The sequence below is a fragment of the Pseudomonas frederiksbergensis genome (assembly GCF_000802155.2).
Taxonomy (GTDB): Bacteria; Pseudomonadota; Gammaproteobacteria; order Pseudomonadales; family Pseudomonadaceae; genus Aquipseudomonas; species Aquipseudomonas frederiksbergensis_A.
This window is the reverse complement of record NZ_JQGJ02000004.1, coordinates 1-57,671: the sequence shown is the minus strand read 5'-3', so window position 1 is coordinate 57,671 and position 57,671 is coordinate 1. Positions and strand designations below refer to the sequence as shown.

Genomic DNA, 57,671 nt, shown 5'->3' with positions numbered 1-57,671 from the left:
AATAAATGCACTAGCAAAAGCCACTGGCACCAACCAAACAACATTCATAAGCCCCAGTGACTCCCTTACAAAACGATTTAAATTTTACGTCAAAGTAAACCTAAGCCCTCTTGCCGCCTAGAGTTATCATGGGCAAGAGGGAACCGATTACCGTTCTTCCCGGATATCCACAATTTCATGCAAGGGCCGGTTGGTCAGCTTTCGCTTGATCCTCTGACGTAGATTATACGGGACAACTTGGCTGATGCGCTGCATGCTAGGCTTGCGGTACAGCGTCCAAAGCGCTAGAAGTGCGATTTCCTTGGAAGTCAGCGGAACTTCATATTCCTCCGTCGACTCAATGGACGCTGGAAGCTCAATAGTAACAAACTGTTCTTCTTGAGGGGTATCGCTGTTAACTAGCTGTGGGTACCTATTTCTATAAAAGTCATGATCAAGCAAGTTATTGTCGCGAGGCGGTCCCGATAATATTTTCCCAGCCGCCGACGACTTTATAAAGCTGTTCATTTCTATCAGAAGGTCATCTGGCTTCATGCCATACTGATAAATGAGAGTATGTTCCCGATTGGCTAGACGCTCAGGGAAAGCGCCAATATCCGGCGCGATGATCGGCAGCCCAGCCTCTAATGCATAGCTCAAAGTATAGCTGTAAGTTTCTGGGCACTGCGCGGGAAATAGGACCAAATCAAGATCATGCTCCGACATGAGCTGCTTTAAACCGTCTGCCTCGTATCGCCCTGTGGTGATAACCTCCTTCAACTTCCTGTAGGCGAACCCGAGCAATTTAAAATCAAACGGTACTTGGGCGGCCTTCGCTTTCTCCGCAAGTTGCTCGAGGTAATCAGCGCCTTTTTCTTTTCCCAGAGCACCGAGCACACCAACAGTGTAACGCGACTTTTTATTGATAGGGGCAACCGGAACGTCCAATGCTCGTTTTTCCTCAACATGGAAAGCGACTCTTGGACTTTGTAGCGTATAGTACCGCTTATATAACGACAATGTGTACTCAGATGGAAAGATTACCGTTTCCGCGCCTTCAATAAAACCTCTTAAGTGATCGCGCCACATTGACACAGATACCCCCTTGGGCAAAGGGAACGCAGGATTTGGCAAATCGTCTGAATACTGTCCCGGATAAACCCCCGTCTGATTGGTTAAAGTCGGATTGCCGCAGAGCCAATAGTAATCGTGTACGGTCAATGCGTACCGTGTACCCAGCTTTGTAGGGAGCTCGAGTATTGACGGGCTCAAACCTAAAGAATGATGAAAATGGATGAATTTAACGCCGCAGCCTTTAAGCAATGCGACCAACTTTGGCGTTTCCTCTGGAATCCGGAACACCAACTCATCCGCACCTTGGAACGTACCCATTCGCAGAGAGACAGCGTTCACCCCTCTAAATGGAGTCAAAATAAGATTGTAGAGATTAGCTTGAAATGCTTCGCCGAGCTCGTCAACATGTTGCTTTATTCCACCGCCCGCCTCATGTGTAACTTGCAGCACCTTAGGCTGCTTGAGGCTCGCAAGCAACCGCACCAAACGACTAATACGCACCCATTTGACCGGATCTTCAGCAATGAATCTTTGTATATCTAGATGGTAGTTCGGGTGAAGATCCGCAATTGCCTTTGAGGCGTTTTCGACTAACGCCTGCTTAGTCGATGAGAAGCTAACGCCCCCTTCATGGAACGCGTACAGATTCGGCGTAATAATATTAAGCCAGCCAGCTTTCAATGCACGCTGGCACAAATCATTCTCTTCACCGTAACCACGGCCGAACTTTTCCTCGTTCAACAGGCCGACCTTATTAAGACAGTCGCGGCGCACATACATGCAGAACCCAACGCCAGTGGGGGCTTTTACATTGGGCAAGCGCGCGTCGGCAAAGACCTTATCGATCTGATGCGTATCCAATCCGAATGCTTGTTCGTTTTCATAGAGAAAAGCAGGAAAACTGCAGATGGTGGCATTATTAGAGAAGGGTGTCACCGTGCCGATATTCGGAGCAACGTAGGCTTCCGCCGCAAGTCGCTCCAACCAATTTCCCGGAACGATAACATCGCTGTTTAGAAATACGATATCAGCTTCACCTGCCTGACGCATCCCGTGATTAACCGTTTTCACGAAGCCCAGATTAACTTGGTTTTCCAATACAGTTAGCACGTTAGGCCATTTTGATTCAAGTTTGAGCAGCATCTCCTGCATGCCCGCATCCGGACTGCAGTCATTGATCGCAATGATCTTCGAATCGGTAAATGAGAGAACTCCTGGCATCGCCGCTTCAATACAACGTTTCGTCATCTCAATGCCCTTATAGACAGGCAAGATCACAGTGACGGAGCGAACACGTGTAATTGGCGCTTCTACGACGCGATTTTCGGCAGCAAGAACGGAACTCTTCGGCGCTTGTCGGCGCAGATAAGCTGTCGTCGCGCGTTTAGCTATTTCCAGTTTGCTATGCCCCCACGCTTTTCCGGTGCGCAACAAACGAACAGCAAAGCGAAGCGGCTTAGTGAAGTACCAGGACCTCGATCGAATAACACTGCTGTAGGCCGATTGGTTTTCGGCTAGGAGCATGGACAGCTGATCACGCTCCGAGCGCAAATCGTCAAGCTCGGCCTGCAGCACATCAAGCGTTGCGTGGTGCTCAGATTGGTGTGTTTGCGAATCAGCTGCCCCTCCTCCTAACGTCCTCCCCGCGGTTCCCTCCAACTCTGATCTCGCCGTCAAAGCAGCTTGAGATTTGTTGTAAGCGATCAGCAGACTATCGACGACTACGTTACGATCCCCTTCCCATGATATAAATTCGCTGCGTTTGCGCCCACTAATGACGCTCTGCATCCGTGCTTCTAACGCTAGGAATTCGTGAATGTCTTCTTGGGTAATCGGATAGTCTGCCGCCGCGCAGGATGCAAACACAAACTCGCTATAAGTTGCGGTGGAAAAATCAGCCCCTGGGCTGAATCGAGTCACAGAGCCTAGCAATTGACGTAGGGCCCTGAACATCAAAAACTCAACTCGCAAGGCGATCGTCAATGACCACTCTCTGTCAATTAAGTGTGGCTTTCCCTCCTGATCAATCAGGATGTTCTGGGGTACCGCATCGACCATTTTGCCAGATAACAAGCCGTCCGCATAAAGTGAATCTCTAGAAATATCCTTCAAGATGCCAACGTAACTCCTGAGGAACTCTCCGACCTGAGCATAAGTCCAACCATCAGCATTGAGGATATCCATCAGCTTCGTCGAGAGAACGTGTCCTTTAATGTAAGGCTCAGATTCCGTTAATTTAAACTCGACTATAGAATCTTCTGTAGGAACCGGTTGCACCTCAGCCAGCTTTCTGTAGTGGACACGAATAGTGTTGTCGGATTCTTTTCTAAAAGTCGAACTCTTGCAGAACTCTGCATGTCGGTCACTGCTGAAGTGAACCGCGAGTGTTTCGTCGTCAATCGTTTTACGAATTACCGGGGATGCACCGATCAGGAAGGAGTTGGACATATCCATACCCAGACCATTCTTGCATATCTGCGGCCACGCCAATTCAAGCGAGAACGTGCAAAGCTCAGGCAGTTGCGGGTCACGCTTTACGCTCTGTGATGCGAACGCCGCTGCATCAAACCCAGGCTCTTTGAAGCCTCGTTCCGTAACAATCGAGACGGGTAGTTTGTAGTCCGGAAACGGTGCGAAAAATTCATTTGATAAAAAACCGGCATCGGACAGCAACGACGTAAGAGCTTGCTTCCCATAAGTCTGTGGAGTTGTGCGATTATAACGACCTTCTAAACCAAACATCGGCGTCACGACATGATCTTCCGGTGCGCCCGCAAAATACTTCAGGCCCAGCTGATTTTCGATGGCGATAATCAAAAGTCCGTCAGGATTCAATAACGAGCGAACTTTTTGAAGCATATTGGCGCCTGGATTCTCCCCAGACACGAACAGATTAGCGTATTCAAATACGCCAATTAGCGTGATTACATCAAATTTTTTGCCAATTTGAAAATCTTCGAATGTTTCAGCCAATACCGATACATTTGGTAGGTCTCTTGTACGCGCCCGGGCAATACTTGCACGACGGCTACTGCCTTCAAGCGCGAGCACTTTTCCTCCTTGCTCCCCCAGATAACGGGTTATGGCACCGCAACCGGCGCCAATCTCGAGAATGTCGCCGCGAAGCTCCGAGTCAAATATCCTCAGCAGGTTTGCGCGAGTGCTGGACAGATAGTATAGGGAGGGCCAATCTGTGCACCAACCTCTTAACTCATCGGAGAAAACACTCACATCAGTCGCCTTGTCAATCAACTCCTTGATGCGCAATTCGGTGGTATCGCCGTCACTGTAGTTGATACTAGCGTAATCCGGTCGCGACCAGATCTTCAGCTCTTCGTTAAGTTGATAACCCGCTTGCATCAATAAAGTATTCAATTTGCAACCTTTTTGGCACGAATGCTCGAATCTAGATTTACCAGCCCGAAAAATTTTTCAGTAGGCCGAACTTGGAGATGAATCGAATCGTAACGCCGATCCCTAGGAGTCACTTCTTCACCATCCTTGGTTGACACACCCAACGATATAAAATAATCACCCGGTGCCAACTCACAGGCGATTGTCACCTCCACCTCGATAATCTCCCCTTTGCGACCAAACTTGCGGAAGTCTGGGTAGTCGAGTGTTTCGGTGTTTACCCCATAAACTGTAATCCCCTCTTTAGTTTTAAGGGTCACGCCTAGGATGGGGCATACCAGATCGGCGTCAAACCTGACAAACACCACTAGTCTTAATTTTGAGCCTGTGTCAACGGCAACGGGATATTCCAGTCCCGCCACACTCAGATGAAAATCGATGATCGTTGCCGCTCGATCACCCCACCGGTACTCATTGGGATTATAGTTGGGATGCGTTTCAAATACGTCCAGGCCACCCTCTGGCGTGTGGTACGTTTCCGTCGCTTCGTCGCCCTGTTCGGCATCAATGGCAATGGAGCTCTGGGTCTTACCAAACAGCAAGTCGAGATAACGATTGACGACCGCGCGCGGCTCACCCTGCTCCAGCTGTATCCCCTCATTCAACAAAAACGCTCTGTCGCAATGAGTAACGATCTGCTCACTTGAATGCGTTACCAATAGAATGCTGGTGCCACTTTCCTTCAGTTTTTTCAAACGATCGAAACAGCGAGCCTGGAACTTCGCGTCGCCAACGGCCAATGCCTCGTCTACGATAAGAATGTCCGGCTCGACTTGGGCTTGCACGGCAAAAGCTAAACGCACCAGCATTCCACTAGAATAGGTTTTTACTGGTTGGTTTATAAAATCGCCGATATCCGCGAACTCAATAATCGCGTCATATCTCTGATCGATTTCTTCCTTGCTCAAACCAAGAATGGTCGCATTCAGGTAGACGTTCTCACGCCCGGTGAACTCTGGATTGAACCCGGAACCCAACTCAAGCAACGCAGCGATCCGACCATTCGTTACGACGGTACCAGCAGTAGGATTCAGGGTGCCACAGAGGATCTGCAACAACGTGGACTTGCCGCTGCCGTTTCTGCCGACGATGCCAACGGTCTCGCCTTTGCGAATCTCGAATGAAACGTCACGCAGCGCCCAGAATTCACGGCAATAGCGCTTCCTGCCGCGACTGAGCATTTGCAGTAAACGATCACGTGGCTTGTTGTAAATCTCATAGCATTTGCTGAGATTCTGAACCTTAATGGCAATATCAGATGACATCAGCAAATCCCTTCCGCGTTTTCTGGAACCAGGCGAAGCCCAACCAGGCGACCACTACCGAGCCCATCAGATAAATTCCAAGGATTGTGAAATCAGGCATCCGCCCCCAAAACAACACGTCGCGTGCATATTCAATGGTAGGTGTGAGCGGGTTCAACATTAACAGGTGCTGGTACTTTTCAGGTAGGGCACTCGCCGGGTAAAAAATCGGCGAGAGAAACATCAACACCGTGGTCAGAATTCCGATGAATTGCGCCACATCACGTAAATAAACTCCGAGCGACGCCAATGCCCAAGTCAAGCCCATGATCAAAAATATCAGTGGCAAAACGATTAGCGGGAGGAGCAAGACCGTCAGATGTGGCGCACCAAACAGAAAGATATAAGCAATCAACCAGACGACGAGACTGATCGCCATGTGGAACAACGCAGAACCGACCGCCACCCAAGGTAGAATTTCCAGCGGGAACACCACTTTCTTAACATAATTTGCATTTGCTAGAATCAGGGTCGGACTACGGTTCAAACACTCGGCGAACAGGTTGAACATAATCAGTCCGGCAAAAAGGATAAGCGCAAATTCCGTCTTCGAATCACTGCCGCCGGCCCAGCGAGCCTTGAACACGACGCTGAATACGAACGTGTAGACAACCAGCATGAACACGGGGTTAAAGAACGACCAAAGAATTCCCATGAAAGAGCCGCGATAGCGTCCAACGACCTCCCGCTGTACCAGAGCCCTGATCATGTTGCGATTGCGCCACAAGCTAGCGGCCTGTTCTCTTGGGGTTATCGAGAAATTACGCATTAAATAAACACCTAAACAAAGCCGCGAAGATGATGCTCATAAAAAATCCCTTCAAATGCTGTTCCAATAACTCAAACCGGAAACTCAATATCGTCAAATTCTGTTAATGATCGCAGCCAACATCAACCCAAGATTGCCCAACAACGTCTGCCGGTATACCCCGGAGCGTCTCAACCAGATGATCCGGGCCGGTCCCCTTGACTTCCTTGCTTTCTGGAATAGATCTAAGGTGGACAGGCTTTCCTCGCTCAGTTGTGAGCGGACGGACTCCAAGGCGCTGATATTCCTTTGATTCCATCCTTTAAAACGTCCAGTGAGCATCATGCGTAATCGCGCTAGACGCGCGCGGGGCCCCATATCTGAACCAATCAGGTTGGCATCGTGCTGTCGATAGAGAATAGTGGGGGCTGGATCATAGATAACCTGCCCCCCGGCACCAGTCACTAGCAGATAGGCCCACCAGTCGTGAGACACAATATCAAGGTAGTCGCCTGCCACTCGAAACAACGCTTGGGCGGCTCCATTGAACACCATTGTATTACCTCCGGCGAGACTCTGTACCAACGCATTGGCAAAACTGGCGGGCCTTGCGAACAATGGAGAACAGCCTATCACGCCCCCCGCATCGCTAACCAATTCCGTGCGTGCACAATAAAGCGTAGGAATTTGTTCTGGTAAATCCCGTAAGGACTTGAGCGCAGTCTCAAGCTTGTTGTCTTGCCAAATATCGTCCTGATCCGCCCACGCATAAAACTCGGATCGCGTCGGAGGATTACAGGCGAGCGACATGAAATTTGCGGCGAAACCGCGCTTCGGGCCCTGACGCAGGGTGAATTTGCCCTCACCCCATAATGCTGAATACTGGCGCAGTATTTCCAACGTGGCATCAGTGGAACCATCGTCAGATACTACGACACTCCAATTGCGATAGGTCTGACGAGCAAGCGAGTCGAGTTGCTGAGACAGGAAACGTTCGCCGTTGTAGGTACACATCAGGATAGTTACATGCGGTCCGTGCAAGCCCTGATCCTGAACATTCATCGTTCCATGAAAAGGAACATGGCCTTCCGGTAAATTTGGCAAAAGAGGAGTTATCACAGAGCACTCCGTTGCGGTAGGGATAAAATACCAACGGCACTGGTCCGCCCAGCGTAAAATTGGGTTTTATTGGCGGGAAAAATCTTGTAAGCCTGTGTCATTCCGCCTTTCTCCCGATTACCGCTTGGGCACAACAAATACAGAAGAAGAACACTTTATCTCTAATTCGGCGACGACAATGCTGAGCGCTGAGAGACAACTTCAATAAATGTCTGCGCTCTAATGGCAACCATCGTTGCACAAACACATCGTCGTCAAGCCCGACCAAGCGCGCAATCAACTTCACTTGAGAAAACCACCAGCCATTGCGAATCGTCTTATACCGTTTGATCAATGAACCAAGACCGGCGTTCGCCCCGACCTGATTACGCTCGTGCTGGCGATACTGGAGGGATGACAGCGGATCAATGAACCAGCAGAAACCATGGCTGCGGGCGAATGCATAACAATACCAGTCATGCAGGCTGACCCGCTGCAGTTCCTCCCAACTGAAGAGCACCGACTCCTTCAAGAGGGTCATCAGTCGCCGCGTCATCACATATGTACAACCCGGACCAGCGGATTCGAACAAGTAATCCCAGTCTACTTGCGGTTGCGCCTTGTCAATCAGACAATTTCGTCCATTTGCCCAGAAAGCAGTGACGTTGCTGGAGTAGCCATCGACCTTGCGCGACTCGATCTCCAAAGTCGCACGGTGGAGCTTATCAATATCCCAGATATCATCCTGATCGGAAAATGCAAAGAATTCGTATTCATCGAGAGGAACGTCCCGGATAAGACGAAAGAAGTTACGCGACGCACCACCAAATCGGCTAACCTCAGGCAGAACAACCACTTGAGGGTGACGCGCCGTAAGTTCCGCACACCACCCCTCGGTACCGTCGGTTGAGGGATCGATACTGATAAAAACAGTCACATCAACAGCCGCCTGATTGAGGATCGAGGCCATCTGTTCCTCGATCCAGCGCATACCGTTGAAGGCCGCTAGCATAACCGCAACCTTGGGATGTTTAACTGGCATGCGATTCCCACATCGATTGGACGCCATTGCACAAAAGGACTTGGCTTTTTGAACTTAGCGAGAAGGCGAATCCAATAACTTTTGAAGATACTGACCATATCCGGTTTTCTTTAAAGCTCCGGCTTGCATACCCAACTGCTCCGCAGTGATCCAAGCATTGTGGTAAGCGATCTCCTCCAGACACGCCACCTTCAAGCCCTGACGCTGCTCAATGGTATGCACAAAGTGGCTAGCTTCCAATAACGAATCATGAGTGCCAGTGTCCAGCCAGGCAAAACCGCGTCCCAGTATCTCGACGCTCAAGGTTTGCTGCTCAAGGTAGGCTCGGTTGACATCAGTAATTTCCAGTTCACCGCGCTCGGAGGGCTTGATGTTCTTCGCTATTTCGACTACTTGATTGTCATAAAAATATAAGCCAGTCACCGCGTAGTTAGATTTCGGCCGCAGCGGCTTCTCTTCTATGCTCAGGGCTTTTCCTGTGCCGTCGAACTCAACCACTCCGAAACGCTCCGGGTCAGATACGTGGTAACCGAATACCGTTGCGCCGTGCTCTTGCTCACTGGCTGAGCGCAAGTTATCCGAGAAGTGCTGACCGTAAAAAATATTATCGCCCAAAATCAGACAGCAAGGATCCTTCCCGATAAACTCTTCGCCGATAATGAACGCCTGGGCGAGACCATCCGGGCTGGGTTGCTCGGCATAAGTCAGCTTGATGCCATACCTGCTGCCGTCACCGAGCAGTTTTTTAAAGCAGGGTAAATCTTCCGGCGTGGAGATAATCAGGATTTCGCGCATGCCGGCGAGCATGAGCACCGAAAGCGGATAGAAGATCATCGGCTTGTCGTAGATAGGCAGCATCTGCTTGGAGACGCCAAGGGTCAATGGGTGCAGTCGAGTGCCCGAGCCACCTGCCAGAATGATGCCTTTACGGTTTGTCGTGGTCATTTATTCAGAATTTCCCTAAGCATTCGGGTTACGCCACTTTGCCAGTCCGGCAAGTGTAGTGAAAAATTGACGCGCAACTTCTGCGTATTCAAACGTGAATTCAATGGGCGTTGCGCAGGCGTAGGATAGGCGCTTGTATTGATCGGATTGATGGTGCTCACCGCAAGCACCTCACCGTTGGTCTTGGCGAAATTAATGACATGGCTGGCGTAGCCATGCCATGACACTTCACCGGCCGCCGCCAGGTGGTAAAGACCCGCAAGCTCAGGACGCTTAATAACCTGGTGAATGACGAGAGCCGTAACATCTGCGATCAGATCCGCCCCGGTAGGTGCGCCGATCTGATCCGCAATAACATTTAAAGTTTCACGATCCGCCGCTAGCCGAAGCATGGTTTTCGCGAAATTATTGCCGCGCGCGCCATAAACCCAACTGGTACGAAAAATCAGGTAGCGGCAACCGGATGCGATAATCGCCTGTTCACCCGCCAGCTTGCTCGCGCCGTACCGATTGATCGGTGCGACCGCATCAGTTTCTTGCCAAGCCTCCGTACCTTCGCCGTTAAAGACATAATCGGTTGAATAGTGAATGAGCCATGCGCCGAGAGACGCGGCTTCCTCGGCCATGACCTGGCTAGCCTGGGCATTTACCCGCTCTGCCAGTTCAGCTTCGGACTCGGCTTTATCCACGGCCGTATAGGCCGCTGCGTTGACGATAATATCAGGGCCGATCTGACGGATCGTTGCACGCAGAGCTTGAAGGTCCGACAGATCGCCGCTTAAGCCTCCGACCGGATGCCGGTCAAGGGCAATCAACTCACCCAGCGGTGCAAGGGAACGTTGCAGCTCCCAACCCACCTGCCCATTCTTACCCAGAAGAAGGATCTTCATGCCTTGCCCGAACGATCCGTGTAGTTCTGATCGATCCACTGCTGGTAGCTGCCGCTCTTCACATGAGCGACCCACTCGATATTGTTGAGGTACCACTCAACGGTTTTCCGTATACCGGTTTCGAACGTTTCTTGCGGCGCCCAACCAAGCTCACGCTGAATCTTGCTGGCATCAATCGCATAACGCTGATCGTGACCGGGACGATCTTGCACATAGGTGATCAAGCTTGAGTGTGGACGGTGAGCGGAGTCTGGACGCAATTCATCGAGTAATGCACACAGCGCGTGCACAACTTCGATGTTCTGTTTTTCGTTATGACCGCCGATATTGTAGGTCTCTCCGATAACGCCTTCCGTCACGACCTTATAAAGTGCGCGAGCGTGATCTTCGACGTAGAGCCAGTCGCGAACTTGGTTACCCTTACCGTAGACCGGCAGAGGCTTACCTTCCAGGGCGTTGAGGATGATCAGCGGGATCAGCTTTTCGGGAAAATGGCACGGGCCATAATTATTCGAACAATTGGTTACCAGGGTTGGCAGACCATAGGTTCTGGCCCAGGCACGAACAAGATGATCGGAACTGGCCTTACTGGCGGAATACGGTGAGCTTGGCTGGTATGGCGTGGTTTCGGTGAAGAGATCTTCCGGCCCATCCAGATCGCCGTACACTTCATCTGTCGAAATGTGGTGGAAGCGAAAGCTGGATTTACGCTCACCACTCAACGCGGACCAATAATGGCGTGCCGCTTCCAACAAGGTGTAGGTGCCGATAATGTTGGTCTGGATGAATTCCGATGGTCCGGAGATGGAGCGATCAACATGGGATTCTGCCGCCAGATGCATGATCGCATCCGGCTGATGCTCACGCAGGACGCGGTCTATTTCGGCGCGATCACAAATGTCGACCCGCTCGAATGCATAACGCGAGTCTTGGCTGACTTCCGCCAAAGACTCCAAATTGCCGGCGTAGGTAAGTTTGTCGACATTGATTACGGAATCAGTCGTGTTGGAAATAATATGGCGAATGACTGCTGAGCCAATAAACCCGGCGCCGCCGGTGACTAGAATTTTCACGCGAAATCATACCCTTGAGCTGTCGACAGACCGCCAATCAAGCGTCGTCTGATCCATCCATATGAAGTCATCGCTCGGGCGACGCCTCGTCACTTTTACTCGAGCAGGCGGAAGCCGTGCGCGGTCAAGGGACGCATTTTACAGGTAAATGAATGATTTACTAACGGATATAGACTGATCGGTTCTGATTCAAGCGTAGGAATTCTCTACTACCACTATGCAAGACGCCTACGCGACGGTCGTTTCACTAGCCGCAGAAGAAGCCAGCCCAACAGCGGCCCCATCAACATCCCGACCAGCAATGCAGCTACCGCTATTACCGACACAGGCAACTGCGGCCCAGCCCATCCCAGGAACAACAGGGAGACCTGCTGCTGATTTTCCAATACAAAGGCGAGCACAGCCAAAATTACCAGTAGGACAATCACGGCAAGCAGAACACGCTTCAGATTACGCACGACCCATTCCTTTTCTGACGAAGGTCAAACGCCCTCCTCCTCTTCGTTAACGCGATCTCGCAGCTCCTTACCCGGCTTGAAATGCGGAACGAATTTACCGTCCAGGCTCACGGATTGGCCGGTTTTTGGATTGCGACCTACACGCGGCGCCCGGTAATGAAGGGAGAAGCTGCCAAACCCACGGATCTCGATTCGATCGCCCGTGGCAAGGCACTGGGACATTTGCTCAAGCATGGTCTTGATGGCCAGCTCCACATCCTTGGATGAGAGTAGCCCTTGATGGGTAACAATTCGTTCGATCAACTCCGACTTCGTCATGTTTTTCCCTTCTTTTTCAAGCAGCTAGGAAAATCGCTTCAAAGGTTTTAGCATGACCGGAAGGATTTGAACAGTCTGTCTATTGACATATCTTCGCCATCTCGCCTCTGCCCCGTTTTCGGGCACAAGGACAGCTGGACGCTGGTCCCCCTCAGCGACAGATAACCAGCATCGTTCGCGTCAGGTATCCGGCTGGATTAAAACCGAAGGGATAGACATCCTCATCCTTGGCGTCATCAGACCGGGTAATGATTTTGTACCCTGCCCCCTTGCACTCTTTCGCAGCTCGTTTGTGGCACTTCTCCCAACCCGACCCCAGACCGGAGCAATCCACCTGTATCCCGCTAACACCGCGTACAGCACGCGTTTTGGCGTGAGTGGTACAGCCTGCTAACGCCAGCGCAACCGCCATGATAAAAATAAACTTTTTCATTCATTTCCTTAGGCTGGAATGGATCGAACGCCCTACCACCTTGCTTCAACCACTATAAATGAATTAACAAACCGATCCTGTTACAGAAACAGACACCTTATTGCAGCGAATGGTTTCGCTTCCATCATCGCCTCCGCTGTAGCACCCTGAAATCACGGCCAGCTTGCATAATCGCCGATTCCGCACTAACTGGTGGACTCCAACCGAGCAGATCTCGCGCTTTATCGGTGTCGACCTGCAAAGATCCGCAGAGCTGCTCAAACGCGCCTCGCATACCAACAGCGCGAGCACACCATCGCATGAAAATGGGTGCCACAGGGAGCATGAGGACCCGCTTCCCCATCCCCCCTGCCAGCAACTCAACGATTTGAGCCGTGGAGAAGTCGACCCCATCAGAGACTAGAAATGTCTCGTTAACGGCTCGTGGATGATCAATGCAAAGACTTATGAAATTCACCAAGTTGTCTAATGAAATCATGCTGCGGCGATTTTTAACCGCAGCGAAAGGCATTGGTAGGCCCGTGGAGACCAATTTCATCAGTCGACGAAAATTTCCTCGAGCGTGGCCGGCATAGACCAGCGGCGGCCGAATGATGACCAGCTCCATGTCGGAGCCTCTCAGCAACTCGATAAGCGCCTGTTCGGCCTCCCATTTGGATATCGCATAGTCAGCCGCGGGAGCTGGGATGGATTCCTCATTAAACGGCGCACCGTTCGTACAGGGGCCGTTGACGCCAATTGAGCTGATGAAAACAAAGCGCCTCACACCGCGGGCGAGCGCCTCGCGAGCAAGACTCAGCGTGAACTCAACGTTGTCGGCTCGATATAGATCGATGGGCGAGCTTGATGATTCTTTCAGCACATGTGCGCGACCGGCGAGGTGCACCACGGTAGCAACATCTCCAGGCAAAGGATCCGCACCAATAACTAGCTGCGTCACAGCATTGGGTATATCCAGACTTTGCCGTCGAACCAGAGCGACGAGCTCCAGATCCCTTCGCGGCAGGAGATAGTGTAGAAGCTCACAACCAATGAAGCCTGTCGCCCCAGTGATCAATATTTTTTTTGAGACTGCCAAGAAAACCGCTCCAGGGATCAGTGGGCTTATTCATCATTCAGAGAGCTGAATCGTAACCTGTGGCCGCTTCGCAGCCCAACGGGAGCTTACCCATATCCTTATCCGGGCGCTCGCCAAATCACACCCACAAAAAAGGGCGACCGAAGTCGCCCTTTTTCATGGTCTGACAGAACTCAGTTCTGCTTTTCCATCTGTGCACGCAGCAGGTCGCCCAGAGTGGTAGGACCAGCAGCAATGTCAGTGGCTGGCTTGTCGCGCAGGCTCTGGATTGCTTCTTTCTCTTCAGCGTCGTCTTTCGACTTGATGGAGAGCTGGATTACGCGGCTCTTGCGGTCAACGCTGATGATCTTGGCTTCAACTTCTTCGCCTTCCTTCAGGACGTTGCGCGCGTCTTCAACGCGGTCACGGCTGATTTCGGAGGCTTTCAGAGTCGCTTCGATATCGTCGGCCAGGGTGATGATGGCGCCTTTGGCGTCAACTTCTTTCACGATGCCCTTAACGATTGCGCCTTTGTCGTTCTCTTGGACGTACTCGGAGAACGGATCGCTTTCCAGTTGCTTGATACCCAGGGAGATGCGCTCGCGCTCTGGGTCAACCGACAGGATAACGGTGTCCAGCTCGTCGCCCTTCTTGAAGCGGCGTACGGCTTCTTCGCCCACTTCGTTCCAGGAGATGTCGGACAGGTGAACCAGGCCGTCGATGCCACCATCCAGACCAATGAAGATACCGAAATCGGTGATCGACTTGATGGTGCCGGAGATCTTATCGCCCTTGTTGAACTGGCCAGAGAAGTCTTCCCATGGGTTGGACTTGCACTGCTTGATGCCGAGGGAGATACGACGACGCTCTTCGTCGATGTCCAGGACCATGACTTCCACTTCGTCGCCGACTTGTACGACTTTCGAAGGGTGGATGTTCTTGTTGGTCCAGTCCATTTCGGAAACGTGTACCAGGCCTTCAACGCCTTCTTCCAGCTCAGCGAAGCAGCCGTAGTCGGTGAGGTTGGTAACACGAGCGGTGACGCGGGTGCCTTCTGGGTAACGGGCTTTGATAGCGACCCATGGATCTTCACCCAGTTGCTTGAGGCCCAGGGAAACACGATTGCGCTCGCGATCGTACTTCAGAACCTTGACATCGATCTCGTCGCCAACGTTGACGATTTCCGAAGGATGCTTGATACGCTTCCAGGCCATGTCGGTGATGTGCAGCAGGCCATCGACGCCACCCAGATCGACGAATGCGCCGTAATCGGTGAGGTTCTTGACGATACCCTTGACCTGCTGGCCTTCCTGCAGCGATTCCAGCAGAGCTTCACGCTCGGCGGAGTTCTCGGCTTCCAGGACACTGCGACGGGAAACGACAACGTTGTTGCGCTTCTGGTCCAGCTTGATGACCTTGAATTCCAGCTCTTTGCCTTCCAGGTGCGTGGTGTCGCGCACTGGACGGACGTCAACCAGGGAACCTGGCAGGAACGCACGGATGCCGTTAACGTCGACAGTGAAGCCGCCCTTAACCTTACCGTTGATAACGCCCTTGACCACTTCCTCAGCTGCGAAGGCCGCTTCCAGAACGATCCAGCATTCAGCGCGCTTGGCTTTTTCACGGGACAGCTTGGTTTCACCGAAGCCATCTTCAACCGAATCCAACGCCACGTGAACTTCGTCACCAACGTTGATGTTCAGTTCGCCAGCGTCGTTGTAGAACTGCTCAAGCGGGATCAGCGCTTCAGACTTCAGACCAGCGTGTACGGTTACCCAGCGAGCCTGGTAATCGATATCAACGATAACGCCGGTGATGATGGAGCCTGCCTGAAGGTTCAGGGTTTTCAAGCTTTCTTCAAAGAGTTCCGCAAAGCTTTCGCTCATTTTAATTCCTGTTGATTAGGGCGAAGTAAACGCCCATCTCCACACCCCAGACGATGTGGGTTAGTTTCATATATAAGAAGCACCGCAGGACTATGACTGGTCCCCTGCGGAGCTTCCTGGTCACCCGGCGATATCGCGAAGCGCGATCTCGCTCATGATGCGTTGCAACACCTGGTCGATGGACAACTCCGTGGAATCCAGCTGTATCGCATCGGCCGCCGGCTTTAGCGGGGCCACTGCGCGCTGGGTATCACGCTCGTCGCGTGCACGGATCTCATCTAGCAGACTCGACAGACTAACATCCTCGCCTTTGCCCTTCAACTGCAAATATCGGCGGCGCGCCCGCTCCTCGGCGCTGGCGGTGAGGAAAATCTTCAGCGGGGCATCGGTGAACACCACCGTACCCATGTCCCGGCCATCCGCCACCAGTCCCGGCGGTTCCTGGAAAGCCCGTTGGCGCTGGAGCAATGCTTCGCGCACCGCCGGCAGCGCGGCGACCTGGGAAGCCCCGGCACCCACGCTTTCGGTACGGATGACGTCACTGACTTCGTCGCCTTCGAGGATGATCCGCTGCAGTTGGCCATCGGTGGCCGCGATAAATTGCACGTCCAGATGCGCGGCCAATGCCTTGAGCAGCTCTTCGTTGGTCAGGTCGACGCCATGGTTGGCGGCGGCGAAGGCCAGCAAGCGATAAAGAGCACCGGAATCGAGCAGATTCCAGCCCAGTTGCTTGGCCAGCATGCCGGCGATGGTGCCTTTGCCTGATCCGCTTGGGCCATCGATGGTGATGACCGGTGCCTTGATGTTCACGACTGTGCCTCTTGTGCGACTCGAATACCGACCTGCGCGCACAGCGCCAGGAAGTTCGGGAACGACGTGGCGACGTTGGCGCAATCATGGATGCGGATCGGCGCACTGGCGCGCAGGGACGCAACACTGAATGCCATGGCGATACGGTGGTCGCCATGCCCATGGACTTCGCCGCCGCCAATCTGGCCGCCGTCGATGATGATGCCATCCGGCGTCGGTTCACATTTGACGCCGAGCGCCAGCAGGCCATCCGCCATCACCTGGATGCGGTCCGATTCCTTGACCCGCAGCTCTTCGGCACCGGTCAGCACGGTGCGGCCTTCCGCGCAGGCAGCCGCGACGAACAGCACCGGGAACTCGTCGATCGCCAGGGGAACCAGCGCTTGCGGAATCTCGATGCCCTTGAGTTTAGCCGCTCGCACGCGCAAGTCCGCAACCGGCTCGCCGCCCACTTCCCGCTGGTTTTCCAGGGTGATGTCGGCGCCCATCAGCCGCAGGATGTCGATCACGCCGGTACGGGTCGGGTTGATGCCGACGTGCTCGAGCACCAGGTCGGAGCCTTCGGCGATCGAGGCCGCCACCAGGAAGAACGCCGACGAGGAGATATCCCCTGGCACTTCGATGTGGGTCGCCGTGAGCTTGTTGCCGGACTCAACGGACGCCGTGGCGCCGTCGACCGTGACCGGGTAACCGAAGCCGCGAAGCATGCGCTCGGTGTGGTCGCGGGTCGGGGCAGGCTCGGTGACGGTGGTCTTGCCTTCGGCGTAGAGACCCGCCAGCAGCAGGCAGGACTTCACCTGGGCGCTGGCCATCGGCATGGTGTAGGTCAGGCCCTTGAGCTTGTTGCCACCGCGAATGGTCATCGGCGGACGACCTTCAGCGGCGGTCTCGATCACCGCGCCCATTTCCCGCAACGGGTTGGCGACACGGTTCATCGGACGCTTGGACAGCGAGGCATCGCCAGTCAAGGTGCTGTCGAAGTCCTGGGCAGCCAGCAGGCCGGACAACAGGCGCATCGAGGTGCCGGAGTTGCCGAGGTAGATCGGCCCCGGCGCTGGCTTGAGGCCGTGCAGGCCAACACCATGGATCGTCACGCGGCCGTGGTGCGGGCCTTCGATGACCACGCCCATGTCGCGGAACGCTTGCAGCGTTGCCAGGGCGTCTTCGCCCTCGAGGAAACCTTCCACTTCGGTCACGCCTTCGGCCAACGAGCCGAGCATGATCGAGCGGTGGGAAATCGATTTATCGCCCGGTACACGAATCCGCCCACTGAGGGAGCCACCAGGTTGTGCCAGGAAAATCAGATCGTTGGAGTTCATAGCGTCCACATAGGCCCGACGGGCCAGGATTTTACTGAAATGCTCGCGGGCCACCCTGGCGCGTGTGAAAACGCCCAGCAATTGGTGCCCGTCCCCTGCATCGACCGCGTCGCGCAAGGCGTCGAGGTCGCTGCGAAATGTATCGAGTGTGCGCAGGACAGCTTCGCGGTTGGCGAGGAAGATGTCGTGCCACATGACCGGGTCGCTACCCGCGATTCTCGTGAAATCGCGGAAACCGCCGGCAGCGTAACGGAAGATCTCAAGATTTTCATTGCGTTTGGCCAATGAGTCCACCAGGCCGAACGCCAGCAGGTGCGGCAAATGGCTGGTGGCAGCCAATACTTCGTCATGTCGCTGGACTTGCATGTGCTCGACATCGGCACCCAGCTCGCGCCACAGGCGATCCACCACCGCCAGCGCCGCAGGGTCCGTCTGGTCCAACGGCGTCAGGATGACTTTGTGACGACGGAACAGCTCGGCGTTGGACGCCTCTACCCCGCTCTGCTCGGAGCCGGCGATCGGGTGACCCGGGACGAAACGCGCCGGCATGCCGCCAAACGCTTCGGTCGCCGCCCGCACCACATTACCCTTGGCGCTGCCGACATCCGTGAGAATCGCCTGCCCGAGGTCCATGCCGGCCAACCGGGCCAGCAGTTTCTCCATCGCCAGGATCGGCACCGCCAGCTGGATGACGTCCGCGCCCTGGCAAGCGACCAGCAAGTCGTCTTCACAGCGGTCCACCACGCCCAGCTCTACCGCCAGCTTGCGCGATTGCGGATCAAGATCGACGCCGACGACTTCCCGGCACAGCCCGCTTTCACGCAGGCCCTTGGCGAACGAACCACCGATCAACCCCAGGCCGACCACCACCAGGCGACCGATCATAGGTGCCGCAGGTTGCAGCGAGGTGACATCAACCACGAGCCAGGACCTTGCTCAACGCCTCCAGGAAACGGCTGTTTTCCGCCGGCAGGCCAACGGTGACCCGCAGGTGATTCGGCATGCCGTAGTTGGCCACCGGACGGACGATCACGCCTTCGCGCAGCAATCCCTGATAGACCGGCGCAGCGACGCGACCTACGTCCACACAAATGAAATTGCCCTTGGAAGGAATCCAGCCCAGCCCCAACTCACGCAAGCCTGCTTCCAACTGCTGCATACCGGCTTCGTTCAAGCGACGGCTCTCAGCCAGGTAGGCTTCATCCTGCAATGCGGCGCATGCGGCAGCCAGGGCGAAGCTGTTGACGTTGAACGGTTGGCGCACACGGTTCAACACATCGGCCACCACCGCGGTGGACAAACCGTAGCCGACCCGCAGCGACGCCAAGCCATAGGCCTTGGAGAAGGTTCGAGACACCAGCAGGTTCGGGTAGGCCGCGAGGAAATCCAGGCCATCGGGCAAGTCGCTGCCCTCGGCGTATTCGATGTAGGCCTCGTCCAGCACCACCAGCACGTGCTCGGGCACGTCTTGCAGGAAGTCGTCCAGGGCCTGGGCGTCGAACCAGGTACCGGTCGGGTTGTTCGGGTTGGCGATGAAGACCACGCGGGTGTTGGCGTCGATGGCGGCCAGCATGGCCGGCAGATCGTGCCCCCAATCCTTGGCGGGGACGACATGGGCGTCCGCGCCCACGGCCTGGGTCGCGATCGGGTAGACCGCGAATGCGTGCTCGCTGAACACGGCATTGAGGCCCGGCGCCAGGTACGCACGGGCAACCAGTTCGAGAATGTCGTTGGAACCGTTGCCCAGGGTCACTTGGTTCAGGTCGACGCCGCAGCGCTCGGCCAGCAGGCTTTTCAGCGCAAAACCATTACCGTCGGGATAACGGGTCAGCTCGGCCAACTCGTCGCGGATCGCCGCGAGCGCCTTGGGGCTCGCGCCCAACGGGTTTTCGTTGCTCGCCAACTTGACGATGCTGGCTGGGTCCAGATCCAGCTCGCGAGCCAGTTCGTCCACAGGCTTGCCCGGAACGTAAGGCGAGAGTTGTTGCACGCCTGGCTGGGCCAGGGCGAGGAAGTTGCCACTCATTTGCTATCCGCCCTTAAAGAACTGCCTTGGGGTAGGAACCCAGCACCTTGAGTGCCACTGCTTCCTGACTGATTTTCTCCAGCACACCTTTCACCAGCGGGTCGCGGTGGTGGCCGACGAAATCGATGAAGAACACGTAGGTCCATTTACCGCTGCGCGACGGACGGGTCTCGATGCGCGTCAGATCGATGCCGTTGTCGTGGAACGGCACCAACAGCTCATGGAGCGCGCCGGGCTTGTTGCTCATGGAAACGATGATCGAGGTCTTGTCGTCGCCGGTTGGCGGAACCTCCTGGCTGCCGATCATCAGGAACCGCGTGGAGTTGTCCGGACGGTCCTCGATCTTCTCGGCCAGGCGCGTCAAGCCGTAGAGGCCTGCCGCCATGTCACCGGCGATGGCCGCCGAGTTCCACTCACCCTTGACTCGCTTGGCCGCCTCGGCGTTGCTCGAGACTGCAACGCGCTCGACGTTCGGGTAATGGGCGTCCAGCCACTTGCGGCACTGGGCCAGGGACTGGGCGTGGGAATAGATCCGGCTGATGCTGTCGGTCTTGGTGTTCTCGCCCACCAGCAGGTGGTGGTGGATGCGCAGCTCGACTTCGCCGCAGATCACCATGTCATGCTCGAGGAAGCTGTCCAGCGTGTGGTTGACCGCGCCTTCGGTGGAGTTTTCCACCGGTACCACGCCGAAATTCACCGCGCCGGCCGCCACTTCGCGGAACACTTCATCGATGGCCGCCATCGGCTTGCTGATCACCGCGTGACCGAAGTGCTTCATGGCCGCTGCCTGGGTGAAGGTGCCCTCCGGGCCCAGGTAAGCGACTTTCAACGGCTGTTCGAGGGCCAGGCATGAAGACATGATCTCGCGGAACAAGCGCGCCATTTCTTCGTTGCCCAGCGGCCCCTTGTTGCGCTCCATGACACGCTTGAGCACCTGGGCTTCGCGTTCTGGGCGATAGAACACCGGCACTTCGCCTTCAGCCAAAGAGGCCATTTTTACCCGGGCGACTTCCTGGGCACAGCGCGCGCGCTCGCTGATCAGCTCCAGGACTTTTTCGTCCAGGGCGTCGATGCGCAGGCGCAGCGCCTTGAGTTCTTGCTCAGACATCAGCCGCGCTCCTTCTCGAACTCCGCCATGTAGGCGACCAGCGCATTGACAGCGTTGATGTCCACGGCGTTGTAGATGGAGGCACGCATGCCACCAACCGAACGGTGCCCCTTGAGGTTGAGCAGGCCACGTTCGTCGGCGCCGGCCAGGAATGGCTTGTCGAGACGATCGTCGGCCAGGCGGAACGGCACGTTCATCCAAGAACGATCCGACTTGTTGATCGGATTGCTGTAGAGGCCGCTGGCGTCGATGAAGTCGTACAGCGTGCGCTGCTTCACTTCGTTGAGCTTACCGATGGCCTCGACACCGCCCTGCTCCTTCAGCCACTCGAACACCAGGCCGGAGAGGTACCAGGCCAAGGTCGGCGGCGTGTTGTACATCGAGCCGTTATCGGCCGCGACCTTGTAGTTGAGCATGGTCGGGCACAGGGAACGGGCACGACCGAGCAGGTCTTCGCGAATGATCGCGACCAGGATGCCGCTCGGGCCGATGTTTTTCTGGGCACCGGCGTAGATCATGCCGAAACGGGAGATGTCCACCGGTCGCGAGAGAATGTCCGAGGACATGTCGGCCACCAGCGGCACGTCACCTGTTTCCGGGATCCAGTTGAATTCCAGGCCACCAATGGTTTCGTTCGGTGCGTAATGCACATAGGCCGCGTCCTTGGACAGGTTCCACTCGTTCTGGCCGGGAATCGCGAAGTAGTCGTAGGGCTTGGCGGTGGCCGCGACGTTGACGTGACCGTAGCGCGACGCTTCTTCGATGGCTTTCTGCGACCAGATGCCGGTGTCGATGTAGTCGGCCTTGCCGCTTTCCGGCAGCAGGTTCAGCGGAATCTGGGCGAACTGCTGGCTGGCGCCGCCCTGCAGGAACAGCACTTTATAGTTGGACGGGATGTTCAGCAGATCACGCAAATCCTGCTCGGCCTTGGTGGCAATGGACACGAACTCATCGCTGCGATGGCTCATCTCCATGACGGACAGGCCCTTGCCGTGCCAGTCGAGAAGTTCACCTTGGGCACGCTTCAGGACCGCTTCAGGAAGCGCCGCCGGGCCGGCACAGAAGTTATAGGCTCTCTTGCTCACATCCAATCTCGCTCTGATCTGGTGGTCACTTAAATCTTTTTTGCAAATTTTCAAACGGAACAAACAACGAGGGGGCGAATCTTCATCCGCCCCCTCGTGTGTCCGCTTAGTCCTGCGGTTCTTCTTCGTCTGCGGCAGCGTCGAGTGGTTGGTCGCCGACGGCATCGTCGACATCGGCACCGAGGGTACCGTCGAACGCCACGCCGTCCTCGTCTTCCAACTCTTCGCCTTCGACTTCCGAAGGTTCCTGGACGCGCTCAAGGCCGACCAGTTTTTCGTCCTTGGCAAGCTTGATCAACGTCACGCCCTGGGTGTTACGCCCCAGGCTGGAGACTTCGTCGACCCGTGTGCGCACCAGCGTGCCTTGGTCGGAGATCAACATGATCTCCTCGCCGTCGAGTACCTGCACGGCACCGACCAGGCGGCCGTTACGCTCGTTGCTGACCATGGCAATCACGCCCTGGCCGCCGCGCTTGTACTCGGGGAACTCGCTGATGGCGGTACGCTTGCCGTAGCCACGCTCGGAAGCGGTGAGGATCTGGCTGCCTTCTTCCGGGATCAGCATGGAAATCAGCTTCTGCCCTTCCGGCAGGCGCATGCCGCGTACACCGCGGGCAGTACGGCCCATGGCGCGGACGTCGGATTCCTTGAAGCGCGTGACCTTGCCGCCGTCGGAGAACAGCATGACTTCACGCTCGCCGTCGGTGATAGCCGCGGAAATCAGCACGTCGCCTTCGTCCAGCTCCAGGGCGATCAGGCCAACGCTGCGCTGGCGGCTGAAGGATTCCAGCGGGGTCTTCTTCACGGTGCCGTTGGCGGTGGCCATGAAGATGTAGTGACCTTCGGTGTATTCCTCCACCGGCAACATGGTGGTGATGTATTCACCCTCATCCAGCGGCAACAGGTTGACCAACGGACGGCCACGGGCAGCGCGGGATGCTTCGGGGATTTCGTAGGTCTTGAGCCAGTACACCTTGCCCTTGCTGGAGAACAGCAGCAGCGTGGTGTGACTGTTGGCGACCAGCAGGTGAGCGATGTAATCCTCGTCCTTGACGCCGGTAGCCGACTTGCCTTTGCCGCCGCGACGCTGGGCCTGGTAGGCCGCCAGCGGCTGGGTCTTGGCGTAGCCGCCGTGGGAAATGGTCACCACGCGCTCTTCTTCCGGGATCATGTCACCCAGGGTCAGGTCCAGGCGCGCATCGAGGATCTCGGTGCGGCGCACGTCGCCGTATTCGGCGCGGATCACTTCCAGCTCTTCGCGGATCACTTCCATCAGGCGCGTGGCGCTGTTGAGGATGCGGATCAGCTCGCCGATCTGGTTGAGGATTTCCTGGTACTCGGCCAGCAGCTTCTCGTGCTCCAGACCGGTCAGGCGGTGCAGGCGCAGTTCAAGGATGGCTTGCGCCTGCTCCGGGGACAGGAAGTACTTGCCTTCGCGCAGGCCGTATTGCGGATCGAGGTTTTCCGGACGGCACGAATCGGCACCGGCGCGTTCGACCATCGCCACTACCGCGCTGGATTCCCAAGGGGTGCTGACCAGCGCTTCCTTGGCTTCCGACGGCGTTGGCGAGGCCTTGATCAAGGCGATCACCGGGTCGATGTTCGACAGGGCAACGGCCTGGCCTTCGAGGATATGACCCCGCTCGCGAGCCTTGCGCAGCTCGAACACGGTACGACGGGTCACCACTTCGCGACGGTGACGGACGAAGGCTTCCAGCAGGTCCTTGAGGTTCAGGATCCGCGGACGGCCATCGATCAACGCGACGATGTTGATGCCGAACACGCTCTGCAGCTGGGTCTGGGCGTAGAGGTTGTTGAGGATCACCTCAGGCACTTCGCCACGGCGCAGTTCGATCACAACGCGCATGCCGTCCTTGTCGGACTCGTCACGCAGCTCGGTGATGCCTTCGAGCTTCTTCTCCTTCACCAGCTCGGCGATCTTCTCGATCAGGCGAGCCTTGTTCAGCTGGTACGGCAGCTCGGTGATGACGATCTGCTGGCGACCGCCGACCTTGTCGATGTCTTCGACGGTGGAGCGCGCGCGCATGTAAATGCGGCCACGGCCGGTGCGGTAGGCTTCGATGATGCCGGCGCGACCGTTGATGATCGCGGCGGTCGGGAAGTCCGGGCCGGGAATGTATTGCATCAGTTCATCGACGGACAGCTCTGGATTGTCGATGAGGGCCAGGCAACCGTCGATGACTTCACCGAGGTTGTGCGGCGGGATGTTGGTCGCCATGCCCACGGCGATACCGCTGGAGCCGTTGACGAGCAGGTTCGGGATGCGGGTCGGCATGACCGCCGGGATCATCTCGGTGCCGTCGTAGTTCGGCACCCAATCCACGGTTTCCTTGTGCAGGTCGGCCAGCAGTTCGTGGGCCAGCTTGGTCATGCGCACTTCGGTGTATCGCATGGCGGCGGCGTTGTCGCCGTCCACCGAACCGAAGTTGCCCTGGCCGTCTACCAGCAGGTAGCGCAGGGAGAACGGCTGCGCCATACGAACGATGGTGTCATACACGGCAGTGTCGCCGTGGGGGTGATACTTACCGATCACGTCGCCGACAACACGGGCGGATTTCTTGTACGGCTTGTTGAAGTCGTTGCCCAGCTCGCTCATCGCGAACAGCACGCGGCGGTGCACGGGCTTCAAGCCATCGCGCGCATCCGGCAGCGCCCGCCCGACGATTACGCTCATTGCGTAGTCGAGGTAGGACTGTTTCAGCTCGTCTTCGATATTGACCGGGAGGATTTCTTTGGCCAGTTCGCCCATGAGAAGCCTGATTCCTTTTTCTGGTGAAACCTCGTCACATCCAGATGGGACGAACGAAGCTCGCCGCTGCAGGACAGATGCCGTGCAGCGACTTACGACAAATCAACGAGTTATGCCATGGATCTGCGCAGTAAAGGCCACCTCGCGAGGCAGCCTTGGAAACCGCCGGATGTTATCACAAGAGCCGCCACGCACCTATCCCCCAGATGCGCATGGTGCGTAGTTAGTTGACCGATGACAGGCTGAAATGGGACGAGAGGGGCTCAGAGGCGCTGGCAATAGAGAATCAGGGGGCAAATGCAAGGTGTTTATGGCCTGTCGACCCCCTCGGCGAGCAAGCCAGCTACCCCACCGGATCCATGTCGCGATCAAATGTGGGAACGGGCCTGCTCGCGAAGGCAATAGACCAGACGACACAACTGATCAATGCAACCGCTTGCGACACATCAACTGCGCCATCTTTGCCGCATCTGGCCGCTCGACGATGCCCTTCTCCGTCACGATCGCATCGATCAGGTCCGCCGGAGTCACATCGAAGACCGGATTGAACGCATCGGCATCCGCCCCGACCCGCTTGCCGCCGACTTCCAGCAACTCGCGACCATCACGCTCTTCGATAGGAATGTCGTCACCGCTGGCCAGGTTCATGTCGATGGTCGAGCTCGGCGCCACCACCATGAAACGCACACCGTGATGCATGGCGCAGACCGCCAGTTGATAGGTGCCGATCTTGTTTGCCACGTCGCCATTGGCGGTGATGCGGTCGGCGCCGACGATCACCCAGGTCACGCCCTTGGTCTTCATGATGTGGGCAGCGGCGGAGTCCGCATTGAGCGTCACCGGAATGCCTTCGTTCGCCAGTTCCCAAGCAGTCAACCGGGAACCTTGCAGCCACGGACGGGTTTCGTCGGCATACACCCGCTCGACCATGCCTTCGATGAACGCCCCGCGAATCACCCCAAGGGCGGTTCCAAAGCCACCGGTAGCCAGGGCGCCGGTGTTGCAATGGGTCAGGATGGCTTGGGCATTGCCTTGGTGCTTGCGGATCAGGTCGACACCGAGCTGCGCCATAGTCAGGTTCGCCTCGCGATCGCTTTCATGGATCGCGATGGCTTCGGCCTCAAGGGCCGCCAGCGGGTCAGCCTGTTCCTTGACGCGCCCCAAGCGGTCGCGCATGCGGTCCAGCGCCCAGAACAGATTGACCGCCGTCGGCCGGGAATCGGCCAGCAGCGCAAAGTCCGCTTCCAGCGCATCTTGCCAGTCACCACCTTCAGCCAACCGCGCCCGCGCCGCCAGCACCACGCCATAGGCGGCACTGATGCCGATCGCCGGCGCGCCACGCACTACCATCGAACGGATCGCCTCGGCCACGCCTGTCGCACTGGTGTAGCCGATCCAGTTTTCCTCGAACGGCAAAACACGCTGATCCAGCAGATAAAGAGCGCCATCGCGCCAATCGATGGCCTTCACCTTCTCCGCAGCCAACAGTCGATCGCGCATCCTTCACCCCGCACTCATGAACAAAAGCCGCCGATTATAGCGATCCCTCCGCGAAGACGCTCGGGTATACTTCGCCATCCTTTATAACCCATGGAACCGTTCCACGATGCCCAAGCCTGCCGTTGCGCTCGACTTATTATTGCTGCCGACCTGGTTGGTGCCTGTCGAACCCGCCGGTGTCGTGCTCAAGGATCATGGTTTGGGCATCCGCGACGGCTGCATCGTGTTCATCGGGCCACGGGCCGAAGCCATGAAGTGCGACGCCACTGAAATCCGCGAACTGCCTGGCATGCTGCTCAGCCCCGGCCTGGTCAACGCCCATGGCCATGCGGCGATGACACTGTTCCGTGGCCTGGCGGACGATCTGCCGCTGATGACCTGGCTTGAACAGCACATCTGGCCCGCCGAGGGCAAATGGGTCGATGAAGATTTCGTCCGCGACGGCACCGACCTGGCGATCGCCGAACAGATCCAGGGCGGGATCACCTGTTTCTCCGACATGTACTTCTACCCCAAGGTTGCCAGCGACCGCGTCCATAACAGCGGCATCCGCGCGCAAATCGCCATCCCCATCCTCGACTTTCCGATACCCGGTGCCGCCAGCGCCGACGAGGCCATTCGTCAGGGCATCGAGCTGTTTGGCGACCTCAAGCATCATCCGCGGATCAAAGTCGCATTCGGCCCCCACGCGCCGTATACCGTGGGCGATGAAAACCTGGAGAAGATCCGGGTGATCGCCGAGGAACTGGACGCGGCCATTCACATGCATGTTCACGAAACCGCCTTCGAAGTGCAGCAGGCTGTGGACAACACCGGGGAGCGGCCGATGGCCCGGCTGGCGCGACTTGGTCTGTTGGGACCGCGCTTCCAGGCGGTGCACATGACCCAGGTCAGCGACGAGGACCAGGCCCTGCTGGTAGAACACAACTGCAGCGTGATCCATTGCCCGGAATCGAATCTGAAGCTGGCGAGCGGTTTCTGCCCGGTGGAACGCCTGTGGCAGGCCGGCGTCAACGTCGCAGTCGGCACCGACGGCGCGGCAAGCAACAACGACTTGGACCTGCTCGGGGAAACGCGCACCGCCGCCCTGCTGGCAAAAGCCGTCGCCGGCTCGGCCACCGCGCTGGATGCCCATCGCGCCCTGCGCATGGCCACGCTCAACGGCGCCCGGGCGCTGGGTATCGAAGCGACGGTCGGCTCACTGGAAGTCGGCAAGGCCGCCGACCTGGTGGCCTTCGACCTGTCGGGCCTGGCGCAACAACCCATCTACGACCCGGTTTCGCAGTTGATCTACGCCACCGGCCGGCATTGCGTCAAACATCTGTGGGTGGGCGGCAAGCCGTTGCTGGAGGACGGTCGCCTGACTCGCATGGACGAGTCGCAACTGACCGCCACGGCCCAGGCCTGGGGCCGCCGGGTGAGCGGCCAGGACGAATAGCACGCCCCTTGAGCCACGGCTCGGGGTCAATGATTTTTCAAGGTTTTTCGAGGATCTGCACATGAGCAACGTCGACCACGCTGAAATTGCCAAATTCGAAGCCCTGGCCCATCGCTGGTGGGACCGCGAGAGCGAATTCAAACCGCTGCACGACATCAACCCGCTGCGGGTCAACTGGATTGACGAACGCGTCAGCCTGGCCGGCAAGAAAGTCCTCGACGTCGGCTGTGGCGGCGGCATCCTCAGCGAAGCCATGGCCTTGCGCGGCGCCACGGTCATGGGCATCGACATGGGCGAGGCGCCGCTGGCGGTTGCGCAATTGCATCAACTGGAGTCCGGTGTCAGCGTGGAATATCGGCAGATCACCGCCGAAGCCCTGGCCGAGGAAATGCCCGGTCAATTCGACGTGGTGACCTGCCTGGAAATGCTCGAGCACGTGCCGGACCCTTCGTCGGTGATCCGCGCCTGCTTCCAGATGGTCAAGCCCGGCGGCCAGGTGTTTTTCTCCACCATCAACCGCAACCCGAAGGCGTATCTGTTTGCCATCATCGGCGCCGAGTACATCATGAAGCTGCTGCCACGCGGCACCCATGACTTCAAGAAATTCATCCGTCCTTCAGAACTGGGCGCCTGGAGCCGCATGGCCGGGCTGACCGTCAAGGACATCATCGGCCTGACCTACAACCCGCTGACCAAGCACTACAAGCTGGCCGCCGACGTTGACGTCAACTACATGATCCAGACCCTGCGCGAGGAATAAGTCGATGCGTCTCAAAGCGGTTCTCTTCGACATGGATGGCACGCTGCTGGACACTGCGCCAGACTTCATCGCCATCTGCCAGGCCATGCGGGCCGACCGTGGCTTGCCGCCGATGAATACCCAGCACATCCGTGACGAAATTTCCGGCGGAGCCCGGGCGATGGTCGCGGTGACGTTCTCGATGGACCCCGAATCACCGGGTTTCGAAGAGCTGCGCCAGGAATTCCTCGACCGTTACCTCAAGGGGTGCGCGGTCCACAGCCATCTGTTCGACGGCATGGCCCAAGTGCTGGCCGACATCGAGGCGGCCAACCTGATCTGGGGCGTGGTCACCAACAAGCCGGTACGTTTTGCCGAGCCGATCATGCAGCAGCTGGGCCTGGCCGAGCGTTCGAAAGTGCTGATCTGCCCTGATCACGTGAAAAACAGCAAGCCTGACCCCGAGCCTCTGATCCTGGCCTGCAAGATGCTCGACCTGGACCCCGCCAGTGTGTTGTTCGTCGGCGATGACCTGCGTGACATCGAGTCCGGCCGCAGCGCCGGCACCAAGACCTGTGCGGTCACCTACGGCTATATCCACCCGGACGACAACCCCAAGCACTGGGGCGCGGATGTGGTGATCGACCACCCGCTGGCCCTGCGCGAAGTGCTGGATAACGCACTGTGCAGTTGCTGAGGTCGGCAGGCTTGCGCCTGTAGATTGCGGCGCATCAGATAACACCCAGGGGGGCGCTTCGCACCCCGGCGGGATAAATCCCCTCGCCACAACTGCGCACCGCCACGCATTGTTTGTTTCTTGAGGTTTCTTTATGTTTGACTACTCTGCCCGCCCCGACCTGCTCGAAGGCCGCGTCATCCTGGTTACCGGTGCCGGCCGTGGTATCGGCGCCGCTGCCGCCAAGGCTTACGCCGCCCACGGCGCCACCGTGTTGTTGCTGGGCAAGACCGAGGCCAACCTGACCCAGGTCTACGACGAGATCGAAGCGGCCGGCCATCCCCAGCCGGCGGTGATTCCCTTCAACCTCGAAACCGCCCTGCCCCATCAATACGATGAGCTGGCCGCCATGATCGAAACCGAGTTCGGCCACCTCGACGGCCTGTTGCACAACGCCTCGATCATCGGCCCGCGCACGCCGTTGGAGCAGCTTTCCGGCGAGAACTTCATGCGCGTGATGCAAGTGAACGTCAATGCCATGTTCATGCTCACCAGCACGCTGTTGCCGCTGCTCAAGTTATCCAAGGATGCCTCGGTGGTGTTCACCTCCAGCAGTGTCGGACGCAAGGGCCGGGCGTACTGGGGCGCTTATGGCGTGTCCAAGTTTGCCACCGAGGGGCTGATGCAGACCCTGGCCGACGAAGTCGACACCGTTGCGCCCGTGCGCTCCAACAGCATCAATCCCGGCGCCACCCGCACCAGCATGCGGGCCCAGGCGTACCCAGGGGAAAATCCGCTCAACAACCCGACGCCCGAAGAAATCATGCCGGTCTACCTGTATCTCATGGGGCCGGACAGCCAAGGCGTCAATGGCCAGGCGCTCAACGCGCAATAACGGCCATCCGCGTCGCGGCGGTTTACCGTCGCGGCGCGTCTTTTCTCGATGCGGCACCCAGGCGAAACGCCAAGGCCCTGCCGCCCCTGCCCCCATTTACGACTGCCTTCAGCGTCCAATCCCTTGATTCGGCTGGTGTTTTTTTCAAGATGAACTGAATGGCACGACTTTCGCTCTAAAGCTTTCAAACACGCCGTGTCCGGCGAGTAGTGAACATTGCGATGGGTTTAGCCTGCCCTTTAAAGCGGACTAGACTCAACTCAGTGTCCTTCGGGACTGATGGATCAGTACGACGCGTAGCCCAGAGCCGCTTCACCCCGCCGGTCAGGATCGATTAAGTTCAGGGGCTCACGCCATATGAAAACGCCCACACAGACCAACGCGATCGACTTTGACAGCGCCAAGTTGCAGCGCCTGGGTCTTGCCCAGCCGTCGCCGCGCGTGGCGCGGCCTGTCAGCCTGTCCCAGTTGCGCCAGCAACTGAACCAACAGTTGCAGACCAGCCTGGAGCCGCAACGGATCCTCGGCCTGTTCTTCCGCGAAGTGCAACGGCTGGTGCCCTTGGACGCGCTGGCATACCAGCACAAACCCAGTGATCTGCGCCTGGAGTTCGGCCAGCGCGGGCATCACACCCTCAGCTATAACCTGAGCCATGAGGGCGAGCATCTGGGCGAGCTGGTGTTCCGTCGCAATCAGCGCTTCACCGACTCGGAACAGAGCGATCTCGAGTCGACACTCTCCGCGCTGTTCTTCCCGCTGCGAAACGCCTTGCTCTACCGCGCCGCCACACAAACCGCCCTGCGCGATCCACTGACCGGCACCGGCAACCGGATCGCCATGGACCAGACGCTGGACCGCGAGATCGACATGGCCCGGCGTCACATGCAGCCGCTTTCGTTGTTGATGCTGGACATCGACCACTTCAAGCGGATCAACGACAGCCACGGGCATGGCGTCGGTGACGAAGTGCTCAAGGCGGTGGCCGACTCGATCAAGAGCCAACTGCGCAACGTGGACATGGTGTTCCGATTCGGCGGAGAAGAGTTTCTGATTCTGCTGGCCAACACCAGCCGGGATGCCGCGGCCATGGTCGGTGAACGGCTGCGTTATGCCGCCCAGGCCCAGGACTATTTCGCCGGTGGAACGAGGATCGAACTGACCGTCAGCCTCGGATGCGCGACGCTGTTACCCGGTGAGTCCGCTGAAAGCCTGCTGCGTCGGGCCGACAGTGCGTTGTACGTGGCCAAGCGCGAGGGCAGGAATCGGTTGACGATGGCGGGCTGAGCACGCCGACACATCGTCTTCGCGAGCAGGCTCGGTCCCACAATGAATGGCGGTGTACATACAGCTTTCATTCACCACAAACCACTGTGGGAGCGAGCCGCCGCGAAAGGGCCAGATCAGTCAACGCAAGGTTGACGGTCAGACTGCATTCACGAGCGAGCCCGCTCCCACAGGGGGTCAAACTATCGAGGATCAGCTCCCAGCCAGCGCCAGACGCTCACGGGCAGCAGCCGGTTTTTCGACAACGCCCGAATGCTCCAGCTGCATGCACCGCTCCAGGAACAGGTACATGTAGTCATAGCTTTTGCACACGGCCTGCCGCAGTTCCACCTGCAATGCCTTGCTCGGATTCATGCCTGCCAGCGTGCAGATGATTTCCAGCGCTTCCCAAGGATGGGCATCGTCATACTGGGCATGCATCTTCAGCCATTTCATGGCCCGCTTGCGGTCTTCCTCGGCGAACGCCGACGCGTAGACGCCATTGGAACAAACCAGCGCCGACCACTCCCCGGTCGCGCCCTCGATGGCGTAGTTGGTCGCGGCGATCGCCACGATCAGCGAGTCCGCCGAGCTGGTGTGCCAACACCAATGGCTCAGGGCATGCAGCTCAGGCGGCACTTGCTGTGCTTGCAGGTCTTCGAGTGTCACGCCATGGGCCGCACTCCAGTTCACCCAGTAGTCGGCATGATTGAGTTCGACACGAATGTTGCGCATCAACCAGCGACGCGCCATGTCCTCGCCGGGATGGCGGGCAAAACGGGTCTTGGTGAGATTCTGTGCCATGTATAAAGCGAACTGTTCAACGACCGGCCAACCACCAATGAGGTAGTGGCGCATGGTCTTGGCGCTGAGCTTGTTGTCACGCATGCGTTGATACAGTTCGTGTTCGACAACCCGGCGCTTGCTCTCGCTGCAATCGGTAATGAGCTGTTGTGCCCATTTCGGATAGCTGTCAGCGTCCATGAGCGGGCCTGTTCGGTTGAATGTCTCGATCACTGTCGGGCTCCTTTTGATTGTGATTTTCTGCGGACCAACAAGAGTTTCAGCGGAACGTGCCGGGGGCCTTGAATAACAGCGGCTGAGGCCTGGCCGGCCTGCATTGCAATGTGTCACAAGTAAACATCTGCGGACGCTCGATAACATACCCCTGAGCGTAATCCACGCCAATCTCCAGCAAGGCTTGCTCGATCTGCGTCGTTTCTACAAACTCGGCAATCGTGCGCTTACCCATGACGTGGCCGATATGATTGATCACTTCGACCATTGCCCGGTTAATCGGGTCGTCCAGCATATCCTTTACGAAACTCCCGTCGATCTTCAAGAAGTCTACAGGTAAATGTTTCAGGTAAGCGAACGAAGACATTCCGGCACAAAAGTCGTCCAGGGAAAAATAACAACCCAAGCCTTTGAGTTCATTGATAAAGCGGATCGCACTGCCCAAATTGGAAATCGCGCTGGTTTCAGTAATTTCAAAACAAATCATTTCTGGCGGGATGGCGTAAGCGGCGAACTGTTTACGCAGGAAGTCCAGGAATGCCTGATCTCCTATAGTCGTGCCTGACAGATTAATCGCACACATTGCCAGCGGCCCCTGTCTTGATTCGTTCAAGCATTGGCGAATGATCTTGAAGACATTCTCCACCACCCAACGGTCCAGCGACGTCATCAGGCCATAGCGTTCCGCCGCCGGAATGAAACTGTCCGGCAGGATCATCCGACCCGCCTCGTCATGCAGGCGCAACAGGATCTCAATATGACCGCCGCCGTGGTCACCCGGCCCCAATGCAGCGATTTCCTGGGCGTAGAGACAGAAGCGGTTTTCCTCCAAGGCCATATGCAAGCGCTGGACCCAGGCCATCTCGCCGAAGCGCAGGGACAGTTCCGAATCGTCGGCATGGTAGACCTGGACCCGGTTGCGCCCCTTTTCCTTGGCCATGTAGCACGCCATGTCGGCCGCGCGCAGGGATGCCTCCAGCGTGGTCGGGCTCTGGGCAATGTGCACGAGGCCAATGCTCACGGTGGTCACGAATGGCCGGCCTTTCCAGACGAAATGCAGGTTCTGTACGGTCTGGCGCAGACCTTCGGCAATTTTCTCCGCCGCCTCTGGCGCGCAGTTTTCCAGCAAGATGCCAAACTCATCGCCGCCCAAGCGCGCCAATGTGTCGTTTTCCCGCAGCCCCGATTGCAACAACGCGCAAATATGCCGCAGCAACTCGTCACCCGCGGCGTGGCCACAGGTATCGTTGACCAGCTTGAATTGGTCCAGGTCAAGAAACATCAGGGCGTGGCGGCCAACTTGGCGCGTCAGGTTATGCAGGGCCTGTTCGAGTCGGTATTCGAATTCGCGGCGGTTCGCCAGGCCGGTCAAGGCATCGTGGGTGGCCTGCCAGGAAAGGTTGGCGATGTATTGGCGTTCCTGGGTCATGTCGTGCAATACCAACACGGCACCGCTGACCTTGCCCGCGTGGCGGATCGGTGCGCCGACCAGCGTGACCGACACCGTACTGCCGTCCAGCCTCTGGATCAGCTTGGAATGTTCACTGCCGCCGCCAAGCCGCCCGCTGAGGATGTGCTCGATCAAGGTCAGTCCCTCGGTCTGGGCGTTGTCATCGAGCAGATTGAATAGCGCCGCCAGGGGCAACCCCGTGGCGTGCTCGGCTTTCCAGTGCGTCATCGCTTCGGCGGCGGGGTTCATGTAGGCAATGGCGCCCTCGACATCCGTGGTGATCACGCCGTCGCCGATCGATTGCAAGGTGATTTGCGCCCGCTCCTTTTCCAACTGCAGCGCATTGGCGAAGACCTGTCGCTGGGCCAGCAGCTTATGAGTGCGCAACAGCGCCAGGACAATCAGCCCCAGGGCGGTGGCGAAGTTGGTCACGAGCAACAGGCGCAGGATAAACCGCGACCCCTCGCCCAAGGCATCGCTGAAAGCCTTCGCGGCTGGGGTAACGGAATCATTGATGGCGAAGATCTGTGCCTTCCAGCCGCGAATATCCGTTTCCGATGCCTGGCCAGTGCTGATGCTGGCGTGCATCTGCCGGGCGACATTGTCCAGTTCTGTCAGATAGCCGTCCCCCACCGTCCAAAGATCGATGGCTTCTTCCAGATAGCTGAAATGGCGAAAATTGAGGTAAAGCCAGATGACGCTGGCTACGTCGTCGGGATGGTTGCCACCCTTGAGAATCCCGGCCCGCGCGGCATCGAGATCAGGCGGCTCGCGGTCCAGCGCTACCCGCAGCTCATGGCCACCTTCGGGCACGGCGATCGCTTGCTGGTATTTGCGAAAAATCGCTTCGTCACGGCTGTCGGCATAAAGGTTGAGGTAATAAATGGCGTCTTTCTGGCCCTTGGACCAAAGACTTTCCCCTGCCACGTAACCGCGAACTGCGGACAAAACGTAAAGACTGACACCTCCCAACAGAGCCTGAAACAGGACGACCGCAATAAAAGGCCAGACGATGCCCAACAACCGAGGGGTTCCGAGAGTCCGCGCTTGCTTCATGAGGTCCCTTGCACAGGTGGCTGTGATCAGCAATGACGCCGATCATCCTTGCAAGACTAGGAGGCGCAGCAGCTCCCCGCAAGAGGCTGTACGTTTATTTGACGCAATATACATATGTACCACGACGATCGTTTTCGGAGTGCTTTGATACTCCCCCCTGACAGTGCGAATTATCGCGCCTGCCGGGGCCCGTATTAACCACCGAGAATCCTGGATATGTCATCACTACTCACCACCGACCCGCCCACGGCTCCATCACTGAGCCCAGCCCCGTCTCCTGCCGAAAAACATAACGGGTTACTGGGCGACTACGATGCGTTGCTCTCGCTGATCCGAAACGCCCCCCCCGAGAAGCTTGCCGATACATTGATTAAACCAAAGCGTTGTTCCCCCATGTACTTGGAGGACGAGACCGGACAGCGCTCGCTGCAGGCATTGGCCCAAAATGCGGACTACCGGGCATTGTGCAAAACAGTGGGAGCCTCACCGTACGGTCTGACCGTCACATTGAAAGACGGAAAAAATATTTATGAAACACGCGCAAGTGACAGTGAAGTAAGCACTCCAATTCCACTTGGCAAAAATCCTGTATGGAACGGCTGGCTTTCCAATATTGAAAAAGCCGCTCGAAAACTTGGGGGACAGATTCGCCAGAATGGAGAGGTTACGTTCGCGAGAATGGCCTGGTTTTACGGAATCGCGCTCCCCGATCCACTGGATGGAAAACAATGCGAAGCCGCGATCCAGACGCTCGAAGAAAAGCGCGCTCGTCACTCCTTGGGCCAGGGAGACGCAATCCGCCTCGACGAACTGGGTCACGGCGCCGACGCTGGGAACAGGTCCGTCGACGATTTGATTATGGAAACGATGCGTGAACGCCTGCCGCAACTTCGCACATCGTTACTGACCTATCTCAGTCCGATTGACATCGCCAGACTGACGATCCAAGACCTGCGAGCAAAACCAACGTTCTATCTCGAAAAAATCCTGCTGTCGGAAGAGGCTGACGCGTTGACGGAGGCCCTGTTACGAGCCTTGAAATGGTACGGCGGTAATCAGGGGGAAGACAGTGCCCCAAGCGCACGAATCGCATTGTTGGTCAAAGCCATCACTCTTTGGTTGTCGGCTGGGAGAGATGAGCAGGGAGGCGCTATTGCTGGTTATCACTGGCAGGCGCCCTCCAACTGGGGCAAGAGCTACGAAGCGATATGGCTGGCGTTCGAGTCACACCTACTTGCCTCGAAACGCGCTAGCTCGGTGAATGAATCCATCCTGCTGGCCTGCTTGTATCGCCCATCGTTTCCCCTGGACTTCCAGATCCCCGACATTCCCTCGGAACTGCCCTACCGTAGCTCAACGGTGTGGGTCAACTTTGTCCATGGCGTCCAGCTTGCCAACGCTATTGACCCAACACTGTTGCAACGATCGAGTTTCCAACGATTGGTGGACCTGCCTGGCGTGTACATCGGTGAAGGTAACGCCGAAGACTTCAAACTTGTCTCGTTCACAAGATTGAAACCCGCTTTGGCATGGGCAGTCACCAATGGCTTGGTTACTGAACGTACCGATGCCGACTATTCGCTACAGGACATCGAAAAGGCGTTGCAAACACTCGATCAGACAATCGGCCAGTTCAATAGCGCTGCCGCAGATCTCAGCAAGGCGCCGCCCGACAGACTGACGCGCGCGACGGATGAACTGAAAAAACTGTTCGGACACAGCCTTTTTTTGACGGGAGCATGGAAACTTAAAAAAGAATCCAATGCTTTTCTGACCTCGACTAAATGGGAGGCGGCTCCGGCAGATAACGCTTTTTCGCTTGTGGATGTTTATGCATCCGGCTGGTTGCATAAAACAAAATGGTACGTCACCGACCCATTCGCCCTTTCGGTTTGGTTCGCACTTTCCAAGGACGGCATATTAGCCACTAACTACATAGGACCCAGACTTGCTCGACACAAAGGAAAGAAACTGCCGAACATTGAAAATACGTTCAACAACGACTTCAACGCTCACATCAAAGGCATCAGCAGCGCGTATCGGACATTAATCATCCAGCTACTCGCATCGCTTCCGCTGGCCGATCGGCAAGCATTGGAATACGGCACTACCCAGCTATACAGCCTGAGACAACCCACCAACGGCATAGAAGCCGCGAACGAAACCGAGAAAAACACCCTGCCTTTTCGAGCCCGTGGCGGCTTTATCCTACAAACAACATGGAAGGATGTAGTAAGCCATTACGAAGTTCTGCCGCGGGCTGGATTCATTCACCGTCGAACGGATATCAAACCGGAGCATTTCGGTGGAGAAAAAAAGACCGAAACGTTCAGGGCCCGATCCGGATCAGGTGTGAAGGTCACCGTTCTTCGTAACAAGCACCTCCCCTTTGACTGGAATGCCCATGCCAAAGGAACAGTCCCACGGCCGAATGTGCAATGCGACGCCATCCTGGATCAAATTGGCGACACGCTGCATGGATCACCAAGCAATGACGTCGACCAGCTCTTTCCACGAAGCTTGCAGTCACAGCCCATCCAAACGATTGCCAATCAGATATCCGACAAGCTTCTGTATATTGACGAAGCAGGGTTACGCCGCGCCTGTTATGGGGAAACCGAGTTTGATCGCAGGGCAGCTGAATCGGACAGAGTCGATAACATTTTCAAAAGCTTCGTCCCCTTCTGGAGCAGCATTGAAGACTTGAACTCAGGTGATCGAGATCGACTGGTCGCAGGTGCGTTCGGGTTATTCACCGATCTCACTGCCTTCATACTTCCCCTTGGGAAATTCGCGTCCGGCTCCCTGAAAATCGCCAGAAAGGCAGACGGCCTTACGTTCACCCAGAAACTCCCTTTGTTTTTACAAGATGCAGCCCTCTTCCTAAACTCAACCTTGAACCCAATTGAAGGTATTCCCTCGCTGTTGAAGTCCGCTGGCCTGAGTCTGTTCAGACTCGGCAAAAAAGGTTATCTCAACCTCAAGACATTAAGCGGCAGGGCAGGCCAATACGACCTTCTGCAAGGCTTGCCTCAAAGCACCGACCCAGGCCGATGGCGCCCCTTATCGAGGGAAGACCAACTGGCCACAATCTATGGCATCGAAGATGTCCCGGTGCGCAATATCGCCAACCAAGGTAAACCTGATTTTCGCCTGGTCGACCCCATGTCCACCAAACCTTACGGACCCGCGTTGACAGCTGAACGCTCCGGGTTGTCATTTGGGCCGTCCCGATACGATCTCTTGGGCAGAACCGATACCGATAGCTTTTTCATGGTCCCTGACAATACCCGCGTGAGGGAGGTCTTGGAGGTCGACGGCAGCCGCACCTTTTATCTGGATGATGTTCCTTATCGATTGGAGGACGGCGCCCTGCGCAAGCTGGACACCTTGGATGCCACTAAAAATTTCAGGAAATTGCCATGCCGCTAGATCCAACTTGCAACCTTCACTCTATGAAGGGGGAAACTGCCGAACGCCCTCCCCTTGGGACGCTCAAGAAAGAAAAAAGCTGGGCGCACTGGTTCAGCGATGTTTTAGTCGAACCCGTAAGCATCAGAGGGAGAAAGATATACACCTACCAGGGAAAGATATATGAAATCAAAAATGACAAACAGCTAACTTATAAAGGCAAACCAGAATGGATCGGCCTGACTACCAAGGTGCCTATACCCAAGCCAATCGTAGACGTGACGATAGAATTCCAGACGGGTATCTATGCGGGCATCAGGGTCAACGGCTCCGCAGAGAACATCAACGACGTCCATCGAATCGGGGCGATCATAGTTCCCGATCGCTATGAGGAATTCAATTACGTCTTCACTCAACTAAATGACAATTACTACGCATTAAAAAATCTTGCCGCGAATGAAAGCAAAACGTTGAGACTGCGAAAACTGGAGCCCAGTGAACTGGCGCAAGGGTATGGAGAGGAACTGAAGCGAATCTATGAGGGGTCTATCAACGCCAACAACACTGTACGATTCCATGGAGAAGACAAGGTTAACCAGGCGCTTGAAAATCTCAAAAAAATTTCGATACCTATCGGCACCCCCGCTGACCCACCGGCGAATATGAGCTGGACTAAAGTCGACACATCACCTGCCGAAGCAGTGATGTTCGACCGAAGAACCAGACTGCTCGTCTGTGAGTTGCCTGACGGAGCGGCTCTATGGAAGCCCACCCATTTTGCTCCCCAAGAGATCCAGAACAAAACGGCGTCCATCTTCGGTGCTCTTTTCGGGACAGAAAGGCTCTCCATAGAGAACGCCATGCAAGCGCTTAAAAAAATCCGCTCGGCATCTTATAAAAATATTGCATTTGCCGAGGTCACACTCGCCTCAGGAAAAGTTGAAATCTATATCAGCGTTTCCGGCATCTACGATTACACCCGGCATCTCCCCGTGTTCCGCGGCGGGAATCAAGTGGACATTCGTGGCGTCACCTACTACAACCTGGACGCGCTTAAAGACGGCACCGATGCCACCTCTCTTCTTTTGGGCAATGAAGGTAAATCGCTGCTAGCGATACCGCACGCCACCGCGAGCGGCCCGAACGCAACGAGCCTGATTACTTCTGGCGACAGCGAGAGCAAGTTGATCAGCTACATCAGTCAGAAATATCCGAATGATGGAGATATTCGGTCGATCACCATTGCCACGACGCTGCCCCCATGCGATTCCTGCGCCATTGTCATGAAGGAGTTTGGTCATTCGCGTGGAGCCGATGCGCTGAACGTTACTTGGGGTGAACGTAAACGTTTAAAACCACCTGAACCCATCCTTGGCTCGGATTCGTCAATGTTGCTGTAGGTGGCCATAGAGCCTGGCGTACAAACCACCATCGGCAATAAGTTGTTGGTGATCGCCATCCTCGGCAATTTGCCCGCCGTCGAATACCAACACCCGATCAGCCTGTTTCACAGCTGAAAGCCGATGGGCGATGATCAACGTGGTGCGGTTATCGAGAAAACGAGCCAAGGCCAGGTGCAAATTGTATTCGGTGGCCGCATCCAGGGCCGAGGTGGCTTCATCGAGGATCACCACCTTGGGTTCGGCCAACACCATCCTGGCGATCGCCAGACGCTGACGCTGCCCACCCGATAAACGCACACCGGAACGCCCGACGACGCTGTCCAGACCGTTGGGCAACTCCCGGATCGTGCTGTGCAGTTGGGCGATTTCCAGGGCCCGCCAACAGGCCTCGTCACTGCGTTCGCGGCCCATGGTCAAGTTGGCTCGCACCGTATCGTTGAACAGCGCCGGATGCTGGAGCACCACGGCGACGTTCTCGCGAATGGTGTCCAGGCCGATTTCCTGCTGTGTGGCGCCCCCAAAACGAATGCTGCCGGACTGGGGGGTGTAGAGCCCCAACAACAATTGGACCAAGGTACTCTTGCCGCCGCCGCTGGCACCCACGATAGCGACCTTCTCCCCCGGCGAGATGGACAAGTTCATCTGATCGAGGACCCGCTCCTCGCCATAGCCGAAACTGAGCCCCTGGATGTCGATGCCCACCGTATCGCGGCCCTTGAACGGGTTGACGGCGCCGTCGTATTGAGGCTCATCAGCGCGGGCCAACAGTTCGTTGATGCGATTCAAGGCGCCTGACGCTGCGTAAAACGCGTATTGCAGGTTCAGCAATTGCTCGACCGGCCCGATCATGAACCACAAGTAGCTGAACACCGCGAGCATCTGGCCGACAGACAGGTCGGAAAACAACACCGTGAGCATGGCCGCGGCGCGAAAAATATCGATGCCGAACTGGAACAGCAAGCCACTGGCACGGTTCGAGGCGTCGGTTTTCCATTGCGAATTCACCGCGTAGTCACGCACTTCCCGCGCGCGTATCCCCAACCGTCCGATGAAAAAGCCCTGGCGGTTACTGGCCCGCACTTCCTGGATGGCATCCAGGGTTTCGGTCAGGGCCTGGGTGAAACGCGAGGTACTGTCGTTCTCCAGTTTCTTGAGGTGCTTGACCCGCTTGCCCAATTGCACGGTGGCGTAGATCACCAAGGGGTTGAACAACAGGATCAGCAATGCCAGTTTCCAGTGCATCCACATCAGGATGCCGGCAGTGCCCACCAGCGTCAGCATGGCCACCAGGAACCGGCTGAGGGTTTCGCCGACGAACTTGTCGAGGGTGTCCAGGTCGGTGACCAGGTGCGTGGTCACGGTGCCGCTGCCCAGGCTTTCGTACTCCCCCAGGGAAATACGCTTGAGGCGTTCGATCAACCGGATACGGATGCGGTAGACGATGTCCTTGGCGAGGCTGGCGAACAATCTGGCCTGCAGGACGTTGAACAACAGCGCGCAGCAACGCAGCCCCAGCGTCACCAACAGCATCAGCCCGATGTAGCCGGCAGCGCTTTGCCAACCCGTCGGCAGCGCGTGGTTCATGATCTTCAGTGCCGCGTCACCGTGGCCCAGGAGCACTTCATCCACCAGCAATGGCAGGAGCAGCGGGATGGGCACGCTGCACAAAGTAGCCAGCACGGCTACACCGTTGGCAATCCAGAGGGCTTTTTTATGCTTGAGGGCCAGTCGACGAATTTCTGCCCAGCTCAACCGATCGATATGGGATGGGGCCGACGCGCTGACACTGGGCAGGTCATCAGGCACAGGTGGCCCGCTCCAGCCAGCGCCCCAGCAGTGGCGACAACTGGTCCAGGGGCTGGTAGCCATTGGTCAGCAGGGCCAATTGCCCGTCACGTTCGGCCAGCAGCGTTGGGAAACCCGCGATGCCAAGGTCTTGCACCCAGGTGAAATCCGCAGCGGTGGCCGCGTGCTGGTCGGCACGATCGAATGCTGCGGCGAACTCGATACGTGGCAACCCGGCCTGTTCGGCCAACTCCACAAGAACGCTGGCGCGGGTCACGTCGCGACCTTCTACATAGAAAGCCTGCTGGATCAGCTTCACCAGTTTCCAGGCCAAATCCGGCGCCAGACCGCGAGCGGTCACCAATGCCCGGCAAGCGGGCTCGGTGTCATAGACGAAACCATCGGGTAGCGCGCCCTCGAGCTTGAACGGCTGGCCGGTGGCCTGGGTGACCACCTGCCAGTGTTCGAGAATGTAGCGCCGAGTCGTCGGTTCCAGTGCCGAGCCGCTGCCGGTGCGCAAGCCGCCCACCACCAGGTGCAGTTCCACGCCCGCGGCCTGCGCCTGCTCGGCCAAAGCCTCGGCCACTGGTGCGAAGCCCCAGCACCAGGAACACATCGGGTCCATCACATACAACAGGCGCGACGCCATGGCTCAAGCCTCGGAAGATGATTGCTTGTAGTTGTAGCCGATCGGGTGAGGCAGGTTGCGAGCCTTGGCCAATTCGATCTGCTTTTGCCGGTCGATGGCGCTGCGACGGGTCTTCTCGCTCAGCTTGTCCCAGCAATGCGGGCAGCTGATGCCGGGCACGTAGTGCTCGGAGGCGCGATCTTCCACGCTCACCGGCGTACGGCACGCGTGGCATTGATCGTAGTCGCCTTCGCTGAGGTCGTGGCGCACGGTCACGCGGTTATCGAATACAAAACAGTCGCCGCGCCATTTGGTTTCTTCCTGGGGTACCTCTTCGAGGTACTTCAGGATGCCACCCTTGAGGTGATAGACCTCGTCGAACCCCTGGCCGAGCATATAGCTCGAAGCTTTTTCACAACGAATGCCACCGGTGCAGAACATCGCGACTTTCTTGTGCCGGGCTGGGTCGAAGTGGGCTTTGATGTACTCGGGGAATTCACGGAAGCTGGTGGTCTTGGGGTCAATGGCGCCTTCGAAGGTGCCAATTGCCACTTCGTAGTCGTTGCGCGTGTCGATCAGCAACACTTCGGGATCGCTGATCAGGGCGTTCCAGTCTTGCGGCTCGACATAGGTGCCCACCTGCTTGTTCGGGTCCACGCCGTCCACGCCGAGGGTGACGATTTCTTTCTTGAGCTTGACCTTGGTGCGGTAGAACGGCTGCTCGTCGCAGTACGATTCCTTGTGGTCGATATCGTCCATGCGCGGATCGTTCTTGAGCCAGGCCATCAACCCATCGATCCCCTCGCGGGTGCCGGAAACCGTGCCGTTGATGCCTTCTTCGGCGATCAGCAGCGTGCCTTTGATGCCGTTGTCGAGCATGGCCTTGAGCAGGGGCTCGCGCAGCTCGACGTAATCTTCCAGGGTGACGAACTTGTACAGTGCCGCCACGACAATGGGTGGTGTCATGGGTATTTCTCCAGGTGGCTACCCTCGTAAAGGGTGAACCGGATGCGAAAAAAACGCGCCGGGTAAGCGGCGCGTTGCGGATTCTAACAAAAATGTCGTGGCTTAAGGAGCGAAGTACCTCGTGGCGAGGGAGCTTGCTCCCGCGCCACGAAGGCTCTGTTGCCACGATTCCTAGTGCTTGCTGCCACCGGCACAGGTCGGCGAAGCCGGGGCCGCGTCGATCTGGGCCCATTCTTCCGGCGTGTAGGTGTGCAGCGCCAGTGCATGGAATTCGCCCATCAACTCGCCCAGCGTGCCGTAGACCTTCTGGTGTCGCTTGACCCGATTGAGCCCCTCGAACTGCCGGCTGACCACCACCGCCTTGAAATGGGTCTGCAACCCACGGCTGTGCATGTGGCTTTCGTCCAGCACTTGCAGGTACTCGGGCTGCAAAAGCCCGAGGGTCGATTCAATGCGTTGCTGCATGCTCATGCCAGGCTCCGCTTATGGCTTTTTCTTGGCCGGGGCGGCGGCTTTTGGCTCGAGCTCGGCGGTCATGTCCGCCAGCAGCTTGTTGACCACCGGCACGGCGCTTTCCAGCTTGGCCTGGGTCAGTTGCGCCGATTGCTGGGTCAGCTGCGGCATTTTTTCCAGGACTTTCTTGCCCAAAGGAGACTGATAGAAGGACACCAGGTCCTTGAGCTCCGATTCGCTGAAGTTGCTGGTGTAGAGCTTGACCATGTCCGGCTTGAGCTTGTTCCAGCCGATGGCTTGGTCCAGGGCGGCGTTGGCCTTGGCCTGGTAGGTTTCCAGGGTTGCCTTTTTCGACTCGGGAGCCTTGGTCTGCTCGAAGCGCTGGGCAAACATCTGCTGTACTTGCATGTAGACCGGGGTACCCAGCTTGTCGGCATGCGCCAGGGTCAGGAACGCTTCGGCACTGGCGTTGTGGCTGGCGGTATCAGCGAAGACAGGGCCGCTGGCACACACCAGAGCAACCGCGGTACAGATGGCACGAAGACGGGTCATCGAGTTTCCTTTTCTAACAGGCGAGGTAAAACCCCAAGGGCGACCATTCTGCGCCTAAAAAACGCCGGGGCTCAACCCCGACCCTGGGCGGGTCCGATTGACGGACCGAACCGCACGCTCCTAGATTGACGCGTGATTGAGGGAACCGCCAACGCCCGCCAGGGCCTAAACTGCGCATTCAGACCTACAGGAGTTTGACCCGATGAGCCGTATTGAAACCGACAGCCTTGGCCAGGTTGAAGTCCCGGATGAAGCCTACTGGGGCGCCCAGACACAGCGTTCCATGATCAACTTTGCCATTGGCAACGAACGCATGCCGCTGTCGGTGCTGCACGCCTTGGCGCTGGTCAAGAAAGCCGCCGCGCGGGTCAACGACCGCAACGGCGACCTGCCCGCCGACATCGCCCGCCTGATCGAACAGGCCGCCGACGAGGTGCTGGCCGGCCAGCATGACGACCAGTTTCCCCTCGTGGTCTGGCAGACAGGCAGCGGGACCCAGAGCAACATGAACGTCAACGAGGTGATCGCCGGGCGCGCCAATGAACTGGCAGGCAATCCTCGCGGCGGCAAGAGCCCGGTGCACCCCAACGACCACGTCAATCGCTCCCAGAGCTCCAACGACTGCTTCCCCACCGCGATGCACATCGCGGCCGCCCAGGCCGTCTACCAGCAACTGCTACCGGCCATCAGCGAATTGTCCGGCGGTCTCGCGGAACTGGCGGCACGCCACATGAAACTGGTCAAGACCGGCCGCACCCACATGATGGACGCCACGCCGATCACGTTCGGCCAGGAACTGTCCGCCTTCATTGCCCAACTCGACTACGCCGAACGGGCGATCCGCGCCGCGATGCCGGCCGTCTGCGAACTGGCCCAGGGCGGCACGGCGGTGGGCACCGGGCTCAATTCGCCCCATGGGTTTGGCGAAGCGATTGCCGCTGAGTTGGCGGCGCTGTCCGGCTTGCCCTTCGTCACCGCGCCGAACAAATTCGCCGCCCTGGCCGGTCATGAGCCGCTGACCACGCTGTCCGGCGCATTGAAAACCCTGGCCGTGACCCTGATGAAAATCGCCAACGACCTGCGCTTGCTGGGCTCCGGCCCTCGCGCCGGTTTTGCCGAAGTGAAACTGCCGGCCAACGAACCGGGCAGCTCCATCATGCCGGGCAAGGTCAACCCGACCCAGTGCGAAGCCTTGTCCATGCTGGCCTGCCAAGTGCTGGGCAACGATGTGGCCATCGGTTTTGCCGCCAGCCAGGGTCACTTGCAGTTGAACGTGTTCAAGCCAGTGATCATTCACAACTTGCTCCAGTCGATCCGCTTGCTGGCCGATGGTTGCAGCAACTTCCAGCAGCACTGCATCGCCGGCCTCGAACCGGATGCCGAGCAGATGGCGGCGCATCTGGAACGCGGCTTGATGCTGGTAACGGCGCTGAACCCGCACATCGGCTACGACAAATCGGCGGAAATCGCCAAGAAGGCCTACAACGAAGGGCTGACCTTGCGGGAGGCCGCGTTGCAGTTGGGGTACTTGACCGACGACGAGTTCGAGGCCTGGGTCCGGCCGGAAAACATGCTGGAGGCGGGTGGGCAGGGCTGAGTTACATCCGGGACAGGCCTGCCGCCTTCGCGAGCCAGCCCGCTCCCACGGTGGATCAGTGTTGATCGCACTGTCGCATCCACCGAAAGATCCTGCGGGACCGGGCGGGCTCGCGAAGAATGATGATGCGGTCTAGCGACTGACAGCCAAACGCTCGCGCCGGGCCCGGAGCCCGGCGATGAGCGACGGCCCCAACGCCACCAGGGCCGATCCCAGTACCACCAGCACAGCCCCGCCATACCCCAGCAGGTTGATCTGCTCGGCATGGACGTACTCAGGCCACCACCAGGCGGCCATCGCCACGGCGGCGAACGTCACCAATGGCGTGATCGCCAGGGTTGCGCTGACGCGCGAGGCTTCCCAATGCGCCAGCGCTTCGGCAAACGCGCCATAGGCGATCAGGGTATTGAGGCAACAAGCGAGCAACAGCCAGCCTTGTAATGGTGTCAGTTGCAGCGCCTCCAGCGGATGAACCCAAGGCGTCAGCAACAGTGCGCAGAACAGGTAGATCACCATCATCACCTGCAACGAATTCCACACCGTCAGCAACTGCTTCTGGCCCAGGGCGTAGAACGTCCAGACGGTCGAGGCCATCAGCACCAGCAAGACCCCGGCGGTGTAGTCGCTCAGGGAAGTCAGCAGCTCGGTGAGACGCTGGTTGAAAAACAGCGCAAAACCGATCAGCAGCACCAGCAGGCCAATGCCCTGCCCCACGCTGAAGCGCTCCTTGAATACAAACAGACTGGCCACCAGTAGCATGATCGGTCCCATCTGCACCACCAGTTGCGCGGTGCCGGGACTCAAGCGGTTCAGGCCCATCAGGTACAGGACGTAGTTGCCCACCAGCCCCAACACCGCCATCGCCACCAACCAGCCGCCACGCGGGCCGAGCACCTTGCGGCTGGGCAAGCGCCTGGTGGCCGCCAGATAGACGAAGAGCAGACCGCCGGACACTGTCAGTCGAAACCAGGTCACCGTCACCGGATCCATTACTTGCAGCACTTGCTTGAGCTTGATCGGCAGGATTCCCCACAACAGGGCGGTCAGCAAGGCGAGGAACAGGCCATAGACCCAGCGACCGGACGAAATGTGCATGCAACCCTCGAAGCCAAGACATGAACGCCCATTCTAGGCCCGGATCGATCGGCGCATACAGGCACAGTTGGGCATTCGGCGTTGACGCAATTGTATGGGTCGCAGCCGTCGATCGGTTGGACAGGCGCAAATCACCGACACCACATATGCTCAGTTGAAACGACCATGCTGCCCCCTATGGAGACCCGAAATGCCAGGAACGCGCGCCCACGATACAGACGCCCCCAAGACGATTTTCCGCAGTGACCGGATCTGTCGGGTAAATGGCGAGTTTTATTTCAATACGCGCGAAGGCACCCAGGAAGGCCCATTCGTCTCTCGCGAGGCGGCGGAGCAGGAGATTGCGGCGTACATCCAGCGGATGCAGCAGTTGCCCAAGGTGGCTGAACCATTCGCAGCCCCCGTGGCGAGGGAGCTTGCTCCCGCTGGGTCGCATGGCGGCCCCCTTACGGTTCATCCCCAGTAGAAAGCGGCGACTGCCTCGCAGCCGAGCGGGAGCACAAGCCCAGGGGCGGCGCCTATCGCACCGCCTCGAACAACCCTGTTGCCCCCATCCCGCCGCCCACGCACATGGTCACGATGCCATAGCGCAGGTTGCGCCGTTGCAGTTCACGCACCAGATGCCCTACTTGCCGCGAGCCGGTCATGCCGAACGGGTGGCCGATGGAAATCGAACCGCCGTTCACGTTGTATTTCTCGTTGTCGATTTCCAGCCGGTTGCGACTGTAGAGGCACTGGGAGGCAAACGCCTCGTTGAGCTCCCACAGGTCGATGTCGCCGATTTGCAAACCCTTGGCCTTGAGCAACCGGGGCACCGAGAACACCGGGCCGATGCCCATCTCATCCGGCTCGCATCCGGCGACGGTAAAGCCGCGGAAAAACGCCTTGGGCTTGAGCCCCAGGGCCAGGGCTTTTTCCAGGCTCATCACCAGCGTCATCGAAGCACCGTCGGATAATTGCGAGGAGTTGCCCGCCGTCACCGAACCGTCCTCGGCAAACACCGGCTTCAACCCGGCCAGGCTTTCGTAGGTGGTATCGGGGCGGTTGCAATCATCGCGGTCGACTACGCCGTCCAGAATCTGCACGGCACCGGTGTTCTTGTCCTCGACCCGGTACTTGACCGTCATCGGCACGATTTCGTCATCGAACAGCCCCTCGGCCTGGGCCCGGGCCGTGCGCTGCTGGCTCTGCAAGGCGTAGCGGTCCTGTTCCTCGCGACTGACCTGATAACGGCGCGCGACGATCTCGGCGGTCTGCCCCATAGGGAAGTAGATGCCGGGCACTTGCTCCTTGAGGAGTGGGTTGATCAGGTTGTCGGTGTTGACGCTCTTCATCGTCAGGCTGATGGACTCGACGCCGCCGGCGACGATGATCTCGCTGCAACCCGAGGCGATCTGGTTGGCGGCAATCGCAATGGCTTGCAGGCCCGAAGAGCAAAAACGGTTGAGGGTCATCCCCGCCGTGCCGATGCCCAGTTGCGAGAGCACCGCCACGTTACGCCCGATGTTGAAGCCTTGGGCGCCTTCGTTGGAACCGGCGCCAACGATGCAATCCTCGACGCTGGCAGGGTCGATGTCGTTGCGCGCCAGCAACGCGTTGACGCAATGCGCCGCCATGTCGTCCGGACGGGTCATGTTGAACTTGCCGCGAAAGGACTTGGCCAATCCGGTCCGTACGCTGTCGACGATCACCACTTCACGCATGGCGGCACCTCATTGTTGTTATCGGTTGGGAATGGAATCGAGGATAAATCCACCCCATGACCGAACGCGACAATCATTCACCCCGCGTATGCGTGCCCATCGGGCTAGTTCTTTTTCCGCGTTTGCTTGGCGGAGCGCTCGAACGCGGCCTCCAGCGCGTCATTGAGCGTGCGCAACACCTTGACCCGGGCCCAGCGCTTGTCATTGGCCTCCACCAGGGTCCAGGGCGAGATCTCCGTGCTGGTGCGATCAACCATGTCGCAGACCGCTGAGCGATAGGCGTCCCACTTGTCCCGGTTGCGCCAGTCGTCCTCGGTGATCTTGAAGCGCTTGAAGGGGATTTCCTCCCGCTCCTGGAAGCGCTCCAATTGGGTTTGCTTGTCGATCGCCAGCCAGAACTTCACGACCACCACGCCGGCGTCGGCCAGTTGCTCCTCGAAGTCGTTGATTTCACCGTAGGCCCGCAGCCAGTCGGCGCGACTGCAAAAGCCCTCGACCCGCTCCACCAACACCCGGCCATACCAAGAGCGGTCGAACATGGTGAACTTGCCCCGCGCCGGAATGTGTCGCCAGAACCGCCACATGTAGGGGTGGGCACGTTCTTCCTCGGTGGGCGCGGCAATCGGCACGATGCTGTACTGGCGCGGATCGAGCGCCGCCGCGACCCGGCGGATCGCCCCGCCCTTGCCCGCCGCATCGTTGCCTTCGAACACTGCCACCAAGGCATGTCGACGCATGCGCTTGTCGCGCAACAGGCCGGCGAAGCGGGCCTGCTCGGTGATCAGTTGTTCTTCGTAGTCAGCCTTGTCCAGGCGCAGCGTCATGTCGAGGCTGCCGATCAACGTCACCTGGTCATCCAGCGCCGGCAACGGCGCCACGTTGACCTTGGCCGCCTTGACCTTCTGCCGATCCAGGGCGTGGCGCAGGCCTTCGAGCAGGATCCGCCCGACCGCAAGGCTGCGGTAACAGGCGTCCACCCCTTCGATCACATGCCACGGCGCGTAATCGCGACTGGTGCGGCGCAGCACGCGCTCGCCGTACTTGACGAACTTGTCGTAGGTCTGGGACTGCTGCCAGTCCAGCGGACTGATGCGCCAGCTGTGCAGCGGATCGTCCTTGAGGCTCTTGAGGCGGGCCTTCATCTGTTTCTTGGACAGGTGGAACCAGAACTTGAAGATCAGCGCGCCTTCGTCGCAGAGCATTTTCTCCAGGCGCTCGGCACCGTTGATCGCCTGGTCGAGCCGCGGGTCCTTGAACTGGCCATGGACTCGCCCCTGCAGCATCTGGCTGTACCAGTTACCGAAGAAAATCCCCATGCGCCCCTTGGCCGGCAACATCCGCCAATAGCGCCAGGCCGGCGGCCGCGCCAGTTCTTCGTCGGTCTGCTGGTCGAACGTGCGGACTTCGATCAGTCGCGGGTCCATCCATTCGTTGAGCAACTTCACCGTCTCGCCCTTGCCCGCGCCTTCGATGCCGTTGATCAGCACAATCACCGGGAAACGGCCCTGCTGGTGCAGCTCGAATTGCGCTTCGAGCAACGCTTCACGCAGTGCCGGGACTTCGGCCTCATAGGTTTCTTTATCAACGACGTGACCGATTTCGGCGGACTCGAACATGGGCAGCTCCTTCCAGGAATGGGGCAAGACTAGCGGATTGGATGCGCGCCTGCGCAGCAGATTCCTTCCGGATGCAGGCACGTTTGCCCTGGATCAAGCAACGCGTTGCCGATCGGCTAGAATGGCGCCTTCATTTTCACAGAGCCTGTCATGACGCCCATTCAACACCATGCCCAACTCGACTGGGACGACCAGGGCCGCCCCCGCTCCCGGGCGTTCAACGATGTGTATTTCTCCGACCAGTCGGGCCTGGAAGAAACCCGCTATGTGTTCTTGCAGCAGAACAACCTGGCCGAGCGTTTTGCCGCGCTGGCGGACAACGGGCGGCTGGTGATCGGCGAAACCGGGTTCGGCACCGGGTTGAATTTTCTTTGCGCCTGGCAGTTGTTCGAGCAATGCGCGCCGGCTGGCGCGCGGCTGCATTTTGTCAGCGTCGAAAAGTTTCCCCTGAGCCCTGAGGACCTGCGCCGAGCCCTGGCCTTGTGGCCGGAGCTCAAGGCCCAGGCGGACCAACTGCTTGGGCAGTACGTTGCGATTCACCAGGGTTTCCAGCGCATCACACTGGCGAGCGGCCGGGTCACCCTGACGCTGCTGATTGGCGACGCCCTGGAGCAACTGCCCCAGCTCGACGGGCAGATCGACGCCTGGTTCCTCGACGGTTTTGCCCCAGCGAAAAATCCTGAGATGTGGAGCGCCGAGCTGTTCGCCGAGCTCGCCCGACTGGCCGCGCCGGGGGCCACCCTGAGCACCTTCACCAGCACCGGCTGGGTGCGACGCCGGCTGAACGCGGCGGGCTTCAAGATGAAACGCACGCCAGGCATCGGCCATAAGTGGGAGATTCTTCGCGGTGCGTTCCTCGGTTGGCCGGAGCAGACCCCGCTACCGGCGCCGATCAAACCCTGGTACGCCCGGCCTGTCGTGCCAGTCGGCGAGCGCCGGGCCCTGGTGATCGGCGGCGGCCTGGCCGGTTGTGCCAGCGCGGCCAGCCTCGCGGCCCGTGGCTGGCAGGTCACCTTGCTGGAACGTCACGCCGGCTTGGCCGAAGAAGCGTCCGGCAACCCCCAGGGCGTGCTGTACCTCAAACTGTCGGCCCACGGCACCGCATTGTCACAGATGATCCTCAGCGGTTTCGGCTACACGCGGCGCTTGCTCGAACACCTGCAACGGGGCCTTGACTGGGACGCTTGCGGCGTCTTGCAACTGGCCTTCGATGCCAAGGAAGCCGAGCGCCAGGCGCGGTTGGCCGAGGCGTTTCCAGCCGGCCTGCTGAAAATCCTCGATCGCAGCGAAGCCGAGGCGCAATCCGCCATCGGTTTGCCCAGCGGCGGCCTGTTTTATCCTGAAGGCGGCTGGGTGCATCCGCCAGCGTTGTGCCGTTGGCAAGCTTCGAGGCCGGCGATCACGTTGCAGGCACATCATGAAGTGCTGGAACTGCGCCGCGTCGACGGCCAATGGCAGGCCTGGGACGGCGAACGCTGCCTGGCCAGCGCACCGGTGGCCATCCTCGCCAGCGCGGCCGAGATCAAACGCTTCGAGCCCGCCGCCGACCTGCCCCTCAAGCGCATTCGAGGACAGATCACCCGCCTGCCGCAAACCACCCGCAGCCAGCGCCTGGCGACGGTCGTCTGCGCCGAAGGCTACGTGGCACCGCCGCGCATGGGCGAGCACACGTTGGGGGCCAGTTTCGATTTTCACAGCGATGACCTGACCCCTACCGCCGCCGAGCATGCCGGCAATCTGCAAATGCTCGAAGACATTTCCGTGGACCTGGTGGATCGGCTGGACGCCCGAGCCTTGGATCCCGCGCAACTGGAAGGCCGCGCGGCGTTTCGCTGCACCAGCCCGGACTACCTGCCAATCGTCGGTCCCCTGGCTGATCACCCTGCCTTCATCGAAGCGTATTCGGCGCTGGCCAAGGACGCCCGCCAAATGCCCGACACGCCCTGCCCTTGGCTCGACGGCCTGTACGTCAACAGCGGCCACGGTTCCCGAGGCCTGATCACCGCGCCGCTGTCCGGCGAATTGATCGCCGCCTGGCTGGAGAACGAACCGCTGCCGCTGCCGCGAGGCGTAGCCGAGGCGTGTCATCCGAACCGGTTCACGCTGCGGGCGGTGATTCGGGGCAAGGCCTGAACTCTACGCCCCCCCACCCGTCGGCTTATAACGCATCGATATAAAACTCACAGCCATCCCACCGGTCAGTTCCTGAGTACCCGCCCTTTCGGCGTGTATGGCTTGACCCCCTCCCCAACGGAAAAACCGGTAAGGACTTATGTGCGGATTAGCTGGAGAGTTACGTTTCGATCAACAACCTGCGGACCTTGCGGCCGTAGAGCGCATCACCCATCACCTGGCCCCTCGCGGCCCCGACGCATGGGGCTTTCATAGCCAGGGGCCGATAGCCCTCGGCCATCGGCGCTTGAAAATCATGGACCTGTCCGACGGCTCGGCGCAGCCGATGATCGACAATCAATTGGGCCTGTCCCTGGCGTTCAACGGTGCGATCTACAACTACCCGGAACTGCGGGCCGAACTCGAAGGCCTGGGCTACGCCTTTCATTCAGGTGGCGACACCGAAGTGCTGCTCAAGGGTTATCACGCCTGGGGCGAAGCGCTGCTGCCCAAGCTCAACGGCATGTTCGCCTTCGCCATCTGGGAACGCGATGCCAAGCGGCTGTTCATCGCCCGCGACCGTCTCGGCGTGAAGCCGCTATACCTGTCACGCACCGGCCAGCGCCTGCGCTTTGCCTCGGCATTGCCGGCACTGCTCAAGGGCGGCGACATCAACCCGGTGCTCGATCCGGTCGCCCTGAATCACTACCTCAATTTCCATGCGGTCGTCCCGGCGCCTCGCACCTTGCTGGCCGGCATCGAAAAGCTGCCGCCGGCCACCTGGATGCGCGTCGAGGCGGACGGTAGAACCGAGCAGAAAACCTGGTGGACGCTGCCCTACGGTCCTCGGCCCGATGAGCAGAACCTCAATCTGGAAGACTGGATCGAACGCGTGCTGGACAGCACCCGCGAAGCGGTCGCCATCCGCCAGCGCGCCGCCGTCGATGTAGGCGTGTTGCTATCGGGCGGCGTGGATTCGAGCATGCTCGTCGGCTTGCTTCGTGAGGTTGGCGTCGAAGACCTGTCCACCTTCTCCATCGGCTTCCAGGACGCCGGTGGCGAACGCGGTGACGAATTCCAGTATTCGGACTTGATCGCCAAGCACTACGGCACCCGCCACCATCAGTTGCGCATCGATGAAAAAGAGATCATCGAACAGCTGCCGGCCGCGTTCCGCGCCATGAGCGAACCGATGGTCAGCCACGACTGCATCGCCTTCTACCTGCTCTCGCGGGAAGTGGCCAAGCACTGCAAAGTGGTGCAAAGCGGCCAGGGCGCCGACGAACTGTTCGCCGGCTACCACTGGTACCCGCAAGTGGATGGCGCCAGCGATCCTTATGCGGCCTATCGCGCGGCGTTCTTCGACCGCAGCTACGAGGAATATGCCGCCACCGTGCAACCCAAGTGGATGACGGCCAACGATGCGGCCGGTGACTTCGTCAAGGCGCATTTCGCCCAGCCGGGCGCCGATGCCGCAGTGGACAAGGCCTTGCGCCTGGACAGCACGGTGATGCTGGTGGACGACCCGGTCAAGCGTGTCGACAACATGACCATGGCCTGGGGCCTGGAAGCACGCACGCCGTTCCTCGACTACCGGCTGGTGGAGCTTTCCGCCCGGGTACCGGCGAAATTCAAGCTGCCCGATGGCGGCAAGCACGTGCTCAAGGAAGCGGCCCGCCGGGTGATCCCGAGCGAGGTCATCGACCGCAAGAAAGGCTATTTCCCGGTGCCCGGCCTCAAGCATCTCGAAGGCAACACCCTGGCCTGGGTCCGTGAGCTGCTGCTGGATCCGAGCCAGGATCGCGGGCTGTTCAATCCGACCATGCTTGACCGCCTGCTGACCGACCCCAACGGCCAACTGACGCCGTTGCGCGGCTCGCGGCTGTGGCAATTGGCGGCGCTGAACCTGTGGCTCAGCGAGCAAGGAATCTGACTGATGAAACCCCATTCCACCCTTCACAACCAACGACTTCTGCGCGGCCAACCGCCGTCCTACGAACGCTTGCAGGCACGCTTGGCCGAAGACGGCAGCGACCTGGGTGCCGACCCCATCGCCGTGCATTGCGGCTGGGGTCGGCTGCTGATCGGCCATACCTTCCCGGACCCGGCGAGCCTGGCCCAGGAACTGCTCAACGAACAACCCGGCGAACGTGACATCGCCCTGTATGTCGCCGCGCCGCAACAGGTGCTGGGGTTGGAACCGGCGCATCTGTTCCTTGATCCGTCGGACACCCTGCGCCTGTGGTTCAGCGACTATCGGCAAGCCACGCGGGTGTTTCGCGGCTTCCGGATTCGCCGCGCCCAGGGCGACAGCGACTGGCAGGCCATCAACCAGCTCTACCAGGCTCGCGGCATGCTGCCCATCGACCCGGAGCGACTGACCCCGCGCCATCAAGGTGGCCCGGTCTACTGGCTGGCGGAGGACGACGACACCGGCGCGGTGATCGGCAGCGTCATGGGCCTCAATCACCAGAAAGCCTTCAACGATCCGGAAAATGGCAGCAGCCTCTGGTGCCTCGCGGTCGACCCGCAGTGTTCACGCCCCGGCGTCGGGGAAGTGCTGGTGCGCCATCTCATCGAGCATTTCATGAGCCGTGGCTTGAGCTACCTTGACCTGTCGGTGCTGCACGACAATCGGCTGGCGAAAAACCTCTACGCCAAACTCGGTTTCCGCAACCTTTCGACCTTCGCCATCAAGCGCAAGAATGGCATAAACCAACCATTGTTCCTTGGGCCTGGCCCCGAGGCGCAGTTCAACCCCTATGCACGGATCATCGTCGAGGAAGCGCACCGTCGCGGCATCGAAGTGCAGGTGGATGACGCCGAGGCCGGCCTGTTCACCCTGGTGCACGGCAGCCGCCGGATTCGCTGCCGGGAATCGCTGAGCGACCTGACCAGCGCAATCAGCATGACGCTGTGCCAGAACAAGAGCCTGACCCACAAAGTGCTGAAAAACGCAGGCTTGAACTTGCCGGCCCAACAACTGGCGGGCAATGCCGACGACAATCTGGCGTTTCTCGATGAGCATGAACGGGTGGTCGTGAAACCGCTGGACGGCGAACAAGGCCAAGGCGTGGCGGTGGACCTGCGCACGATCGAAGAAGTGCAAGCCGCCATCGAAGCGGCCCGGCGCTTCGACAGCCGAGTGTTGCTGGAAAGCTTCCACGAGGGCCTGGATTTGCGCATCCTCGTGATCGGCTTTGACGTGGTGGCAGCAGCGATCCGTCGCCCGGCCGAAGTGATCGGCGATGGGCAGCACACCATCGGCGCGCTCATTGAAGCCCAAAGCCGACGACGCCAGGCCGCAACCGGCGGCGAAAGCAAAATCCCGATGGACGCCGAGACCGAGCGCACCCTGACCGCGGCCGGCTATGACTACGACAGCGTACTGCCCAAGGGCGAGCACCTGTTCGTACGGCGCACGGCGAACCTGCACACGGGTGGCGTCCTGGAGGACGTGACGGCGATCCTTCACCCAACCCTGGCCGATGCGGCGGTCCGTGCGGCACGGGCCCTGGACATTCCCATGGTCGGCCTGGACCTGCTCGTCCCGGCCGCCGATCAACCGGAATACGTGTTCATCGAAGCCAACGAACGCGCCGGGCTGGCCAATCACGAACCACAACCCACCGCCGAGCGCTTTGTGGATTTGTTGTTCCCCCATAGCCAGGCGGTGGTCTGAGATATCCGTGGCGAGGGAGCTTGCTCCCGCTGGGCCGCGAAGCGGGCCTCCTGATTTGCCCGAAGCATGCGACTGTTTCGCAGCCGAGTGGGAGCAAGCCCCCTCGCCATGGGGTCGCTCATTCCAATATTCCGCGAGGAGTTTCCATGATCAGTAAAATTCCCGAACCGGATCTCGAATACTTGCAAAAAGTCTTGCTGGAAATGCTCGCCATTCCCAGCCCGACCGGTTTTACCGACACCATTGTCCGTTACGTCGCCGAACGGCTCGAAGAGCTGGGCATTCCATTCGAAATGACCCGGCGCGGCACGATCCGCGCGACGCTCAAGGGCCGCAAGAGTAGCCCCGACCGCGCGGTGTCGGCGCACCTGGACACCATCGGGGCTTCGGTCCGGGCCATCAAGGACAACGGTCGCCTGACACTCGCCCCGGTGGGCTGCTGGTCCAGCCGGTTTGCCGAGGGCAGCCGGGTCAGCCTGTTCACCGACTCCGGTGTGATTCGTGGCAGCGTCCTGCCGTTGATGGCGTCCGGTCACGCATTCAACACGGCCGTGGATGAAATGCCCATCAGCTGGGACCACATCGAACTGCGCCTGGACGCCTACTGCGCCACCCGCGCCGACTGCGAGACCCTGGGCGTCGGCATCGGCGACTACGTGGCCTTCGATCCCTTGCCGGAGTTCACCGAAAGCGGCCATATCAGCGCCCGGCACCTGGACGACAAGGCCGGCGTCGCCGCATTGCTGGCGGCGCTGAAGGCCATCGTCGACAGCGGTGAGGAACTGCTCATCGATTGCCATCCGCTGTTCACCATCACCGAGGAAACCGGCAGCGGCGCGGCGGCCGCGCTGCCCTGGGACGTCAGCGAGTTCGTCGGGATCGACATCGCGCCGGTCGCACCAGGCCAGCATTCCAGCGAACACGCGGTGAGCGTGGCCATGCAGGATTCTGGAGGTCCTTACGACTACCATCTGTCACGGCACTTGTTGAAACTGGCCAAGGAAAACGAGCTCCCAGCGCGCCGCGACCTGTTTCGCTACTACTTCAGCGACGCCCATTCGGCGATCACCGCCGGCCACGATATCCGCACCGCCCTGCTCGCCTTCGGCTGCGACGCCACCCATGGCTACGAACGCACCCACATCGACAGCCTGGCGGCCCTCAGCCGCTTGCTCGGCGCCTATATCCTCAGCCCACCGGTGTTCGCCAGTGATGCGCAGCCGGCCCAGGGTTCACTGGACCGCTTCAGTCACCAGATCGAACACGATGCGCAAATGGAAAGCGACACCCGGGTGCCTTCAGTGGATAGCTTGATCGGGCAGCGTTCGGATAGCTGAATTTGCGTCTCGGTGCAGACACGATTGTGGGAGCGGGCTTGCTCGCGCAAGCGGCAGGTCCGCCAGCATCAATGTTGAATGTAGCGCCGCTTCAGCGAGCAAGCCCGCTCCCCCAGGGATATGCACCAAAGCCCGGGCTAGCCGCCACAGCTCATCCGCCGTAGCATCCGCCCATTAGTTAGCGGAGCCCTATCATGCTGATCCCCCATGACCAACTCGAAGTCGACACCCTCACCCGCCTGATCGAAGACTTCGTCACCCGCGACGGGACCGACAACGGTGACGACACGCCGTTGGAAACCCGCGTCCTGCGGGTTCGACAGGCCCTGGCCAAACGCCAGGCAATGATTGTCTTCGATCCGGAAAGCGAACAATGCCAGCTGATGCTCAAGCACGATGTGCCCAAGCATCTATTCGATTGAACAAGCCTTGCGTGCCGCCTGGGCCTTTTTCCTCTGGA

General features: G+C 58.6%; 44 protein-coding genes and 1 pseudogene (1 of these 45 running past the window's edge). 14 read left to right on the top strand and 31 right to left on the bottom strand.

Going from position 1 to position 57,671, the window contains the following annotated elements; all coding sequences use genetic code 11:
• From JZ00_RS08910 to mtnA, 21 genes are all read right to left on the bottom strand, one after another.
• Positions 1 to 48, bottom strand: partial view of an MraY family glycosyltransferase gene (locus JZ00_RS08910; protein ID WP_039588867.1) — the 5' portion only. The gene continues 969 nt to the left of window position 1, outside the view; only the first 48 of its 1,017 coding nucleotides appear in the window; it begins with the start codon at positions 46 to 48; its stop codon lies beyond the left edge, outside the window.
• Positions 49 to 147: 99 nt separating this feature from the next.
• Positions 148 to 4,428, bottom strand: coding sequence for a glycosyltransferase (locus JZ00_RS29720; protein WP_152668416.1), 4,281 nt, complete (start codon positions 4,426 to 4,428; stop codon positions 148 to 150).
• Positions 4,425 to 5,732, bottom strand: coding sequence for an ABC transporter ATP-binding protein (locus JZ00_RS08900; RefSeq protein ID WP_039588866.1), 1,308 nt, complete (start codon positions 5,730 to 5,732; stop codon positions 4,425 to 4,427). The genes JZ00_RS29720 and JZ00_RS08900 overlap by 4 nt, the downstream gene beginning before the upstream one ends.
• Positions 5,722 to 6,540 (bottom strand): ABC transporter permease, encoded by an 819-nt coding sequence (locus JZ00_RS08895; protein ID WP_039588865.1) that lies wholly within the window; start codon positions 6,538 to 6,540, stop codon positions 5,722 to 5,724. The genes JZ00_RS08900 and JZ00_RS08895 overlap by 11 nt, the downstream gene beginning before the upstream one ends.
• A gap of 93 nt (positions 6,541 to 6,633) precedes the next feature.
• Complete coding sequence (locus JZ00_RS08890) at positions 6,634 to 7,638, bottom strand: glycosyltransferase family 2 protein (RefSeq protein ID WP_235433060.1); 1,005 nt, start codon at positions 7,636 to 7,638, stop codon at positions 6,634 to 6,636.
• A 97-nt stretch (positions 7,639 to 7,735) separates the two neighbouring features.
• The gene (locus JZ00_RS08885) at positions 7,736 to 8,659 is read right to left on the bottom strand and encodes a glycosyltransferase (protein ID WP_039588864.1); all 924 of its coding nucleotides are present in this window, start codon (positions 8,657 to 8,659) and stop codon (positions 7,736 to 7,738) included.
• Between the two features lie 54 nt (positions 8,660 to 8,713).
• Positions 8,714 to 9,604 (bottom strand): glucose-1-phosphate thymidylyltransferase RfbA, encoded by an 891-nt coding sequence (rfbA, locus tag JZ00_RS08880; RefSeq protein ID WP_039588863.1) that lies wholly within the window; start codon positions 9,602 to 9,604, stop codon positions 8,714 to 8,716.
• Positions 9,601 to 10,494 carry a dTDP-4-dehydrorhamnose reductase gene (rfbD, locus tag JZ00_RS08875; RefSeq protein ID WP_039588862.1) on the bottom strand — a complete coding sequence of 298 codons (894 nt, stop codon included), beginning with the start codon at positions 10,492 to 10,494 and terminating at the stop codon, positions 9,601 to 9,603. The genes rfbA and rfbD overlap by 4 nt, the downstream gene beginning before the upstream one ends.
• A complete protein-coding gene (gene rfbB / locus JZ00_RS08870; protein WP_039588861.1) occupies positions 10,491 to 11,567 on the bottom strand; it encodes a dTDP-glucose 4,6-dehydratase in 1,077 nt (358 codons plus the stop codon). Before rfbB ends, rfbD begins: the two co-directional genes overlap by 4 nt.
• A gap of 215 nt (positions 11,568 to 11,782) precedes the next feature.
• Positions 11,783 to 12,025 (bottom strand): lipopolysaccharide assembly protein LapA domain-containing protein, encoded by a 243-nt coding sequence (locus JZ00_RS08865; RefSeq protein WP_039588860.1) that lies wholly within the window; start codon positions 12,023 to 12,025, stop codon positions 11,783 to 11,785.
• 24 nt (positions 12,026 to 12,049) lie between these two features.
• Positions 12,050 to 12,343, bottom strand: coding sequence for an integration host factor subunit beta (gene ihfB, locus JZ00_RS08860; protein WP_025805547.1), 294 nt, complete (start codon positions 12,341 to 12,343; stop codon positions 12,050 to 12,052).
• A gap of 151 nt (positions 12,344 to 12,494) precedes the next feature.
• The gene (locus JZ00_RS08855; RefSeq protein WP_039588859.1) at positions 12,495 to 12,776 is read right to left on the bottom strand and encodes a lipoprotein; all 282 of its coding nucleotides are present in this window, start codon (positions 12,774 to 12,776) and stop codon (positions 12,495 to 12,497) included.
• Between the two features lie 124 nt (positions 12,777 to 12,900).
• Positions 12,901 to 13,854 (bottom strand): NAD-dependent epimerase/dehydratase family protein, encoded by a 954-nt coding sequence (locus JZ00_RS08850; protein WP_039588858.1) that lies wholly within the window; start codon positions 13,852 to 13,854, stop codon positions 12,901 to 12,903.
• Between the two features lie 173 nt (positions 13,855 to 14,027).
• Positions 14,028 to 15,719 carry a 30S ribosomal protein S1 gene (gene rpsA, locus JZ00_RS08845; protein ID WP_030141013.1) on the bottom strand — a complete coding sequence of 564 codons (1,692 nt, stop codon included), beginning with the start codon at positions 15,717 to 15,719 and terminating at the stop codon, positions 14,028 to 14,030.
• Positions 15,720 to 15,839: 120 nt separating this feature from the next.
• Positions 15,840 to 16,529, bottom strand: a complete 690-nt coding sequence (gene cmk, locus JZ00_RS08840) for a (d)CMP kinase (protein ID WP_030141014.1) — start codon at positions 16,527 to 16,529, stop codon at positions 15,840 to 15,842.
• The gene (locus tag JZ00_RS08835; protein ID WP_039589362.1) at positions 16,526 to 18,733 is read right to left on the bottom strand and encodes a bifunctional prephenate dehydrogenase/3-phosphoshikimate 1-carboxyvinyltransferase; all 2,208 of its coding nucleotides are present in this window, start codon (positions 18,731 to 18,733) and stop codon (positions 16,526 to 16,528) included. The genes cmk and JZ00_RS08835 overlap by 4 nt, the downstream gene beginning before the upstream one ends.
• Positions 18,734 to 18,761: 28 nt before the next feature.
• Complete coding sequence (hisC, locus tag JZ00_RS08830) at positions 18,762 to 19,874, bottom strand: histidinol-phosphate transaminase (RefSeq protein WP_039588857.1); 1,113 nt, start codon at positions 19,872 to 19,874, stop codon at positions 18,762 to 18,764.
• 13 nt (positions 19,875 to 19,887) lie between these two features.
• Positions 19,888 to 20,982, bottom strand: a complete 1,095-nt coding sequence (gene pheA, locus JZ00_RS08825; RefSeq protein ID WP_003199233.1) for a prephenate dehydratase — start codon at positions 20,980 to 20,982, stop codon at positions 19,888 to 19,890.
• Positions 20,982 to 22,067, bottom strand: coding sequence for a 3-phosphoserine/phosphohydroxythreonine transaminase (serC, locus tag JZ00_RS08820; RefSeq protein ID WP_039588856.1), 1,086 nt, complete (start codon positions 22,065 to 22,067; stop codon positions 20,982 to 20,984). Before serC ends, pheA begins: the two co-directional genes overlap by 1 nt.
• 106 nt (positions 22,068 to 22,173) lie before the next feature.
• Entirely contained in the window at positions 22,174 to 24,837 is a 2,664-nt protein-coding gene (gene gyrA, locus JZ00_RS08815; RefSeq protein ID WP_039588855.1) for a DNA gyrase subunit A, read from the bottom strand.
• Between the two features lie 423 nt (positions 24,838 to 25,260).
• Positions 25,261 to 26,337 carry an S-methyl-5-thioribose-1-phosphate isomerase gene (mtnA, locus tag JZ00_RS08810; RefSeq protein ID WP_039588854.1) on the bottom strand — a complete coding sequence of 359 codons (1,077 nt, stop codon included), beginning with the start codon at positions 26,335 to 26,337 and terminating at the stop codon, positions 25,261 to 25,263.
• Between the two features lie 106 nt (positions 26,338 to 26,443).
• Between mtnA and JZ00_RS08805 the strand changes: the two genes are divergently transcribed.
• The 5 genes from JZ00_RS08805 (at position 26,444) to JZ00_RS08785 (ending at position 31,369) form a co-directional block, all read left to right on the top strand.
• Positions 26,444 to 27,775 (top strand): TRZ/ATZ family hydrolase, encoded by a 1,332-nt coding sequence (locus tag JZ00_RS08805; RefSeq protein ID WP_039588853.1) that lies wholly within the window; start codon positions 26,444 to 26,446, stop codon positions 27,773 to 27,775.
• A 61-nt stretch (positions 27,776 to 27,836) separates the two neighbouring features.
• Positions 27,837 to 28,535, top strand: coding sequence for a bifunctional 2-polyprenyl-6-hydroxyphenol methylase/3-demethylubiquinol 3-O-methyltransferase UbiG (ubiG, locus tag JZ00_RS08800; RefSeq protein WP_039588851.1), 699 nt, complete (start codon positions 27,837 to 27,839; stop codon positions 28,533 to 28,535).
• Positions 28,536 to 28,539: 4 nt separating this feature from the next.
• Positions 28,540 to 29,211, top strand: a complete 672-nt coding sequence (gene mupP / locus JZ00_RS08795) for an N-acetylmuramic acid 6-phosphate phosphatase MupP (protein WP_039588850.1) — start codon at positions 28,540 to 28,542, stop codon at positions 29,209 to 29,211.
• Positions 29,212 to 29,344: 133 nt separating this feature from the next.
• Positions 29,345 to 30,085, top strand: coding sequence for a YciK family oxidoreductase (locus JZ00_RS08790; protein ID WP_039588849.1), 741 nt, complete (start codon positions 29,345 to 29,347; stop codon positions 30,083 to 30,085).
• Between the two features lie 357 nt (positions 30,086 to 30,442).
• Positions 30,443 to 31,369: a GGDEF domain-containing protein gene (locus JZ00_RS08785; protein WP_039588848.1), complete on the top strand. Its 927-nt coding sequence runs from the start codon at positions 30,443 to 30,445 to the stop codon at positions 31,367 to 31,369.
• A 192-nt stretch (positions 31,370 to 31,561) separates the two neighbouring features.
• On the opposite strand, the gene JZ00_RS08780 is transcribed toward JZ00_RS08785, so the two are convergent.
• Both JZ00_RS08780 and JZ00_RS08775 read right to left on the bottom strand, forming a co-directional pair.
• Entirely contained in the window at positions 31,562 to 32,365 is an 804-nt protein-coding gene (locus JZ00_RS08780; protein WP_039588847.1) for a TenA family transcriptional regulator, read from the bottom strand.
• Positions 32,366 to 32,411: 46 nt separating this feature from the next.
• The gene (locus tag JZ00_RS08775; RefSeq protein WP_039588845.1) at positions 32,412 to 34,871 is read right to left on the bottom strand and encodes an EAL domain-containing protein; all 2,460 of its coding nucleotides are present in this window, start codon (positions 34,869 to 34,871) and stop codon (positions 32,412 to 32,414) included.
• Between the two features lie 216 nt (positions 34,872 to 35,087).
• Here JZ00_RS08775 and JZ00_RS29715 point away from each other — a divergent pair, with 216 nt between their 5' ends.
• Positions 35,088 to 38,303 (top strand): hypothetical protein, encoded by a 3,216-nt coding sequence (locus tag JZ00_RS29715; protein ID WP_152668415.1) that lies wholly within the window; start codon positions 35,088 to 35,090, stop codon positions 38,301 to 38,303.
• Entirely contained in the window at positions 38,294 to 39,682 is a 1,389-nt protein-coding gene (locus JZ00_RS08755; protein ID WP_039588840.1) for a deaminase domain-containing protein, read from the top strand. The genes JZ00_RS29715 and JZ00_RS08755 overlap by 10 nt, the downstream gene beginning before the upstream one ends.
• On the opposite strand, the gene JZ00_RS08750 is transcribed toward JZ00_RS08755, so the two are convergent.
• The 5 genes from JZ00_RS08750 to JZ00_RS08730 all read right to left on the bottom strand — a co-directional run bounded on the left by JZ00_RS08750 (position 39,668) and on the right by JZ00_RS08730 (position 44,069).
• Positions 39,668 to 41,554, bottom strand: a complete 1,887-nt coding sequence (locus JZ00_RS08750; RefSeq protein WP_232916678.1) for an ABC transporter ATP-binding protein — start codon at positions 41,552 to 41,554, stop codon at positions 39,668 to 39,670. The two genes, JZ00_RS08755 and JZ00_RS08750, sit on opposite strands and share 15 nt — an antisense overlap.
• Entirely contained in the window at positions 41,484 to 42,086 is a 603-nt protein-coding gene (locus JZ00_RS08745; protein WP_200900478.1) for a DsbA family protein, read from the bottom strand. Before JZ00_RS08745 ends, JZ00_RS08750 begins: the two co-directional genes overlap by 71 nt.
• 36 nt (positions 42,087 to 42,122) lie before the next feature.
• Positions 42,123 to 43,064 carry an oxygen-dependent tRNA uridine(34) hydroxylase TrhO gene (gene trhO, locus JZ00_RS08740; RefSeq protein ID WP_039588836.1) on the bottom strand — a complete coding sequence of 314 codons (942 nt, stop codon included), beginning with the start codon at positions 43,062 to 43,064 and terminating at the stop codon, positions 42,123 to 42,125.
• 171 nt (positions 43,065 to 43,235) lie between these two features.
• Positions 43,236 to 43,535 carry a BolA family protein gene (locus JZ00_RS08735; RefSeq protein WP_039588835.1) on the bottom strand — a complete coding sequence of 100 codons (300 nt, stop codon included), beginning with the start codon at positions 43,533 to 43,535 and terminating at the stop codon, positions 43,236 to 43,238.
• Between the two features lie 12 nt (positions 43,536 to 43,547).
• Positions 43,548 to 44,069, bottom strand: a complete 522-nt coding sequence (locus JZ00_RS08730; protein WP_039588834.1) for a DUF2059 domain-containing protein — start codon at positions 44,067 to 44,069, stop codon at positions 43,548 to 43,550.
• A gap of 202 nt (positions 44,070 to 44,271) precedes the next feature.
• On the opposite strand from JZ00_RS08730, the gene JZ00_RS08725 reads away from it, so the two are divergent.
• Positions 44,272 to 45,666, top strand: coding sequence for a class II fumarate hydratase (locus JZ00_RS08725; protein ID WP_039588833.1), 1,395 nt, complete (start codon positions 44,272 to 44,274; stop codon positions 45,664 to 45,666).
• Positions 45,667 to 45,798: 132 nt separating this feature from the next.
• Here the strand turns inward: JZ00_RS08725 and JZ00_RS08720 are convergent, their stop codons facing one another.
• On the bottom strand, positions 45,799 to 46,761 hold the full coding sequence (locus JZ00_RS08720; RefSeq protein WP_039588831.1) for a DMT family transporter: 963 nt from the start codon (positions 46,759 to 46,761) through the stop codon (positions 45,799 to 45,801).
• 190 nt (positions 46,762 to 46,951) lie between these two features.
• On the opposite strand from JZ00_RS08720, the pseudogene JZ00_RS31415 reads away from it, so the two are divergent.
• Positions 46,952 to 47,146 (top strand): annotated as a pseudogene (locus tag JZ00_RS31415) (DUF6316 family protein); the annotation flags it as partial.
• A 133-nt stretch (positions 47,147 to 47,279) separates the two neighbouring features.
• On the opposite strand, the gene JZ00_RS08710 reads toward JZ00_RS31415, so the two are convergent.
• On the bottom strand, positions 47,280 to 48,464 hold the full coding sequence (locus tag JZ00_RS08710; RefSeq protein WP_039588830.1) for a thiolase family protein: 1,185 nt from the start codon (positions 48,462 to 48,464) through the stop codon (positions 47,280 to 47,282).
• Positions 48,465 to 48,568: 104 nt separating this feature from the next.
• A complete protein-coding gene (gene pap / locus JZ00_RS08705; RefSeq protein WP_039588829.1) occupies positions 48,569 to 50,080 on the bottom strand; it encodes a polyphosphate:AMP phosphotransferase in 1,512 nt (503 codons plus the stop codon).
• A gap of 150 nt (positions 50,081 to 50,230) precedes the next feature.
• On the opposite strand from pap, the gene mnmC reads away from it, so the two are divergent.
• The 5 genes from mnmC to JZ00_RS08680 all read left to right on the top strand — a co-directional run bounded on the left by mnmC (position 50,231) and on the right by JZ00_RS08680 (position 57,633).
• Positions 50,231 to 52,213 carry a bifunctional tRNA (5-methylaminomethyl-2-thiouridine)(34)-methyltransferase MnmD/FAD-dependent 5-carboxymethylaminomethyl-2-thiouridine(34) oxidoreductase MnmC gene (gene mnmC / locus JZ00_RS08700; RefSeq protein WP_039588828.1) on the top strand — a complete coding sequence of 661 codons (1,983 nt, stop codon included), beginning with the start codon at positions 50,231 to 50,233 and terminating at the stop codon, positions 52,211 to 52,213.
• A gap of 139 nt (positions 52,214 to 52,352) precedes the next feature.
• Positions 52,353 to 54,125 carry an N-acetylglutaminylglutamine amidotransferase gene (locus JZ00_RS08695; protein WP_039588827.1) on the top strand — a complete coding sequence of 591 codons (1,773 nt, stop codon included), beginning with the start codon at positions 52,353 to 52,355 and terminating at the stop codon, positions 54,123 to 54,125.
• 3 nt (positions 54,126 to 54,128) lie between these two features.
• Complete coding sequence (gene ngg, locus JZ00_RS08690; protein ID WP_039588826.1) at positions 54,129 to 55,874, top strand: N-acetylglutaminylglutamine synthetase; 1,746 nt, start codon at positions 54,129 to 54,131, stop codon at positions 55,872 to 55,874.
• Positions 55,875 to 56,020: 146 nt separating this feature from the next.
• Complete coding sequence (locus JZ00_RS08685) at positions 56,021 to 57,211, top strand: osmoprotectant NAGGN system M42 family peptidase (RefSeq protein ID WP_039588825.1); 1,191 nt, start codon at positions 56,021 to 56,023, stop codon at positions 57,209 to 57,211.
• Positions 57,212 to 57,405: 194 nt separating this feature from the next.
• Entirely contained in the window at positions 57,406 to 57,633 is a 228-nt protein-coding gene (locus JZ00_RS08680; RefSeq protein ID WP_039588824.1) for a YheU family protein, read from the top strand.
• Positions 57,634 to 57,671 lie beyond the last annotated feature (38 nt).

Excerpts from the sequence above, each read along its gene's own strand:
- JZ00_RS08900 (WP_039588866.1), bottom strand. The coding sequence starts at position 5,732 with ATGTCATCTGATATTGCCATTAAGGTTCAGAATCTCAGCAAATGCTAT.
- JZ00_RS08895 (WP_039588865.1), bottom strand. The coding sequence starts at position 6,540 with ATGCGTAATTTCTCGATAACCCCAAGAGAACAGGCCGCTAGCTTGTGG.
- JZ00_RS08885 (WP_039588864.1), bottom strand. The coding sequence starts at position 8,659 with ATGCCAGTTAAACATCCCAAGGTTGCGGTTATGCTAGCGGCCTTCAAC.
- rfbA (WP_039588863.1), bottom strand. The coding sequence starts at position 9,604 with ATGACCACGACAAACCGTAAAGGCATCATTCTGGCAGGTGGCTCGGGC.
- rfbD (WP_039588862.1), bottom strand. The coding sequence starts at position 10,494 with ATGAAGATCCTTCTTCTGGGTAAGAATGGGCAGGTGGGTTGGGAGCTG.
- ihfB (WP_025805547.1), bottom strand. The coding sequence starts at position 12,343 with ATGACGAAGTCGGAGTTGATCGAACGAATTGTTACCCATCAAGGGCTA.
- JZ00_RS08855 (WP_039588859.1), bottom strand. The coding sequence starts at position 12,776 with ATGAAAAAGTTTATTTTTATCATGGCGGTTGCGCTGGCGTTAGCAGGC.
- rpsA (WP_030141013.1), bottom strand. The coding sequence starts at position 15,719 with ATGAGCGAAAGCTTTGCGGAACTCTTTGAAGAAAGCTTGAAAACCCTG.
- JZ00_RS08835 (WP_039589362.1), bottom strand. The coding sequence starts at position 18,733 with ATGATCGGTCGCCTGGTGGTGGTCGGCCTGGGGTTGATCGGTGGTTCG.
- hisC (WP_039588857.1), bottom strand. The coding sequence starts at position 19,874 with ATGAGTGGCAACTTCCTCGCCCTGGCCCAGCCAGGCGTGCAACAACTC.
- pheA (WP_003199233.1), bottom strand. The coding sequence starts at position 20,982 with ATGTCTGAGCAAGAACTCAAGGCGCTGCGCCTGCGCATCGACGCCCTG.
- gyrA (WP_039588855.1), bottom strand. The coding sequence starts at position 24,837 with ATGGGCGAACTGGCCAAAGAAATCCTCCCGGTCAATATCGAAGACGAG.
- mtnA (WP_039588854.1), bottom strand. The coding sequence starts at position 26,337 with ATGCGCGATCGACTGTTGGCTGCGGAGAAGGTGAAGGCCATCGATTGG.
- JZ00_RS08805 (WP_039588853.1), top strand. The coding sequence starts at position 26,444 with ATGCCCAAGCCTGCCGTTGCGCTCGACTTATTATTGCTGCCGACCTGG.
- ubiG (WP_039588851.1), top strand. The coding sequence starts at position 27,837 with ATGAGCAACGTCGACCACGCTGAAATTGCCAAATTCGAAGCCCTGGCC.
- mupP (WP_039588850.1), top strand. The coding sequence starts at position 28,540 with ATGCGTCTCAAAGCGGTTCTCTTCGACATGGATGGCACGCTGCTGGAC.
- JZ00_RS08790 (WP_039588849.1), top strand. The coding sequence starts at position 29,345 with ATGTTTGACTACTCTGCCCGCCCCGACCTGCTCGAAGGCCGCGTCATC.
- JZ00_RS08785 (WP_039588848.1), top strand. The coding sequence starts at position 30,443 with ATGAAAACGCCCACACAGACCAACGCGATCGACTTTGACAGCGCCAAG.
- JZ00_RS08775 (WP_039588845.1), bottom strand. The coding sequence starts at position 34,871 with ATGAAGCAAGCGCGGACTCTCGGAACCCCTCGGTTGTTGGGCATCGTC.
- JZ00_RS29715 (WP_152668415.1), top strand. The coding sequence starts at position 35,088 with ATGTCATCACTACTCACCACCGACCCGCCCACGGCTCCATCACTGAGC.
- JZ00_RS08755 (WP_039588840.1), top strand. The coding sequence starts at position 38,294 with ATGCCGCTAGATCCAACTTGCAACCTTCACTCTATGAAGGGGGAAACT.
- JZ00_RS08750 (WP_232916678.1), bottom strand. The coding sequence starts at position 41,554 with ATGGCTACCAGCCCCTGGACCAGTTGTCGCCACTGCTGGGGCGCTGGC.
- JZ00_RS08745 (WP_200900478.1), bottom strand. The coding sequence starts at position 42,086 with ATGTGTTCCTGGTGCTGGGGCTTCGCACCAGTGGCCGAGGCTTTGGCC.
- trhO (WP_039588836.1), bottom strand. The coding sequence starts at position 43,064 with ATGACACCACCCATTGTCGTGGCGGCACTGTACAAGTTCGTCACCCTG.
- JZ00_RS08735 (WP_039588835.1), bottom strand. The coding sequence starts at position 43,535 with ATGAGCATGCAGCAACGCATTGAATCGACCCTCGGGCTTTTGCAGCCC.
- JZ00_RS08730 (WP_039588834.1), bottom strand. The coding sequence starts at position 44,069 with ATGACCCGTCTTCGTGCCATCTGTACCGCGGTTGCTCTGGTGTGTGCC.
- JZ00_RS08725 (WP_039588833.1), top strand. The coding sequence starts at position 44,272 with ATGAGCCGTATTGAAACCGACAGCCTTGGCCAGGTTGAAGTCCCGGAT.
- JZ00_RS08720 (WP_039588831.1), bottom strand. The coding sequence starts at position 46,761 with ATGCACATTTCGTCCGGTCGCTGGGTCTATGGCCTGTTCCTCGCCTTG.
- JZ00_RS08710 (WP_039588830.1), bottom strand. The coding sequence starts at position 48,464 with ATGCGTGAAGTGGTGATCGTCGACAGCGTACGGACCGGATTGGCCAAG.
- pap (WP_039588829.1), bottom strand. The coding sequence starts at position 50,080 with ATGTTCGAGTCCGCCGAAATCGGTCACGTCGTTGATAAAGAAACCTAT.
- mnmC (WP_039588828.1), top strand. The coding sequence starts at position 50,231 with ATGACGCCCATTCAACACCATGCCCAACTCGACTGGGACGACCAGGGC.
- JZ00_RS08695 (WP_039588827.1), top strand. The coding sequence starts at position 52,353 with ATGTGCGGATTAGCTGGAGAGTTACGTTTCGATCAACAACCTGCGGAC.
- ngg (WP_039588826.1), top strand. The coding sequence starts at position 54,129 with ATGAAACCCCATTCCACCCTTCACAACCAACGACTTCTGCGCGGCCAA.
- JZ00_RS08685 (WP_039588825.1), top strand. The coding sequence starts at position 56,021 with ATGATCAGTAAAATTCCCGAACCGGATCTCGAATACTTGCAAAAAGTC.
- JZ00_RS08680 (WP_039588824.1), top strand. The coding sequence starts at position 57,406 with ATGCTGATCCCCCATGACCAACTCGAAGTCGACACCCTCACCCGCCTG.